The sequence below is a fragment of the Legionella sp. genome (assembly GCF_049790535.1).
Classification (GTDB): Bacteria; Pseudomonadota; Gammaproteobacteria; order Legionellales; family Legionellaceae; genus Legionella.
The window spans coordinates 1-43,718 of sequence record NZ_JBAQZB010000039.1; the positions used below are offsets into that span (position 1 = coordinate 1).

Sequence of the window (43,718 nt, forward strand, 5' to 3'; positions counted from 1 at the left end):
GGGTTGCTTCGCTTTGCTCGCAATGACGGGCTCCATCCATACAATAGAACACTCTTTAGTGTTCCTAAATTATTATCGAAAATACAGTTCCCAAACAACACAGGTCTCTAGTGGCAACAACCAAAGACTCAGATTCGGACTCAAGAGGACACTTTTGTCATAGTTTGATTAAAATTATACGGATGGAGCCCGTCATTGCGAGCAAAGCGAAGCAACCAGAGGTTCAGAGTGAGGTAACTGAACTCCTCCTCTCACTAAGTTAAGAATTTATAAGAACCAATTTAGCATTCGAATTGGTTAATTATCCACTTACTAACTTTGTTGCCAACTGGCTTTAGCTCTAAATAATCCGGGTAGATCATCAATGGTTTTATTAACTTTTTGTGGCAAAGTAAATAAATCACGTGATTTTTGGTAATAAACACCTAGTGGAACTGGATGCTCAGGAAACGCTAAAGCCGCTAAACGTATGGCAGAGGTCAAACTGCCTGTATCATGCTTATAAAGTCCTTGCGTAGTAGCAGAGACACTGGTGAATATATCCCCTTGTACATGAAGCGCTTTATCTTTCTGAGCCCCATAAAGTAGCGGCTGGTTTTGTTCTAGAAGTACCGTATTTTCTGCGCGATTATTCTTTATCGCAAACTCATCAAAAGCTCCATGATTAAAAATGTTACAATCCTGATAAATTTCTACGAAAGCACAACCTTGATGCTCTTGGGCTTTCTTTAATAATCCACTTAAGTGAGTTGGATCTTTGTCGACCGCGCGCGCTACAAAGCTAGCACCTGCAGCTAAAGCTAATGCAAGTGGGTTGATTGGTTCATTATTCACCCCTTGAGGAGAAGTTTTAGTAACCTGTCCTTTTTTTGAAGTTGGTGAAAATTGGCCTTTTGTTAAACCATAAACCTGATTATTAAATAATAAAATATTCACATTCACATTACGACGTAAAATATGGATCAGATGATTACCGCCAATACTCAAAGCATCTCCATCACCGGTAATTACCCAAACACATAAGTCATCGCGCATAGCTTTTAAACCTGTCGCAACCGCAGTAGCACGACCATGAATAGTATGGAAGCCATAAGTATTCATATAATAAGGTAAACGACCTGCACAACCAATTCCTGAAACAAAAACATGCTGTTCTGGTGGCAAACCAAGCTCAGGCAGGACTTTTTGCAAAGCCATTAAAATTGCATAATCACCACACCCTGGGCACCAACGCACCTCATTCGCATTAGCAAAATCTTCACGCTTATAAATATTATTCATTATTGGCCTCCGCTTTAAGGAGATTAATTAAATGACTGACACTAAAAGGTTGGCCGTTACATTGACTGATCACTTGTGCATCAACCAAATAAGTAGCACGAATAAGTTGCGTTAATTGTCCAGAATTTAATTCGGCAACAAGTACCTTATCATAACTTTTTAAAATAACTCCTAAATCTGTAGGTAAGGGATTAAGGTGACGCAAATGCACATAAGCCAAAGACAAACCATGTTGCTGACATTGCAAAACAGCTGATTTTAAGCTGCCATAGGTGCTTCCCCAACCAACTAATAAAATGGACGCCTTGGCATCTCCCTCAATCACCAACGGAGCATAGTCTCGCGAAACACCTTGAATCTTATTCTGACGCAAATTCACCATTTTTTGATGATTTTCAGCATCGTAGCTTACATGCCCATCCTCACCTTGCTTTTCTAAACCACCCAATTGATGAATAAACCCCGGGGTTCCCGGTATGTTCCAGCTGCGACTTAAAAATTCGTCACGAGTAAAGGGTTTGGAGAAACGATTAAACTCAATAGTAGGCAATTTAAGTGATTCAATTGCCGGTATTTCCCAAGGCTCAGCTGCATTAGCTAGGTAAGCATCAAGTAAGACAATAACCGGAGTCATGTATTTAATTGCCAAATAAAATGCCTCTAAAATGGTATTAAAACAGTCAGCTGCAGTCTGTGCAGCAATAACAATTAACGGTGCTTCACCATGACGACCATATAAAGCATGTCTTAAATCGCTTTGACTTGTTTTAGTCGGCAACCCTGTTGAGGCTCCTGCTCGTTGCACATCAACCAAAACCAGTGGCAATTCTGCCACTACTGCAAGTCCAAGACTTTCACTTTTCAAGTCCAAGCCAGGTCCAGAAGTACAAGTTAACGCGAGTCTCCCCCCATAAGCGGCTCCGATGCAAGAACAGATAGCCGCAATCTCATCCTCTGCCTGTATTAATTGCACACCAAAATCTGCTAAACGTGCACATTCATGTAAAATAGCTGAAGAAGGAGTAATTGGATAACCTGATACCAACATCGGCGTACGGGTATGCGTTGCTAGAGTAGCCAGTGCCAATCCTACTGCTTCAACCCCAGTAATTTGTCGATATTCACCCGCATGGCGATTGGCTTCACCTAACATGTAATCGCGACGCGCTAATTCCAAGGTCATAGCATAATTGTATCCTGCCAATAAAGCTGCTGCATTTGCTTTTGCAATTACTAAATTCGCCTTAAATTTCTTGGCAATGAAGTCCTCACAAGCCTTGGTTGGTAAATCAAATAACCATAATACCAATCCCAAAATATAAAAGTTTTTAGTTTTTGTCGCCTGAGGCTTAGTTAATTCAAATGACGCTACTGCCTGTAAGGTTTGCGTGATTAAAGGAAAGGAAACAATATGGTAGTGCTCAACACAATTATTTAGAAAACTCTTATCCATCCCAGCTTTTTGCCAATCTTTATCTTGATAACTGTCCTCATTGATAATCAATAAACCACCATGATTTAAATGCTGCAATGAATTTTTTAAAGCGGCAGGATTTAAAGCAACTAAAACATTTAAAGATTCACCTGCAGTAAAAATAGCGTGCTCTGCCATAGCTAATTGGAAACCAGAAACACCTGCTACCGTCCCTGCAGGAGCTCTGATTTCCGCTGGAAAATCAGGCATAGTTCGAACATCCCGTCCAGTGAGTGCTGCACTAATGGTTAATTGTTCACCAACCAGTTGTACGCCATCACCTGAATCCCCGGTGATACGAATAACAATTACGTCAGTCATTGACATAGATTCTCGCTTCTAGCATTAATTGACGCATGTGTCTTACTGCTTCGTTCATTCCACAAAATAAAGCTCGAGCAATAATGGCATGGCCGATGTTAAGTTCAAGTAACTCTTTAATTGCTGCTATGGGTTGTACGTTATGATAATTTAAACCATGACCTGCGTTTACAATAAGATTTAAACTAGAAGCGTATTCTGCTGCCTGTTTAATTCGTTTTAGTTCATACTGTTTCTGATCCATATGAGTTGCATCGGCATAGCAACCTGTATGCAATTCAATTACAGGAACACCTATTTCTGCGGCAGCTTTGATCTGATTGAGATCAGGATCAATAAATAAAGAGACTTCGCTACCAATCACCTGTAAACGTCGAACCGCCCGCTCAACCGTTTGCTGATGCGTTATAACATCCAAGCCTCCTTCAGTAGTTAATTCTTCACGTTTTTCCGGAACTAGGCAAGTATGTTCAGGAGAAATTTCTTCTGCAAAATCAAGCATTGCCTCAGTAACTGCTAATTCAAGATTCATCCGCGTTTGCAATACCTGTTTTATTAAGCGTACATCACGGGCTTGAATATGGCGTAAATCCTCACGCATGTGTAGAGTAATTCCATCTGCACCCGCTTTTTCAGCCTCCATAGCGGCTTGCACCGGATCTGGATAACGAGTACCACGTGCCTGTCGTACTGTAGCTATGTGATCAATATTCACACCTAATAAGATTAGCTTACTCATTTTTATACCACATAATAAAAAATTAAGAGTATAATGTTCCTTCTTCCTTAAACTCAAGTTGATTAAAAAATATCTCTATTAATTTAGCATAGCTTATTGACCCTGCTATATAAAGACCGAGACTTAATTTCCCTACCACCTAGCAAATCGTCTATGGCCTGGCGCATAATATATTTCGCTGACTTTAAATAATCAGCTTCGCTCAGGTTATCTTCTGCCAAAGCAAGTATATGCCTCCCAGGAATACCTTCACTTGTTGAAATAAACCCCTCACCTGCCACAAATTGATAATATAACTCAGGGACTATAAAGTTATTTGTTCTTGCTTCATGAATGAGTGAGAAGGAATAACCACAGGTTTTCAGCAACGCCCATTCAAAGCGTCTTAATAAGGATTCAAAAACCAGACGCTCTCGGGTCGAAGCCAAACCATTTAAGGTAAATAAATAAACTTCAAACAAAGAGGCATCATGATAATATGGACTTAGCGCATAATAGAGAATTTCATTAACATATAAAGCACAGAAAAGAGAATGCCCTTCAAGGTCTAATGTGGGGGAAATGCTTTCAACCGTTTTCACATAATATCGTTCATAACGCTCATCAACGGTAAGCCATAATGGAGTAAATACCTGCAAAAGAGCTTGTCTTTTAGGAGTACGCCCCCCTTTGTAAAGGCACTGAATAAAACCTAATTCTAGCGTAAAAAAACTCACTCTGGCACTGGTATCACCAGACCATTGTTTGTGTACTACCCACCCTTCGATTGTCTTAGTCATAACCTAATTGTTTCAACAAACGCTCGTCATCAGCCCAACCTGATTTGACTTTACACCAGCATTGCAAAAAAACTTTTTTCCCTAACAATTTTTCCATGTCCAGACGTGCGCTAGTTGCCATTTCTTTTAATTTTTGTCCCTTATCACCAATAATCATTCGTTTATGACTCTCTTTCTCTACCAAAATTAATGCATGAATACGCACTAAATTTCCTTCATCTTTATACGATTCAATCTCTACGGTAACTGCATAAGGTAATTCCTGACCACAAAAACGAAAAATTTTCTCACGTACTAATTCAGAACATAAAAATTTGGTAGAGCGGTCTGTTAATTGATCTTCTGGGAATAAATGTGGACCTTCAGGCAAATAGGTTTGTAGTATTTTTATTAACTCATCGACTTGTATCCCTGTTTTTGCTGAAAGAGGGATAATGGCAACAAAGTCGTATTTTTGGCTCATTTGCTCCATCGACGGTAATAATTGCGTTTTATCATCAATTTTATCAACTTTATTCACTGCTAAAATACAAGGCACTTTAGATTGTTTAATTAAATTTAAAACATATTCGTCTTCTTCCTCCCAATGAGTACCATCTACGATAAAAACAACAACATCCACATCACGTAAAACACTAATCGCCGTTTTATTCATCAAGCGATTCATTGCTTTTTTACTGTCACTTTGATGAATACCTGGAGTATCCACATAAATAAATTGATAATTACTTACAGTACGAATACCCAAAATACTGTGGCGCGTTGTTTGAGATTTTTTTGATGTGATACTTATTTTTTGCTCTAAAATACAATTTAGAAGTGTTGATTTACCTACATTAGGTCTACCAACTAAGGCGATATAGCCACAATAACTTGTCATTAATATATTCCTGTGTACTTTTAAAACATTTTATCAGTGACACCGTAAAATATCTAGACGCCCAATCTGCACTAATGTTTTTAATAGAACCGTTTAATTTTGCAAAAATGAGTTAAAATAAAGTATAAACTTCGATTACATTAAATAATTAGCTAAGAATTGATGTTTTATTGGTCAAATTTGTATATAATTAAATAAACAGTACCGTAGGGATATAATATGAGCAAAAAAATAGAAAACCAACAGTTCTCTCCACCAAAAGATATATCACCTCAACTCAGTCAGTGGTTAGATTCTGTAATTTCTAAAAATGTATCATCTCAACTTAGTGAGCGGTTAAATTCTGTAATTTCTAAAATTGATCCAATAAGATTTGAGCCTCCCTCTCAAAAGACGATAGATCCTAATTCACCAACCAATATAAGCCGTTTTGGGTTTAAAAATCCCAACGATTTAAAAGTTTTTTTATTATCTCCCGCAGGAAAAGGGGTAACAGCAAGTATAAAGGACAAAGCGATTCTTAATAAAGCCATTGAAGACCAACGCAATTTTGAACTGCAAGAAAGAGCTAGGAGGAGGAGTCTTCTAAAAATCTATCTATTGCTTTGGTTAGTTAAAAAAGATGCACACGCAGAATCAAAGCTTAAAGAATATATTGAGGAACTCAATACAAAACTGATAAATCAAAGTAAGTCAGATACTTCATCGCAAAAAACACCTGTAACATCTAAAATGAATAAAGAATTACAACAAGCATTGGCAAATTATGATTCAGCGATTAGACAATATCGAGAGGAGCATAACCGACTTACAGTCGAAGAAAAAGAACTTAGCCAACGTATGGAAAATCTTGAACAACAACAACAAGCGCTTACAAGTAAATATAATGTCTACAATGAAAGCCTTGAAGAATTTGAAAAATCATCTGCTGAACATGAAGCATTAAATACTGATGATTTGCATCATTTAATTACGGACATGGAAAATAAACTTAATGCGCAAACAGACCAAATCACCACACTACTTGATAGTGATGATCCTGCTGATGAGGCAAAAGCCCGACAACTATTAAACGAACAGAATGCTTTAAATTTACAACTAGCAAGCTTGTATGATTTACGTTCCGCAAAAAAAGGTGACAAACTATTTTTTAATGCCGAAGGTGAGCAGCTAACTTCACAAAAAGATGCCGCGTTTGTTGTAGATAAAGAGCAAAAAGTTGTTGAAAAAGATGGTAAATATTATCTTTTAAAAGCAGGTCAGGATTTAGATAAACTATCTGAGGCAGATAAAGAAGAGGCTCAAGAAAGTTTCAAACACTCAGAACATGAATTAATGAGCGTGAAAAAAGCGGTTAGTCATAACCATACATTAGAACAAGATTTTCTCGGCCAACAAATTGATGAAGTACACGTAAAGCAGGAGCAAAACACAGCTGAAAAAATGAATCTTGAAAATCAAATTCACCTCATGGAATCAGTTCGGGCAACCTTAACTCAACCCAATGTTGATCCATCGGCCCCTAGTCCTTCGCCATCACTAGGAAAAACTACTGCGTCTCTCCCTAATCCCCCCAAATCAGCCATAACGTTTGCTCAAGATTGTTTACCTATTTTAGATAAACTGTTTTCTACTAAAAATAATCTGTCGAAAGACAACTTATTTGATCTGGTAGATAAGTATGCAGATAAAAGAAATGACAAGCAAATAGATCGCACAGAAATTAAAGAGTTTTTGAAAAAAGGCTTGGTATCATTAGGTCTGGGTACAATACCCCCAATGGCCCCCCTTCCTCAAACAACCATGCAATCATTATTGCAACATATGGCACGTTTTAGTGCTGATCCCAACAAACCTGGGTTAACACCAATACGGAATCTGAATCAGTTGAAAAATCAGAATCAGCTGAAAAATCAAAATCCGATGAAAAGCCCGATGGATTCGTCAACCTCTAATAAGCCTCAATCTAAGCAGGAACAAGAAAAACATGTTTCCCCTTCCCCTACTCCTTTTTCTAATAAGCCGCACTAAAATGAGTATTGACTAGAGACTATCGACATTTGCTCTTTACTCTTTTCGTCCTGCGACTTATTGGCAATACTAGTGATTGTCTTAAATAATATTTTTTAGTTCAGAATAGGTTCTATAAGTTTATTTACGATTAATCAACACGTCCAAAACAAAAAATGAAGCGCCCAGAAAAATGGCACTATCGGCAATATTAAAGGTTGCAAAATGATGATGACGATAATACACATCGATAAAATCAATCACATAACCATAAAACGCACGGTCAATTAAATTACCGATGGCCCCTCCCAGGATAAGGCTAATTCCTGCAGATAATAATCGTGCCTGAGTCGGTACCCTATAAAGCCAGATTATAAGAACAATGCTCATAATTAAACTAAAGCCTGCGAAAAACCACCGATGCCAATCACCTGCTCCATTTAAAAAGCTAAATGCAGCACCCGTGTTAAACGCCAAAGTAACATTGAGTAAAGGGAAAACAGGCACTGGCTCATAGGGAATTAAAGAATTTAGTGCCCAGTATTTACTCACCTGATCACAAACAATAATTAAAATACTGAGCATTAACCAATGCCATTTCTTCATATAAATTGCCTCACTTCATCTTGGCCACTAATGTTACCTACGCAACGTAAACAGAGCTCAGGGTGCTGAACATCACGCCCAACATCAGGTCGTCGATGCCAACAGCGTGCACATTTTTCATGAGTACTAGGATATACTTGAATACCTATACCATAGTCTGTAACTATCAATCCCGGAGGAGCAGAGTCCATAGAATGCACTGTCGCACCCGAAGTAATTAATAAAAAGCGTAGCTCTTCACCTAAACGACTTAATTTAGGGAACGTTTTATGGTCTGCATATAAAGATACTTCTGCTGCTAAAGCTGAACCAATCTCTCCTTTTTTCCGAGATTCTTCAAGTGCCTTATTCACTTCATCACGAATTAAATGCAATTCATCCCATTCAGCCATATTCACTGCGTCAATCTTCGGCGACGCATCATACCAGAGCTCTGTAAAGAGTGTTTCATGGGCATAGCCAGGAATGTAGCGTGCAATTTCTTCAGCGGTAAAGGATAATATAGGAGCTAACCAAAGAGTAAATGCTCTAATAATATGATACATAGCTGTTTGACAGGATCGTCGTGCTTGGCTTTGTTTTGCTGTGGTGTATTGCCTGTCTTTAATTAAATCCAGATAAAAACCACCCATGTCCACAGCACAGAAATTATGAATTTTCTGATAAATCACGTGGAATTGATAACTTTCATAAGCTGCAACAATTTCTTCTTGTAATAATTGACATCGCTTGATTGCCCATCTATCTAATTCTAAAAGCTCCTTGCCTTGAACAGCATCAACTGTGGGGTCAAAATCAAATAAATTTGCTAACAAAAATCGCGCAGTATTACGAATCCTACGATAAGCATCAGCATTACGTTTAATGATTTCATCCGAAATACTAACTTCATGTCGGTAATCAGTTGATGCTACCCATAAACGTAAAATATCAGCACCATGCTGATTTACCATTTGATCCAAAGCTACATAATTACCTTTGGATTTAGAAAGTTTTCTGCCCCCCGCATCTACTGTATAACCATGGGTCAATACTGTTTTATAAGGAGCAACTCCATACATTGCTATTGCAGTAGTTAATGATGAATTAAACCAGCCTCGATGTTGGTCCGACCCTTCAAAATAAACATCTGCAGGAAATGCCAATTCTTTATTTTGTTTTAAAACACAAAAATGCGTTACTCCAGAATCTAACCACACATCCATGGTGTCATTAATTTTATCGTAAAACGGTGCTTCATCACCCAACAATTCAGCCTTATCCATTGCAAACCAAGCATCAATTCCTGACTCTTCTATACGTAATGCTACTTGTTCAATAAACTCTAATGTTTTCGGATGCAGTTCTAGGGTACCAGTGTGAACAAATAACGGCATAGGTGTACCCCAAGCTCTTTGTCTTGATATGCACCAATCAGGCCTGTTTTCAACCATAGTACTAATGCGTGCTTTCCCCCAAGCAGGAACCCAACTCACCTTATCAATTGCATTAATAATCATGGTTCTTAAGTGATTTTTATCCATAGAAATAAACCACTGAGGCGTAGCAAGGAAAATCATCGGTGATTTATGTCGCCAACAATGAGGATAACTGTGTTGAATGGTATCTTTGGCTAATAAAACCCCTTTTTCAACCAAAATGTTAATAATGGAATCATTTGCCTTAAATACATGAATTCCAGCAAACAATTCCACATCTTCTGCAAAGCAACCATTTGCCTTCACTGGATTAATTAAAGGTAGATTATAAGCTTGTCCAATCACATAATCGTCTGGACCGTGTGCTGGAGCCGTATGTACACTACCTGTACCTGAATCCGTTGTGACATGAGTGCCTAATACTACAGGTACAGATCGATCATAAAAAGGATGTTTTAATTTTAAATGCTCAAATACCTTTCCTTTGGCAGAACCTTTGATGCTGTACTCGTTAATACCATAACGTACCATCGCTGATTTCACTAAATCTGCAGCAAGAATTAGATAAAAAGAGCCGGCATCAATCAAAGAGTAATCAATCTCGGGATGCAGACATACCGCTTCATTTGCAGGCAAAGTCCATGGAGTGGTAGTCCAAATCGGTACGCTTAATTTTTTAACCTCATCAACTCCATGAAATAGCTTAATAAACTCTTCTGGATTTACTGCTGCAAAAGCTACATCTATAGAAAGTGATGTTTTTTCTTCATAATCAACTTCCGCCTCAGCTAATGCAGAACCACAATCAATACACCAATGGACTGGTTTAAAACCTTGTTGTAAATGACCATTTTCTATTATTAAGCCTAAAGCGCGAACAATACTGGCTTCGTAGCGGAAATCCATAGTAATATAAGGATTATCCCAATCACCAAACACACCTAAACGTTGAAATTCTTTGCGTTGAATGTCTATCTGACTGCTTGCATATTCACGACATTGAGCTCGAAACGCTTTGGCAGTTACTTTGTCTCCCACTCGACCAATTTTTTTCTCTACATTGAGCTCAATGGGTAAGCCATGACAATCCCAGCCAGGGACAAAAGGGGCATCATAACCACTAAAAGATTTAGATTTAATAATGATATCTTTAAGTATTTTATTTAATGCATGACCACAGTGCAAATGACCGTTTGCATAAGGGGGACCGTCATGTAAAATAAATTTCTTATTCCCTGCACGAGCCTTTCGAATCTGTTCATACACCTTTTTTTCTTGCCAAGCAGCCAAAACTTCTGGCTCACGGATTGCCAAGCTTGCCTTCATTGGAAATGAAGTATTAGGAAGGTTTAATGTATCTTTATATTCTGCCATAACTACCCACCACTCTGCGAAGTCTTTAAATTATTGACAAATACTTTCGCCGCCGCAATATCTTCATATATTTGCGTCACCAAAGCATCTACTGAGGTGAATTTAACCTCATCACGCAATTTGTGCAAGAACAACACTTGCAGCAATTCACCATAAATTAACTGATCAAAATCAAATAAATGAACTTCCAAAATACTTTTGGTGCCATCTACTGTAGGACGCTTTCCTAAGTTTGCAACACCGTATACAACGTGTTGATGAGCACGATGAACCTGAACTGCAAAAACACCCTGCAAGGACACAGATCGACGATAAAGTCCCAAATTAGCAGTAGGAATGCCCCATTGTCGTCCTCGCTCATCACCATGCATCACTCGTCCACAAATACTATAAGGCCGTCCTAAATATTTGCTTGCTCCTTCAAGATTACCTGCTTGTAAAGCTGTTCTAATCTTTGTAGAACTAATTCGTTCATTGTTAATACAAAAATCGGCGTAAAGCTGCACCTTACAATCATATTCAGTACCTAAGCTTTTAAGTAAATTCACATCCCCTTCTCTGTTTTTTCCAAAATAAAAATCCTCACCAATAAGAAGATATTTTACATTTAACATAGAAAATAAATAGTTACGAGCAAAGGCTGTTGCACTTGTTTGAGCCAAAAAATCGTCAAATTTAATACAATAAACGTAATCAACGTGACAATTACGTAACACATCCAGTTTTTCTCTTAAACTGGAAAGTCTGGCTGGGGCATCATTTTTTTGCAAATATTCCCGAGGCTGGGGTTCAAATAAAATTAGAACTAAAGGAAGTTTCAAAGCATTTGCTTTTTCTCTCAAAGCCTTAATAAGATTTTGATGGCCTAAATGGACTCCATCGAAATTACCAATGGTAGCAACTACGCCCTTAGTGAAAGCAGAAAAACGTTGAATACCACGCAATAAGTTCATTGAATTATTCAATCAGAAAACTAAAAGGCAATAGTATACTTGTTTTCTGTTCTATTGAGAAATGATAACTTAAGGATACTTTGAATTGCACGGCCAGTCTTTACATCTCTTTGGCAAAGCAGAGAACATAAGACTTCAGAGATTCAGTGGTCAATAGAACCTACTTTTTTTCCTATTTCTTCTCAATCTTAGGGCGCACAATTAAAACATCACATTCTGCATTATGTAAAATTGAATTTGCCGTAGAACCTAATAGCAAGGAAAGACCATGTTTTCCATGACTACCGGTGACAATTAAATCAATCTTACGTTCTGCAGCAACCCTTAGTATTTCATTTTTGGTAGAACCAAATTCTAAAAAACGATGTTTTTCATCAACACCTAATTTTTCGGCCAGTTGTTTAAGTTCTTTCTCAGCTTGCTCACGGATAGACAGCTCAACTTCCGCAAATCCGGCAAATCCCGGGTAAGCATAAGCAGGAATAGGTTCAACAACATGAACTAAGATCAGATCAGCCTTATTCTCATCAGCAATTTTCTTTGCCTTATGAGCTGCTAATACCCCAACTTCATCAAAATCGGTCGCAAACAATACCTTCTTATACATCATTTTCTCCTTAAGATACTGATTCTTATTTTAAAGACTAGCAGATTTAAAATTAATTGCATTACTGAAAAAAACATTGTTTCCTTTACTTCAAATTTTTTCTCATAATTTAATCTGCTCTTCAGCTTTAGCGATTGCTCTACGAATTGCCTGTGATTCCGCTGATTGTTGAGGGGCTAATTGAAGCAACCGATGCCAATAATTAATTGCATCCTTATAAGCATGATTTGTATAAGCATCCATAGCCAGCATGGCTAATGCATCAGGTTGATTGGAATTATTTTTTAATAAATTACGCAAAACTTCCCTAATTTGCGCGGTAAATTGTTGATTATGCTCTTCCCATAAGCTATGCGCGTAATTTACTGCGAAAAGTTCTTCCTGAGGGCTAAATTGATAAGCCTTGGCAAAAGCTTCTACAGCTTTTTGTTGTTTATTCTGACCTGCATACAAACGCCCTAAAAGATACCAGCCTTTAGCGCTTTTTGGAGAATCATCTAATTTAACGCGCAATCTATCGATTAACTCTTGTGGATTTTTAATTGATTTTAAAAGAGCCTTAGCTTGTTTTTGTTTTGCCAACTGTTGAACATATTCACGCCAAGGAGCAAAGCTTCCCCAATAATAATATCCAGAAAATACCATAACAAAAATAACCAGCATCATCATTATACGAGCAATTAAATGATGTCTTAGTGGATAAACCATTAAAATGCTTGCTAAAAAAGTTATTCCGATTAATAAACTAAGTAACCACCATTCATTCATAAATAACTACCTTAAAGAGCAGAACGCGTGACTCAGCTCTCTGCTTTCTTAATCTTAAAACAGGCCCGCCAAAAAATTAAAAAACCCAATAATAAAAATAAAACTGGCCCAAACCATAATAAATAAGTGATGGCTTTCACTGGCGGCTTAAACAAAATAAAATCCCCATAGCGGGAAGTTAGGTAATCATTAATTTCACTATCGCTCTTTCCTTCTTTTACCAATTGATAGACCTTGTCACGTAAATCTTTCGCTAGATCAGCATTAGAATCTGCCAAATCTTGATTTTGACATACCAAACAACGCAAATTTTTTAATAAATGATTAAATTGGGCTTCTTTTTTAGCTGAATCTAAGGGATAAAAACTGTTTGTCAAAGCGTGGCTATTGCCTAAAAAAAATATACTGAAACAAATTAAGTAGAAATTTTTCATGAAATTTGTTCCAGTTGCATCATTAAAGGTTTCATTTCTTTTTGCCAAAGCTCTTCATCTATAATCCCGGCATGTCGGTAACGAATTATCCCCTTTTTATCAATAACAAAAGTCTCAGGCGCCCCATAAACCCCTAAATCAATAGCCACTTTGCCCTCACGATCTTGGACTACTAGCTGATAAGGATTTCCCCATTGTGCTAACCATTGCAAAGCATCTTCAGATTTATCTTTATAATTCAAACCATAGATCGGTACCCCTTCACGCGCCAACTGCAACATAAATACCTGTTCTTCCGCACACGCTGCGCACCAGCTTGCCCAAACATTCAATAAAACTACCTGATTGCGAATTTGATTCGCATTAAATACAACATCAGGATGTTGTAATTGTGGCAAAATAAAATCAGGTAAGGATTTGCCGAGCTGTGCTAAGGGTAAATCTTGTGGCTTTAGGGACAAACCACGCCAAAGAAAAGCACTCAACAATACAAAGAAAACAATGGGAATAATTCGCCAACTTAATTTTTTCATGCCTTTTCTCCCATCTTTTCTTGCTTTTTTTGATAATATCTTTTGTCAGTCAAAGCAAAAAAACCACCCGCTAAAATCATAAATCCGCCTGCCCAGATCCAGCGCACTAATGGTTTATAATAAAGTCGAACTGACCAAGACTCATCGGATAAAGGCTCTCCCAAAGCTACATAAATATCACGAAAAGGCGTTACATCAATTGCCGATTCCGTCATCGCCATTTGACCAATTGTATACAGTCTTTTTTCAGGGTAAATCACCCGTGTTTTGTTATAGTGTTTTATTTTAAATTGCGCTTGTGTTCCCCTATAGTTTGGCCCCACTAAAGGCTTTTGATTCACAAACTCAATTGCATAACTTAGCAAATTTATAGTTTTTCCAGGTTCCATTTGCACATCATCCTGTACCCCATAAGCAGTAGAAACTGCAATACCAATTACAGTAGCTGCAATACCTAAATGAGCCAAAACCATCCCCCAATAGGCTTGACCTACCTGAATTAAACTACTGCGCTCTTTAATGCGCCTGGCAACAGCCTGAACAGTACTTAAAATAATCCACGTTGCTAAAATTAAACCCAGAAGTGCTGTGCTATTCAATTCCTTATGAGTCAACAATAACAAAACAATGGGCAGTAAAATACTGAACAAAGCAGCTTTCCTCAATTTCTTAAATACACGGCGCCAATTATCTTTGCTCCACTTTAAATGAATCCCAAGTCCCATTAATAACAGCATTGGAATCATTAGAGGCACAAATACTGCATTAAAATAAGGAGCTCCAACGGATAACTTACCTAATCCTAAACCTTCAATTAATAATGGGTAAACAGTGCCCATTAAGACGGTAAGCATAATCACCACTAAGAAAACATTATTTAATAATAAAGCACTCTCGCGCGAAACAGGGCTAGGATTCATTGTTGTTTGCAATGTTTGTGCTCTAAAAAGAAATAACAACAATGAACCACCAATGACAAATAATAAAAACCCTAAAATATACAAACCGCGTTGCGGATCTACAGCAAAGGCATGTACTGAGGTTAAAACGCCAGAACGCACCAAAAATGTGCCGATTAAACTTAAAGAAAAAGCAGTAATAGCTAATAACATAGTCCACGCTTTAAACTGCTGTCGCTGTTCGGTAACTGCCAAAGAATGTAATAATGCAGTGCCAATTAACCATGGCATAAATGAAGCATTTTCTACCGGATCCCAAAACCACCATCCACCCCAGCCTAATTCTCGATAGGCCCACCAACTGCCCAAAGTAATCCCTGCAGTCAAACAACACCAAGCAGCCAAGGTCCAGGGTCTAGTCCATTTCGACCATTGGGTTTCCAGCTTGCCGCTCCATAAAGCGGCAATGGCAAAAGCAAAAGCTACAGAAAAACCAACATAGCCCATATACAACATGGGAGGATGAAATAAAAAACCCGGATCTTGTAATAAAGGATTCAAATCGCGGCCAGATGTGTTCAAGACTTGAAATTGACGTAAAAAAGGATTGGACGTTGTTAACAAAAATAAAATAAAACCAATGCTTAACCAACCAAGTACCACCAGAACACGGGTACGCATTTCTTTATCCAAAGCGGAACTAAAAAAAGCAACCATAACTATCCAAAAACTTAAAATAAGAACCCACAATAACATTGAGCCCTCATGCCCGCCCCATACAGCGCAAAGCTTATAAAACCAAGGCAGCGCAATACTGGAATTACTCATCACATAAATAACGGAAAAGTCATTTTTTAAAAAACAAAGAGTAAGAAAAATATAAGCTAGTGCAATAAAGAAAAATTGGCAAATAACATAAATTCTTGCAGAATCAAGCCACTCACTACGCTTGAATTGCAAGCCCATTGAAGGAATTAACACAAGAGCAATGGACGCAATCAGCGCCAGAATCAACGAAAAAAGTCCTAGTTCTGCAATCATCAATTTACCTTTTAGCTAGAGCAGCTTTTACCTCAGGAGGCATATAATTAGCATCATGTTTTGCTAAAACACGGGTTGCTTGAAAATGTTGTCTGTCGATCAACTGCCCCTCCACAACTACACCTTGTTCTTCGCGAAATAAATCTGGAAGAATACCCGTGTGTATTACTACAATTGCTTTACTAAAATCAGTTATTTTAAATTCAACTTTCAAACTTTTTTCGGCTCGAATAAAGGAACCTTTTTCAACCATGCCACCGATACGGATAACATGCAGTAAAGGAGCCTTTCCTTCTGCAATTTGAGTTGGAGTGTAAAATAGACTAATATTTTGCCGTAAAGCATACAAAACCAGACCAGCAGATAAGGATAAGACAGTCAAGGTAAATAATAAAATCAATAACTTACGTTTACGAACAGGATTCATAGTTTATAGCTTAAACCATTGTTGCAATTTTTGACGTGTCTGTTTTTTTTTCCATTTCACTCCTAACAGATTCATCACCAAAACAACACATACCAAACCGTAAGCAGGCCAAACATAGATAGAATACCCCCCCATCAACAACCATTCAAAAAAGTGATTCATTTAATTTGCCTTTTAAATAACTTCTTTATTCCCTTCGCAAAGGAATAGGCAGAAGACTCCAGTAGAGCGGATGAGGGTTGGAGTGTTTCATATTGAATCCTGACCCAAGCTTGCCTTTTTTCCCTAAGCAACAATTCCTGACATGCCTTTTCTAAAATAATCCACAAACAATATAAAAAAAATCCAATTAAGGTCAACAATAGAGGATACAACATACAGCTATCAATCTTAGGTTTCGCAAATACTGACAATGTAGATCCTTGATGTAAGGTATTCCACCAGTACACGGAATAGTGAATAATTGGCAAATCAATAAGCCCCACCAATGTCAAAATCGCAATAATTTTATCACCATCTTCTTTATTTTTTACTGCTTGATGCGTTGCTAAAATTGCTGCATACAGCAATAAAAGAATTAATTCAGAAGTTAAGCGTGCATCCCAAACCCACCAGGCACCCCACATCGGTTTGCCCCATATACTGCCAGTCACTAATGCCAGAAAAGCCATACACGCCCCCAATTGAGCCACCTGACTAATTAATAACCCTGCAATTTTAATACGCCACACCAAAAGCAATACAGCTAAAAAGCCCATCCAGCAATAAAATGCCATGGATAAAAATGCACTGGGAACATGCACATAAATAATACGAAACGCATCTCCCTGTTGGTAATCAGGTGGCGTAAAAGCTAATCCCCAAATTATTCCAATTAGCAGAGTGAGCAACGCACATCCGGCTATCCCAGGAATAATACGCCCTGCAAAGACATAAAAAATTTTAGGCGAAGCTAGTTGATATAATAATTTCCACATAGGAACAATTCGAATCAAAAGACCCGGATTTTAGCACGTATGTATGCTTTAGCAAAACCTCAATTTAACTGACAGAGAATATTTTTGTAATTTTTATACATAAACCTGCCGAGCAAGAAATCAAAAATGCATAATGATGTCCATTGCCCCCATTAGCGTATAGCGTTTATCTGGAGGAATCCCGGCATTAGCGTTCCCATTGAATGCGTCTTTATCAAGTGCATAGTCAAAATCAACTTCAGGGCGTAATTCGATTTGTGGCGATAGCCAATGTTGCCAGCCCAAACCAAAATTGAGGTATCGAGTTTTCGTTCCCGTGCGTTGACCTTCCTTATCATTATAAAACTCAGGCCTGAATGAAATATTATCCAGAGGAGAAAATTGGTAATTTATGTAGGCTACGGTAGCCAGCACGTTTGCAGTGCAGCTTAGGGCAGATGGATTATGGCATTGTGCGGCATTTGGAGCGTTGAACGGCATATATTGTGGTGAAAAAGGGGTTCCTCCAGCTGCAATAGCAGCAACCGCCGTAGGGTTATTTAAGTTGGCTACATTATTTTTATGTAGTGAATAAATCTCGTAAGAAATATGCCATTGATCGTTAAATTTGTGATAAAAAGTGAATCCATACCACTGAAGGTTATCATAACCCCATACCCCATTGTTGATTCCATTCATGCAGGGATAAAAAGTGTCATTACCATTATTCCAAGTAAAACGAGCACACGCGACTGCTGAAGGTTGAGCTCCGGGATCTTTTAAAAAGGTGGCGTTAGAATAGAGCGGATTAGGATAAGGATTAACCACTCTCTTACCCCCATTCCAGAAAGCGGTATCGCTTCCTTCTACCAAGCCTAATTGCACAATGAAGTTTTTCGTAATAGCCAAACTTCCCACCACACCTTGGTTAGTATAATTATCAAAGGTGTATGTCATCGAATGAGAATACATGTAGTTATTTGGCGCAAGCTGTGCCTCTATATCAGGGATTGAGATAAAGCGTCCGAATCGAAAAACTAATCCTTCAGCGATCTTTGGAATGTATAATTCAGCATAAACCATAGGGAAATCATATCCATTTACCGTATTGTTTTTCAAAAGCTGATAGCTTACGATACCGTAGGCGGTGGTGTAGCGGTAGTTTTCTCCATAAATCCCCGACAATCGGAACCCCCAATCAATGTAATGTGTTTGCACGGTATCGGGAACACGCTCTATGTAAAGAACCATTTGGTCCAACTGCACAGTATTCGGTGTATACATATAGGCAATCGGTGCATTGCCGCCTGGTTTTACTGTATTTGTGCTGAGATTACCCCCACCATTGAGCCAACCGTAAATTTGAATATGATTTTTTTGCAGCCATTTCCCAGTCGATGTATTGCCAATACTAACCATAAAAGGACTATCCACCGAATTCGGTCGGCTCACTCCAATTGGCGTAGTTGCTCCATAAGGCCATTCAGTGAATGGCATAGGTGGTGTCGATTGAGGTGTCGCTGGCCATCCGTCTCTATGAAAAGACGAAGCATTGGGATCAATGGGAGCTGCTGCATGACCCATTTCAACTTGATAATAATTCACAAAGCGAGTAAGAAAATTTTTACCTAAGTAATTGTCTAAACACAGATACTCGATATAAGGGTCACATCCGAAAGTAGCGCGAGGCGTCGACGCCCAAATAGGAGTAATGACACCGCACAAGAGCAGATCAAACCCTATTAGGCTAAAAACAATGAGTTTTTTCAGAACGAACTCCTTGTAACTTATTTATTTTTCGCTTGCTTTGAGTTGAATAATTACATCAAAGGCTATTACTAAAGCACGTTCATACTCATTGTTATTCTACATGGCTAACGCGAATCACCTCCGCAATAGCATAAGGTAAAAATCCACTTGAAATTAAAGACATCGCTGATAATAAAGCCAGATGTCCTTTAACCGATAAGCCTAACATGGCAGTATTTAACGTGCCACTACCAAAGATCAACAATGGCAAGCTTAAAGGTAATAAAATTAATGCCATCAATGTGCCTTTTTGATTAATTCCGCCACCAAAAGCTGCTACTAAAGCACAGAGGAATAATAAAGTCGGCGTTCCACAGAGTATGGTAAGAGCTAAAACTAATGCTTCCCATGGACTTAAGGAAAATAAAAGTGCCGCCAAAGGACATAAAATAAGTAAAGGAATTAAATTAAATAACCAATGAGCGATTACTTTAGCACTTACCAACAAAGATAAAGATTGACCTGAAACCAACCATTGCTCCATCACACCATGTTCGTAATCTTGTTGAAACAAACGCTCGGAGGAAAGAAGCATTGACAAGAGTATTGCCATCCAAATTAACCCTGGAGCTACGGTTCGCAATAAGGCTACTTCTGGTTTTAACGTGAGTGGAAATATAAAAAGAACAATTAACAAAAATAAACATGTGTTTATCAAAAATCTAATTTGGCGCACTTGAATTAACAGTTCACGTCTGCAGTATTTTATAAATAAGGTAAAGACCGAAGTCACAAACAATACTCCTGATATGCGGAAGGATTTAAGGGTAATTTCTGATGAGAAGTCATTAAGACTGAGCCACCTTGCTCTATGTGAATATTTATTTTAACCATGATCAATTTCAAAGCCGTATCATCCAAAGCAACTAAGGGTTCATCAAGTAACCATAATGGTGTATCAGACATCCATAGTCGCAGTAAACCAACTTGTCTTCTTTGTCCAGCAGATAATAAACCAGAAGGTAAATCTAAATGAGATTTCAGATTAAAAATTGAAATTAATTCTTCTATAGAACGTTCATTATGGTGAAGATCAAAAAAACAATTCTCTCTTAATGTTAAACTGGGATTAATTCCTGTTTTATGTCCCACAAAACATAATTGACGTTGATAAGCTGTAAGGGATTGATGTATATTTTGTCCAGAAAATTTTATTTCTCCATTTGCTGGAGTATACAAACCTGCAATTAACTTAAGTAAGGTGGTTTTTCCAGACCCATTAGCGCCGCAAAGATGAAGTAAGCTTCCAGCGGGCAAATGAAAACTCACCTTATTTAATAAAGGTTGATCCTGGTAATCAAAATTAAGGTTAATCACATCAAGCATTTAAGCTATTCACTTTTGGTAGGTTAGAACATTAAGGTCTATTGATTTATTTGTTGAAGTTTGTGGACCATAAGTACCAAACTAAAGGGAAAAAGTCCTGACTCACTTAAGTACTTTTCTTCCTTTAGCTTAGCTCTTATGCTTTTGCATTGATAAATATGGTACTAGAACTAAAAAACAAAACAAGTTTTTTAGCTTGGAAAGCTTAATTTATTTAAACGGTCTAAATTATTAATATTAGCTTTATGCTCTTTTATCATTTCATTAAGTGCTTTAATTGAAGAGGTTGGGGACTTTGTTAGTCTCGTAGTAACTCCTTGGCTAGTAGTAAGAACTTCATATTCAGAGCTTGTTTTAAAGCCAGCTACCAGTGCATCAACTTCTTGATGCGTTTTAGATTGAGTCAGTTGTTTTTGAAAATCAATAAGAATTTGACTTTTTAGGTGATCTCCTTTCAAATTCTTTAAATCTTCCTTCAATTTTAAAAACTTTGCACCATTTACACCAAAAGCATGCTGTCTCCCCTTTGTTGCATTACTTACCATATGGGGGTAATGACGCTCTACAATTTTCTCTACAAGTTTTTTAGCAAATAAATCAATAATTGGTCTAAGTATAGTATTTATAAGATTAGGTATGTCGTTCTCTGCTGGAAATTCTCTCTGCATTCTTTGCCATGCAGCGTACTCAAAGGATGCTTCCTTCAGTTTTGAGTCGCTTGGATGTTTAAAAAATATCGCCGCTAAATCAGGAAATGCATACATTTCATAAGCTAAAAAAGCTTTTTCTAAAGTTGCATTACGCATAAAAGTATTTGTAGAACCCTCCGGGCTTAAATTAATCATGCGAGCAGTTAATTGATGCAGAATCTCTGGTTCTAATTGAGGAGCAATATATAAGACAAAATCATTAATCGCGTCAGTTTTACGATGATTTTTCTCACTAACTGGTTCATCCGAATTAAAATATCCCTTTGATTGTGAAAATAAACTTTCATTTAGTAAAATTTTTAACTCATTATCAGTAATTATTCCCTTTTTTAATTTGTTTTCATAAGTATCAATTAATTTCCTATTTTGCTTTAAAATCATCGAGTACTCCATTTTATTTGCATTTTAATTAATTATAGAGCAATTCCATTTGTATTGCTAAGCAGACCCCATTAAGTATCTAGAGTAAATAATAGTATGGTTTACTACAGTTTAGAAGAATCAGAGCGCGCAAAGTTGACACAGTTGCGTTTTGATAGAAACACTAATATTGGCGAGCAGGCTATGTATTGTTATCATCGTCAGGAAAATCCGCGCTAGAAACAGAAAACAATAGCAATAGAATCTCATCTTAAAGAATTGCTAGATAAATTATTGCAAAACTATGGTTATCAAGAAATCTGCAGATAATAAATAAGTATGAATTCCCTATTAACAACTAGATTTGCGTTATCATAAAAGCTATCTAACAGGATTTAGTGTCCCTTCTTTATTTACATTATCAATTTGTTGTCTATCCTCTTCAGTTTGTCCTTTAATCAAGATTAAAAAAGGAATAAAAGCTAAAGCAAATACAATAGAAAGTTGATATAAACCAACCCATCCAATAGCCATTTGAATAGAGGCAGCCATCGGGCCAGAGATAATACGAGGTATAGTTGATAAAGCCACAAAAATTGAAAATTGAGTACCAGTAAACTGTTTATTTACCAAACGCATAAACAAGGCAACCAAAGCAGTGGATCCCATTCCTGCTGCAAAATTATCAAAAAATACTGCAATAGATAATAAAACAACGCTTTTGCCCACCATAGCCAAAGCAACGAACAAAATGTTGGTTAAAGCTTGTAACAAACCAAAGAAAAAGAGGGATCGGTACAAAGAATAACGCGTTAATAACAACCCGGCAATTAATCCCCCTAACAAAATGGAACCTACACCGAGCATTTTATTAATATAACCTATTGTATCTAAAGAAAAACCAATGCCCTGGATTAAAAAAGGCATCACGATTCCACTCGTAGTTGCAGTGAACACTTCACCTAATTTGTAACAAAAAATAAAACACAACAAATAAACAATTCCAGGACGAGATAGCAATTCATTAACTGGCGCTATGAATAAGTGTGCAAAATTAGTTTTTTCTTTAATTGGTGCACTGGGTTCATTGCTAAAACAAACGGCCAGCATACCTATAATCATCAATAATCCCATTAATCGATAAGTAAAAGCCCAACCTAACTTTTGTGCCACAATTAAAGCAAAACCACCCGATAATAATAAAGCAAAACGATAACCAAATACGGCTAAGGAAGCACCTAATGCATGTTCTGTTAGTGACAAATACTCTGTCCTGTGAGCATCAATAGCAATATCTTGAGTTGCAGAAAAACAAGCCAAAATCAGTGCTAAGATTGCTAAAGATTTAGGATATTGCTCTGGCGTCATCCACGCCATTACATTAAATCCTAACAGCAATAAAAATTGCATGGTCAGGATCCAGCTTCGTCTTTTACCCAGGTTAAATAAAGAATAACGATCTAAAATAGGCCCCCAGAAAATTCGATAGACATAAGGAAGACTAATTAGGCTTAAAGTACCAGTAATAAAAACAGACATACCACTATAAGCATACCATGCCTGCAAGGTACTACTGATTAAGGCCATAGGCAAGCCTGAGGAAAAACCTAAAATGAAAACAATAAACAGACGTTTATTCATTAGATCACTTAACAATAAAAATAGGATAAGGAAAGTATACCCCGAACAAAGTCCGGGGTATAAAAATTATCCTACTTTTTTATTAGTAACAGATTTATCATTACTAGCAGATTTATCGTTATTAACAGTTTTATCATTGTTAGAAGATTTATCATTATTAACAGAGATTAAATGAATTTTGAAAACTAAAGTCTCATTCGGACCAAGAGGACCGCCAACACTACGAGGGCCATAAGCTAAATCTGAAGGGACAAAAAGTTCCCAGGTAGAACCCGCAGGCATTAATTGTAATGCTTCAATCCAGCCAGGAATAACATGAGCCACCTGGAATGTAGCTGGCTTACCAGTTTTTTGAGTGCCATCAAACACAGTGCCATCAATTAACGTACCAGTATACTCAACAGTTACTGTATCCGTTTTGCTTGGCTTGGCACCTGTCCCTGCTTCAACTATTCTATATTGTAAACCACTTGGTAATACTACGACACCGGGTTTGGCTTTATTGGCAGCCAGAAACGCTTCGCCCTTGGCCTTATTCTCATCAGCTTTCTTGGCAAGCTCAGCACTACGTTTTGCCATTAAGTCTTTTTGAAACTTGCTTAATACGTCTTTCATTTGTTCTTCAGTTAAGATCAACTTACCGCCAGACATACTGTCCTGCATTCCCTTAGCCAATACATCTGGGCTAACGTCAATGCCTTGAGTTTTAAAGTTTTTTCCTAAATCTGAACCAATGCTGTAAGATAATTTATCTTTATCAGTAACTAAGGCATCAGCAGCCATCACAGTAGACATTGCAACCCCTAAAACAGCAGCAGTGACCAATTTCATTTTCATAAAAATCTCCTTTTAGTCTTAGTCTTTATAGTTTAAATAGTACATACCTTACCTAATTAGCTAGAAAGATATAACCGGTTAAGAATCCCACGTTATTCTGCCTAAATTTATGTTAAATTACTAGTAAGAACATTGGATTTAATTAAAATAGACAAATACAGCAGATCCTTCTACACTTTGCAGTAACGAAAAAAAGAGATATAAAGCACATGAATCTAAGTGTATTTGATTTATTTTCTATTGGAATTGGTCCCTCAAGCTCTCATACTGTAGGTCCTATGCTTGCAGCAAATGCCTTTTTGGAATTACTTGAGAAAGAAGACTTAATCAATAGTGTCCAAAGAATCAAAATTGAACTTTATGGTTCACTCGCTTTAACCGGTAAAGGACATGGTACTGATAAAGCCATTATTAATGGACTGGAACATAAAACCCCTGAAACTGTATTACCTGAATCCATGGTGCCACGCATGCATGAAATTTTCAGATCACATACTCTGAATTTAGGTGGGAAAAAAAACATTCGATTTAATGAGGTCACTGACTTTTTATTTTTACAACATGAACTTTTACCAAAACATACCAATGGGATGCGTTTTTCAGTTTTTGATGAGCAAGATAATTTATTAATTGCTCAGGTTTATTATTCTATTGGTGGTGGTTTTATTACAACTGAAGAAGATTTTTCCAAATCAACTGAAAACTCTGCTCTTCCTCCTTATCCTTTTTCAACGGCCAGTGAATTATTAAAACTTTGTGAAAAAAATAATTTAACTATTGCTGAATTAATGCTTAAAAACGAAAAAACTTGGCGTAGCCTCGAAGAAATCCAAGACGGAATCTTAATGATTGCTAACGTAATGGATGAATGTATCGCTAATGGATGTAAGCATGATGGAACGTTACCGGGTGGTTTGAATTTAAAAAGACGCGCCCCTGATTTATATAAAAAATTAATGGATCATAAAGGTGTTAAAAGTATTTTCGAGCAATCAGACATTATGAATCTATTAAATCTTTACGCTATGGCTGTTAATGAAGAAAATGCTGCTGGGGGACGTATTGTTACTGCACCAACTAATGGCGCCGCAGGGATAATTCCTGCAGTACTTAAATATTGCCAACATGCTCATGATAAAATGAAGAAGGAAGATATATACACGTATTTTCTCACCGCAGCAGCTATAGGCATACTTTATAAGAAAGGTGCCTCTATTTCTGGTGCAGAAGTGGGTTGCCAGGGTGAAGTAGGTGTTGCCTCGTCAATGGCTGCTGCCGCTCTAACAGCGGTTCTAGGTGGTACAGTAGCCCAAGTGGAAAATGCCGCTGAAATCGCGATGGAACATCATTTAGGAATGACTTGTGATCCGGTTTTAGGTCTGGTACAAATACCATGTATCGAGCGAAATGCAATGGGTTCGGTAAAAGCAGTAAATGCAACACGTATGGCACTTATTGGCGATGGCCAACATCATATTTCTCTAGATAAAGTGATTAAGACGATGAAACAGACGGGAATCGACATGCAAAGCATTTATAAGGAAACATCCCTTGGAGGCTTAGCGGTTAATTTGCCAGAGTGCTGATATAAGATAACTATTAATACAAAGGAGATATCATGAAGGAACTATCAAAGCAGCCAAGATCTCCTCACAACCTCAAGGTACCTATCAACGACTAATTGAACCACCAATCCAATTAATTGTGGAAAATCATGAGCAGCACCATCTGCAGAATACACCAAAATGAAATTACTTTAGTTAAATAATGAAGGAATTTTCAATGTGTAGGCTTTAACCATTTACATTCTATTATCAGACTGTTCTTTACCAATTGAAATGGGCTGACAAACTCCAAGCCTGCAAGGAATTTTTATTAAAAAATAAGTCACTTACTGCATAACCTACAATTACTACAAGTTGATCTTCAATATAGAGCAATGGGATACGTTTTCTAAGCCACGGTGGAATACCCCACTCTTGAAGTAGTTTTTTTAATTGCTTATTTTGTCCATGCCAAAAAAACGTTTCGCCACCTTTTCTAAAGCGAACTACAATCTTTGCCCCTGGCGGGATCACTAAACCATGAGTAGCTTCCGTTGCAAACAAATTAATTTTTGCTTTTTCCAGGGTTTGTAGACCATAGTTATGTGTACTACTAGATTGTTTCCATCCTCGTCGTTCCGAACCATTAGTTTCTATAGTTAAAGGTGATGGAAACATAGACCATTCGCTACATGCAGGCAAATGAATAAGATGCTTTCTATCCAAATATAAATATTTTTGATATCGACGAACTAAAATATCACTCCAGCTTACTTCAGGAATGGCGTCTGTAGTAGCAAAAATCAGCTCATGTATTAGACGGTGAAATGTTGTCGTGGTAGGAAGTGATACCCGATTATTTCTCAGCCAGACCCGCAGAATATTGGAAATACGTTCCAAATTTAAATTCAATAAGGGCTCAATGGACAGTGAGTTTGTTGTTAGCTCAGTATGTTTATTACTATTTTCTATCAATGAGGAGGTGATATCATAAGTTGCTAATGTGCTCAAATTATTTTTAGCTTCCTGACAATGTAGTGCTGTTCTGGCAAGATTTCCAACTAAACCAGGCCATTTTTCCATCAATAAAGGCATGATTTGCTGGCGTAAATAATTACGCGAGTAATGAGTATTTAAATTGCTTTCATCTTCAATCCAAGTTAATCGATGCAACATTGCGTACTGTTTTAACTGGGAATGCGTATGAACTAAAAAAGGTCTAGCCAACATCCCTAAACCAAAACAGCGTAAAGGTGGCATCGCAGCTAAACCATCGATACCAGCACCTCGAAATAATTGTAGAAGTACCGTCTCGGCCTGATCATCTTGATGATGCCCTAAAATGAGACAATCTTCTGGAGCCAATATAGATGAAAAAACAGCATAGCGCGCGAGACGTGCGTGCTCTTCAACATTGGCACTGCGATCGAATTGCACCACTTCACTAATGAATTCAATACCAATATTTTGACACCACTGATTGCAATGTTGTTGCCAGGAAAAAGCATGTGGACTCATCCCATGATTAATATGTACTGCCACCAATTTAGTAACTAATTCAGGATTAGCGGCTAATGCATGCAACAGCACTGTAGAGTCTAGTCCCCCACTAAATCCTACTATTAATTTTCTAAAACGAGTCAGATATGAAAGCCAATTTGAATTTAATAATTGATCGATACAATGATTCATTGTTGGTTTTACCTGATGCTATAGTGCGTTAATTAACTCCTAATGAAAAACCTTACATCCCTTAAAGGTTGATACATACCAATCACAAAGCTCCCATCGCCATAAATTTTTGATACCTTTTATCAATAAGTTGATCTAGAGGTATTTTCTTCAAAAACTGCAATTCAGTGATTAATATTTCTTTCAGATGAGCAGACATTTCATCTACATTACGATGAGCTCCCCCTAATGGTTCGGGAACTACACCATCAACTAAATGATTATCATAAATATTTTGTGCAGTAATTCTCATTGCCCGTGCAGCATCTTTTGCTTTTGCAGCATCCTTCCAAAGTATAGACGCACACCCTTCTGGTGAAATAACCGAATAAATACTAAACTGCAACATTAATACCTTATCACCCACACCAATTGCCAAGGCTCCCCCTGAACCGGCTTCACCTGTAACAATACAAATAATAGGTGTTTTTAATCGTGACATTACAAATAAATTACGAGCAATTGCTTCAGACTGGTTACGCTCTTCAGCACCAATACCAGGATAAGCACCTGCAGTGTCAATAAAGGTAATTACAGGTAATTTAAATTTTTCAGCCATCTTCATTAAACGCAATGCTTTACGATATTCTTCTGGACGAGCCATTCCAAAATTACGATATACTTTTTCCTTGGTACGTTTACCTTTTTGATGCCCGAGTACCATCACAGGGTCACCATTTAAACGTGCCATACCACCAATAATTGCAGGTGCCGCAGAGTGACTTCGATCACCGTGCAATTCTTGAAAATCAGTAAAGATCCGTTCAATATATTCTGTTGTTTGTGGTCTAAGAGGATGCCTGGCCATTTGAGCGACTTGCCACGGCTCTAAATTTGAAAAAATCTGTACTGTTAATTCAGAACATTTCACTTTCAGGCGAGTAATTTCTTCACCTAAATTTACTTCATTATCATTGCCTACCATACGAAGTGCTTCAATTTTTTGATTCAATTCTTCGATCGGCTGTTCAAAATCCAAAAATTGTCGGCTCATGCAATACTCTTTGGTAAATTAAATATCATGGTATATGATAACCTATAATCCCTAATTGATGCCAGATTCACAGGATATGAACATTACAGAATTTACAGCATTAGATACTAATAACTGCATTCTAAATGAAACACGGATTGACCTTTGGCAATTTTCCTTAGTCAATGAATTGCCTAATGTTTCGCAAATATTAAATGCAGAAGAACTAGCTCGTACTGAACGATTCTACTTTAGTAGGCATCAGCGGCGTTTTTCTACAGCAAGAGCTACTTTAAGAATTATTTTGGGACGCTACTTAAATACTCACCCTGAACGCCTAGTGTTTTCTTATAATTCTCATGGCAAACCAGAGGTAATTAATTCAACAAAATTACAGTTTAATCTCAGTCATACCAGTGATTTGGCAATACTCGCAGTAGGTAAAAACTTTCCAGTTGGCATTGATATAGAAAAATATTCTGCTCGTTCTTATGAGGGCATTGCCAAAAACTCATTTTCTGACCATGAATTTAAAGAGTTTATGAAAGTCCCTCAATCATTAAAACCTGCTGTATTCTTTCATATCTGGTCGCAAAAAGAAGCATTAATTAAAGCATGTGGTCTAGGACTTGCTTATCCAACCAAAGAGTTTAATGTACCTGCGTCAATACCAACCAAACAATTAATAAATGATCCACTAAACAATATGACTTGGCAGTTACGTTCCTTCATGCCTGAAGTAGCCTATAGTGGTGCCTTGTGTTGTCATCCCACTATTCGTGAAATACGACATGGGATAATTCAACTTCAAGCAAATAGATCTACATTAAAATTTTAATTGTATGATGCAATTTACTCCATCACAAATTATTTTATTGACTATTCTGGAAGATGGTTTTTGTCATAGTGGCTCAGCCTTAGGGCAAGCCTTAGGTATTACTCGTTCAGCAATTTGGAAGCAGATAAACCAATTAATTGATTTTGGCATTCCAATTAAACGCATCCCTCAGCAAGGCTACCAACTATCCAGTACATTTATTTTATTGCATAAATCTCGTATTACCGAACAGTTATTAGCAAAAAATTTATCAATGCCTTTTAATGTGCATTTATTCACCTCAATTGATTCAACTAATCGTTTTTTGAAAGATTTACCCATAAGCAACCAGCTCGATATTTGTTGTGCGGAAATTCAAACTCATGGTAGAGGACGATTCGGTAGACAATGGTATTCTCCTTTTGGCGAAAATATTTATTGTTCCAGCCGCTGGCATATTAATGATGATCTAGCGAAACTTTCTGGATTAAGTCTTGTCACCAGCTTGGCAATTCTCGCCACTTTAAAGGAATTTAATTTATCAACTAATATTAAAATTAAATGGCCTAATGACATTTACTGGACTGATAAAAAACTGTGTGGCAGCTTGATTGAGATGCTAGCTGAATCCAACAGCAATGCCCAGGTTATTATTGGCATTGGAATAAACGTCAATACAGACACTATAAATCATCCTCTTCCTGAAAAACCTTGGTGTTCATTATATGAAATTACCAAACAATATTTTGACCGTAATCTCCTAATTGCAGGTTTGATTAGCAATTTAGAACGTTATTTCAGTAAGTTTCTCAAAAATGATCTGAATGCTTTTATGGATGAATGGAATGAAGTAGATTATCTGGCTGGAAAATACATTCAAGTGACTCACGCATCTACCACTTTAGTAGGAAAAGCCCGGGGGATTAATCACTGGGGACAGTTAATCCTAGAAGATGAATCAGGGGTAAATCATTTCCTTTCATCAGGTGATACATCCTTGCAAAAAATATAGATAAAACGAGTAATTGAGTCGTTCCGAACATTTCTGATGTGCCCGGAACTGGATGAGCTGCGATGAAATCGATTTATTCTTCTGTTTCAGAATTATCTGATTGCTTTTCTTGCTGTATGCGCAAATAAATTTCTTCACGGTGAACAGATACATCTTTTGGTGCATTAATGCCTAAACGAACTTGATTACCTTTTACCCCTAGAACAGTAATATTGACATCGTCACCGATGATTAAGGTTTCGCCTATGCGTCGAGTTAAAATTAACATAACAAATCTCCCTAACAAAGCAGCCACCTATTTCTCCATAGAACGCTTCCATGGTTGTTCTCAGTAACTACAAAGTGATTAAAAATATATCTACATTTTGACTTACGAGTGTATTGTACACTGATATTCTTAACAAAATATTAAGAAAAATCGGCTATCTAATTATTTTTTATCCTAAAAAAAGAAAATTCTTCAATTAAATCAATGAGTAAATTCCGATTGAAACATAGGAAAAATTTTTTCGATCAAAAAATAAATTAAAAAAATAATTCCAATTTGCAGTGAAATCAATAATCTTGAGTCAAAAAAACGCATATTAAGCAAAAAAACCAAAATAAAAAAGAAACAATTAATTAACAATTGTCCAAATAAAATCATATGCACACTAATGCCTGATTGTCTTAATCGCTGATACGCATGCTTCTTGTGAGGAGTTGACCATTGCTCCTTTTTAATCATTCGACGAATTAAAGTACAGGTTGCATCAAAGAGAAAAAGACCATTTAACATAAACCAATATAATATAGGAACTTGAAATTGTTGCTGAGCAATTAAAGCAATACAAAAAGTAATTAATCCTAAAGTAGCACTACCAATATCACCCATAAATAATTTAGCAGGAGGAAAATTAAAAATTAAAAATCCGATAAGGCTAAACGCCAGAATTAAACAAAAACTCTGATAAAAGGAGGAACCATGGATTGCAAACAGCGTTGCGTAAACAGCAAATAAAAATACAGCTTGACAGGCACAAAAACCATCAAGTCCATCCATAAAATTAAAATGATTAATTGCCCAAAGCCCCATCACAAAAACAAAAGGAATAATAAATACTGAATAATTAATTGAAAAGAAAACGAAATTTAATTGTTCAGGTTTTATAAAAAATGCGATTAATAAAGCAACTACTCCTTGAGCCAAAAACCGTGGTTTAACAGATAAATGATATAAATCATCTAAAAAACTTACCGTAGCAATAATTAGTATACCTAATGCTAGTACCCACTGACTGTAGATAGAGGTTTGAGTCAGATAACAAAGAACTGGAAGTGATAATAGACATAAACTAATAAAAACAAAACCTCCCCCCCTTATCATTGGTTTGGAATGCATGGAACGATCGTTTGGTTTATCCATCAAACGGGTACCTTCGCTAAGCACACAAAATACCTTTGTTAATATAACCGAAAGAACTAAAAAAACGAGACTAAGAATTAAATTCACGTTGATACCATTTAACCGTTTTACTCAAACCTTCAGTAGAACTTACTGGAGGTACCCAACCTAATTGCGATTTTATTTTATTATTACTTACCTCTAAATGATCAAACAACCGTGTGTTAAGATTTTTCAAACCCAGTAATATAAATAAACCCCGCATAAAACGCACTGGGATAGGAATTAATCTCACATTCACATTCATTTCCCGACCGATGAGACTAATTAATTGAGCCAAAGATAAAGAATTATCATCTGCAACCAAATAAGTTTGATTTGCTGCCTGGGGATGTGTCACCACGGTACATAATGCAGAAATTAAATTACCTATGTAAATTAAATGCCTGCCATTTTGTACTTTACCGAAAGGCAACGGTAATCCTTTTTTTACTAGTTGTAACATTTTTAAAAAATTAGCTTTAACATGTGGTCCATAGATCAAAGGAGGCCTAATAATTACTACTTCCAAGCCCGTATGCTGGCTAATTGCTTGTAGATGGTACTCCGCATCAAGCTTACTCTGGCCATAGAGATCTTCAGGCTGAGTAATGCTTTCTTCAGTAAAGGGCATATCTTTTAAGGTAAACTCACCATTTACCTTAATTGAACTTAAAAAGATAAAACGTTTAACCTGATGTTTTGCAGCCTGTTCAGCAAGTTTTTTTGTTGCAATACTGTTTATTTTACAGTATTCCTCAAGAACAGACTTTGATTTTTCTTTCATGACATGTACTCTGGCTGCCAAATGGATAACGACCTCTATGCCAGAAAGGGCTTCAGCCCAATTAGGATCACATTCTAATTTATCCACCACAACCTGCTCTGTATTTAACCAATTAACGTTTTTTGATACCACACATCGCACTTCATGTCCTGCTGAGATAAGTTCAGGCACCAGATGTTTACCTACAAATCCCGTTGCCCCGGTAACTAATATTTTCGACATACATGTAACCTGATAGCGAATTTTTAAAATTTAGAACTCTATACCACCATAATGAATAATTACAAGAAAAATAACAAGAATTTTTTTGACAGACACTAGTCGCCAATTCCCCTGATTTAAGGATATACTTAGTGAAATTGTTTAAAATTGGAATTTTGCATGTCCTTGAAGGCCATGTACAACGAAATCGCTGAAAATTACACCACAGCCAATCGCTTTGGAGCAATTAGTAAGAGTCATCAAGTGGCAATCGCACAGATGCAGAAGTTTTACTTAGGCATGAAACCGCATTATAAGATCCTTGATCTTGGTGTGGGCGATGGGGCTTTTTTACAAAAGTTACAAAAGACAATGCCTCAAGCAGAGTTTACTGGTATTGATGTTTCTTCAGAAATGTTACGACAAGCCAAAAAAAACCTGTCTCTAGTCACTATCGAATGCAGCGCTGCCCAAGCAAGTAAATTCTTACCACCACACAGTCAGAATTTAATACTGGCTCATTTCATTAATGCCTACATTCCTATTAATGTATTATTTAATGAAGCAAAGTTACTTACGCGAGCTAATGGTCATTTTTCGATGATAACCACCACTTATGATTCATTTCCCGTAGCACAACAACAACTCGCAGAATTTATTTCTCAAGACTCTATATTAAGCAGCGTTGTAGGTCATTATTATAAATCTATTGTGAAAAATACAAGCGTGGCAGCAAATAATGATGAGTTAATGCGGACATTTAAACAACACCGATTTGAAGTAATTGCTCATCAACGTTTGGAAGTACCTATTACCATTCATACTATTGACGAACTTACCCATTTTGGAATCGAAGGGACTTGGTTTCTTAACACTTTATCAATACGTATGTTGCCAAAAAATTTTTTAATTCAACGCCTTAAACGTCTTTTCAGTAAAATTTTCACGTTCCCTTATCATGATACTCATATAATTGATGTAGTTCTTGCAAAGAAGTGATAATCTAATAAGTGGGTTTACACTCAAGAAATCTGTAGCTGAAAAGTGCTTTAGCGCTGTCGCGAAGCCTTAGCTTCTACTAAATATCTAAAGGATGGGGTGGGAAATGATTTCTCAAGCAGTTAAAAATTACTTACCTGAATTAGATCTTCGACAAAAACAAACAAATAACATTATATTTATTATCTTTTGGAGTCAATTTTCTGTTTACGCACTCAATACAATTCTTGTTTTATTTTTAACTCGTCCATTATGGGCTCAAGGCTTGGGATATAGTCAAGCTAAAGCTTATGCATTTATCGGCGTAGCTCATGCCACAGGCTATTTAATGCCTATGTTAGGTGGTTATATGGCCGATACCATCGTGGGAATTAGAAGATCCATACTTCTGGGTAGCCTGATGTTAGCAGCGGCTTATTTGCTGATTATGATCAGCGGCTACACTGTAAATTCTTTAGGTGATCAATTATTTCTTGCTGCATATGCATTCCTACCAGCCACTAACTCATTATTAATGGGTACATCTTCAAGTATGGTTTCACATATTTACTCAGACGATGCCATTAAAGCAAAATCAGCAATGACCTATTATTACATTGCAATCAATGTGGGGGCCTTATTAGCTACTTTAATTGCTCCAGCATTACTGGAAAGCCGTTTCGGCCCACTTTCCATATTAACCATGGCGTTTATAGGTAAATCCATTGCTGCCCTAAATTTTGCCAGACGTTACACAATTTATGATACCGTTGTTTGGGGTAAAGATTTATCCAAACTTTCATCGCAAGGCACGCTTCGTTTGATTGCTTACATTAGCACACTTTATTTACTCACTTTATATGCCTATTCTCATATTTATGTTGCCGGCTCTTTAATTGCATTGGGTTGCGGTGTCGGAATATTATGGTTTTTTAAAAAAACAGTAATTCTAACGGGAGTAGCACGCGATAAACAAATGATAGCTTTATTATTGATCATTGAAGCAATAGTATTTTTTGTAATATACAATCAAATGAATAGTACTTTGGTTTTATTCGCAAAAAATAATTCTGATCATAATTTATGGGGTTTAACTGTTTCGCCAGCTCATTATCAAATACTAAATCCTATTTTAATTTTAACCATTGGGAGTCAACTTCCACGCTTTTATAAATTAGTGCCACGCTTTACTATTCCCTATCAATTTGCTGCTGGTGTTTTTCTTTCAGGTATTGCACTTTTAGTAATGACTTTTGCTGCCAATAGGGCAATTGATGGTATAGTTAATGGAAATTATATTGCCTTAACCTACATCCTGATCTCCATTGCGGAACTATGGGTCAGTGCTATTGGTTTAAGCATGATAGGACTTTATTGCGATCAAAAATCCATCGCTTTTGCTATGGGGGTCTGGTATCTCGCCAGCTCTCTGGCACATGCAATATCCGGTAGAATGGCTGGCTGGGTTGCTATCCCCATTACCGTTTATTCCGCTGTAGATAGCTTACCTTATTATAAAAATTATTATTTAATCTTGGGAACAAGCGCCTTGATATTAGGCGCCATAATGTTTCTTGTCGCTTATTTTTTACAAAAAATAATGGGGAATCGAGGTATTATTTTAGCTTAAAATTGCATTAGACCAACATTGCACTTACTCGTAAATGTTGCGTCTATATTTTTTTATCCTTCCAAACCTAAATTATCCCTTTTAAATACTCGATCAGCACGGTAGCTAGAACGCACTAAGGGACCTGACGCTACTTCAAAAAACCCTTTTTTCAAACCAATTTGTCTTAATTCAACAAACGCTTCTGGAGTTACATAACGGACGATGGGTAAATGGTTTTTAGTAGGCTGTAAATATTGTCCTAAAGTCAGAATATCAACATTATGAGCTCGTAAATCGTCCATAGTCTGAATAACCTCTTCATCTGTCTCCCCTAAACCTAACATTAAACTGGTCTTAGTTAATACATCCGATCGATAACGTTTCGCATAGGAAAGGACATTTAAAGTTTGTAAATAGCCGGCTCTGTTATCGCGTACAGGATGAGTTAAACGCTCAACTGTTTCCACATTTTGCGCAAAGACATCCACCCCACTATCTAATAAGACCGCAATATCACGCTCAACACCTTGAAAATCGGGCGTTAACGCTTCTATTTTAGTTTTTGGTGAGCGCCGTTTAATCGCTCGAATCGTTTGCGCATAATGATTTGCACCACCATCAGGTAAATCATCGCGATTTACTGAAGTTAAAACCACATAATCGAGATTCATTAATGCTACAGTATTTGCGGTATTTTCTGGCTCTTGCTCATCCAGCCAACCCTGAGGATTACCAGTATCCACCGCACAAAAACGACAGGCACGAGTACATACTGCGCCCATTAACATAATGGTTGCGGTTCCATGTGACCAACACTCAGAAATATTGGGACATTTTGCTTCTTCACAGACCGTAGCTAAATGATGGCTTTGCACCTGTTTTTTGACATGATCGTAGGCTGGCGTAGTTTGATTAACAACACGCAACCATTTAGGTTTAGGTAAATACTCTTGAACATGCGCTCTTGATTTCACCCCATCTTTAATTGCTGTTACACCATGAGATGTTTTATATTTTTTCCCGCTTTCCACAACCACAGGAATATCAATGAACTTACTCATGTTTCTCACCTGAACAAAGAAGAAGAATAATGATCCCAAATCATCAGTTCGAGATCAAGTCAAATTTAAAAAACGGGCGCAAATGACCAATATTATTATAGTAAATACAGATACAACCAAATAAGATAGAAGCATTGGATAAGCAATAAAGCATAAGGCAATAGCCAAAATAAATAACAAGCCCCAATTGATTAATCTCGGTTGCCATGCGGCAAAACGTTTTAGCGAAAGCATCATTAAATAAAGAATAAGTATTAATAATAATGGCATAACGTATAAAAATTGATAAAGTAATCGATAAAAAGCAGCTTCAACCTTAGTAACAGGTAAATTGTTCAACCATTGTTCAAAAATATAAGCCCAATTCATCACGCAAGTTTGTTGATAAGCCATGATCATTAGTCCGAATAAAAATGCTAAGGAAAAATACAAAGCCTGATTGGTTTGCTTTTTATAATGTTGCACCACAAAATAAACTGCCAGTATACCCACCAAGGCAACAGGAATTCGCAACCACGGAAGCATTTGATAAAAAAAACTGGTGTGGGTTTGTTGTAAATAATGTGTCATTACTACTGACGTGATAAACAATAAACCTGCAATGATTTTTTTTTCTTTCTTCTCACCCACAAAAAGAAAAGCCAAAAAGCCAGCGAAACAAAAAAATGCGCATGGAGCAAAAGCATCGGTTATAGCAATGGTTACGATGTAAGTTAAAACTGATGGATGTTTTACCATTCCTGAATCAAATTTATTGGCATTAGCCCAATGCCTTAATGTATCGACTGTGGCTAATGTCAATGTGCCATTTATTTCAATTTGCTGTTTGCAATAATTAATTGCATGTAAAAGGTCTTTGCCGGTTGTCTCAGCAGAGGCAAAACCAATCCAACGTGATTCACAAAAATAGATGGAAGGAACTGAAAAATCATCCATATGCTGTTCACTTAATAATTCATTAAAGCGAAGCAAGGCATTTTTATCTTCATTGATGATGTTTCGTTTGATATGTAACTCAGGATGTTGTATTGCTAGATCACGAAAAAAAGCTTCTGCTTTATGACAATGGGGGCAAGTTGACGAAAGAAACATTTCTATTTCAAGTGTTACTTTTTTATCCGCACTCATTGTATACCAAGGTGACATTCCCTCACCCGACCATACATTAGTACTAAATAGAAAGAATAAGAGGAACAATCGATATACTGTTTTCATTAGGCATGATCTTAATTAAAAACAATACTATAACATCCGTAATCGTTCTATTAATAGGTTTGAATGTAATTTTCCAAATGTTCTATCATTCTGGCTTTATCTTCTAATAAATGAAAAAGCAAATCACCAATAGATAAAATAGCTATGAATTCATTATTCTCATCCCGAATCAAAATATGTCTTCTTTTAGTCTCGGTCATAGCCTGCATAGCTTTTTCTACTACATCGTTGGGACTAAGAATAGTAACTTCTTTATAGACAACATCAGCAGCCTTTCCTGTCGACATATTAACGCATTGATGCAAACAGGAACGAACTATATCGCGCTCACTGACCATACCAATAAGTTTATTATGTTTATCCACTACAACCAATGCACCTATATCAAGATCATTCATCAGATCAATACATTTTCTTATCGATTCTTCAGGATGGATATAAACAATTTCGCGTCGAGGTCTAGGCAAAACATTATGAATTAGGTCAGCCATTTTATTCTCCATATAATACAATAACTACACTTAACCTATTGTATAAATATAGTACAATATGGGCCATTTATATCAAAATTTTTATTTATAAACTAAATCAAAAGAACAAATGCATAAGTAACACCATGAACTAATATATATGTCTGCACACGTCAGGGATAAATCAATTATTTATGGGCGAACAATAATACGGTTTTCAACAGATTGCACACCAGGAACCTGACGAGCAATTTGCTCTGCCGTATCGCTTTGACGAATTTTTTTTACATAACCTGATAAAATAACAGTGTTTTGTATTGTTTCCACATGGATAGGGATAATTGCAAGCTCATCGTTACGCATTAATGCTTCCTGCACAACTTGAGACAAATTCATCGGAGACTCAAAAGAATGATTACTAAATGGACTACTAAACAAACCGCCAAGGTGGCCTGAATTTGACTGACATCCTGCTAATAACAGAAAAAAACTTGCAATACCTACAATGAATATATTTAACCAATACTTTTGCATGAAAAAATCTCCAATATATATAAAAGCTTAAGATCTATTTGACATTTCACCTGCTGGCTTCATTAGGTATTAATGTGAATTTAAAGCTTGGAGTCGTTTTTATGAATTAATCATACTCTGATCCATGAGTGATGACAATAATATTAAATATGGACACATGATGTTTTTCTACAAAAACATCTACTGAAATCAACTGCAAAGAGGCGCACTATTCCTCAATGCTTGATGAACAGTTTTTTCATAACTCTGATTAATATCCTATACTTACTTTATAAAATAATTGCAATGAGACAGACACCATGGTTAAGATGGCAAAAACTGTTACTGCTAAAAAAAATAGGTCAACGACTCGAAAAAAAAATAATCAAATTGAATTTACACTACAAAAATGTAACGATGATAGCTCTTACGAATTGAATAATCTGTTTGAATTTATTGATAAAACATATCAAGCTAACGTAGGAAAACTTACTGCAAGTATTAGTCCTGCCTCTGTAGGAACTGCTTATTTTTCTTGGGGAGCTCAGCTCTTACAAGCGCCAGGGACGATTCTGAAACTGGGGTTGTATCCGCTAATGCACTTTCCTAATTATCTAAGTAGTTTGATAAATAACGAGAAACCAGCAGAGGGTAACGATGTTCGTTTTCATACTGAAAACTGGAGTGTTTATCCTTGGCGACTCTGGGCTGAACAATTTCTGCAAATTGAACGCTGGTGTTTAAAAGCAACCCGTGAAATACCAGGCTTACCTGTACCCGTTCAACGAATCGTCTCATTTAGAATAAGACAATTACTCGACGCATTGTCTCCCTCTAATTTCGTTTTAACCAATCCTGACTTATTTAAAGAAACTATGCGTTCCAATGGACAAAATCTAATCCGCGGAACTGAATTAGCAATTCAGGATATAGTTGAAAAACTTACAGGTTCTCCGCCAGCTGGTGTCGAACATTTTATTCCTGGTAAACAGGTAGCAATCACTAAAGGAAAAGTTATCTTTAAAAATCATTTAATCGAACTGATCCAATATGAGGCTCAAACCAAAAATGTTTATAAAGAACCCATTTTAATGCTCCCAGCCTGGATTATGAAATATTACATTCTGGATCTTTTGCCTAACAATTCTTTGGTTAATTGGCTTACACAACAAGGTCATACCGTATTTATTATATCCTGGTTAAACCCTGGTTCTAAAGATAGAAATCTTGGACTTGAAGATTACTACAGACTAGGTGCCATGGCCGCAATTGATGCGGTCTCTCGAGCACGCCCCAAGACAAAAATTCATTTAATGGGTTATTGCCTCGGAGGAACCTTGGCGATGATCACTGCGGCTACGATGGCAAAAAATAATGATCACCGCATTAAAACCCTTTCCTTACTAGCAGCCCAAGGCGATTTTACTGAAGCAGGAGAATTATTACTATTTATAACCAAAAGCGAAGTTTCATTTCTAAAAAGCATGATGTGGGAGCAAGGGTATTTAGATACTAAACAAATGGCGGGTACATTTCAAATGCTTCGTTCTTACGATCTAATCTGGTCTAAGATGGTACAAGACTACATGCACGGAACACAACGAGGAATGATTGCCTTACTTGCATGGAATGCCGATGCTACTCGCATGCCTTATAAAATGCACAGTGAATATTTAGAAAAATTATTCCTTAATAATGATTTTGCTGAAGGACGATTTACCATAGAAGGAAAACATATCGTAGCAGAAAATATTCAGTTACCTGCTTTTGTAGTCAGTACAGAGAAAGATCACGTGGCTCCGTGGAAATCAGTTTATAAAACCCACTTATTAATTAACAGCGATATTACCTTTGTTCTAACAAATGGTGGGCATAACGCTGGAATAGTTAGTGAACCAGGCCATAAAGATCGCAGTTACCATATTCGTGAACGTAAAAAAGATTCATCGTACCTTGATCCTATGACCTGGCTCTCAGAAGCAGAGAAAAAAACAGGTTCTTGGTGGCTTGCATGGCATAAATGGCTCGTTAAACAATCAAGTCCAAGACAAATTAAATCACCTCTTCTTAATAAAAAACTACCCGATGCACCAGGGGATTATGTATTACAAAAATAGGACCTGCTAAGAGTATAAAAAATGAATAAAGATTATTATAAAATCATGGGATTAAGCCCAGAGGCAACTGAAAAAGACATTAAACTAGCTTATCGAAGATTGGCTCGCAAATATCACCCAGATATCAGCAAAGAAACGAATGCTGAAGAACGCTTTAAAGAAATGGGTGAAGCCTATGAAGTTTTAAAAGATCCCATAAAACGAGCCGAATACGATCAGTATCTCAAAAATCAAAAATTCAATGCTCAAGGTCAACAACAATCTACTTGGCATACGGAACATTCTGGTCCTTACCAAAGTCAAGGCACGCCATTTAATGATGATTTTTTTGAATCTTTATTCGGCCACTCACGTCACCGACAACAACCTATGGCAGGACAAGATTATCAAGGAAAAATTAATATTAGTCTAGAGGAGGCATTTAATGGAACCACAAGAAGCATTCAAATTCCTGCTCAGAAAAATTCAAAAACGAGCACCCAAACCTTAAAAGTAAAAATTCCTGCTGGAGTTAAATCAGGCCAACAAATTCGTTTAGCTGGGCAAGGAGCCCATGGATTTAATGATGGCCCACGAGGCGACATTTATCTTACTGTAAATGTGGATAAACACCCACTTTTTGATGTTATGGATAATGACATCTACCTTACGCTGCCAATTACTCCTTGGGAAGCAGCATTAGGTACCACAGTGATCGTCCCTACTTTAGCAGGAAAAATTGATTTAAAAATTCCACCGGGTTCTCAGAGTGGGCAAAAATTAAGATTGAAGAATCGTGGCTTACCTGGTGCCCCTTCAGGTAATCAATATGTATTATTAAAAATTATGACGCCGCCTGCAACTTCAGATACGGCTACTCACCTATATAAAAAAATGGCGGAAGAAATGCCTTTTAACCCACGCCATAAGCTGGGAGTATAAGGATGAACAAAGATAATATTCTAATCGGTATACTTATTGAAGAATCAGAAACAAAGACATATACCGAAGTATGCCATAAATACAACATACCTGAAAAATTGTTGATGGAAATGATGGAACAAGGCTTATTTGCTAATCAATCAACTGAAATTGAACAACTTAAATTAAATCAAAACGAACTACATCACATTGAATCTGCTTTTCGCTTACATCAAGATTTGGGTATTAATTTGCCTGGCGTGGTTCTTGCCATTGAATTATTGGAAGAAATAAAAAAATTAAAAGATGAGCTTAATATTTTGCGTAAAATTGTTGATTTCCCTTGATCATAAAAATGCTAGAATACTAGCAACAGCTGTTGCTCCTAATTGCAATAAAGTAATACAATAATGTCTTGGATATCTAATTAATAAGCAAAATCTATGCGCCCCATATTTATTATTTTGATTATCATCTTGGTTGTTTTACAACATAAATTATGGTTGGGAGATGGAAATTTAATTCAATGGGTATCTTTGCAAAAAAAATTGGTTGAACATGAACAGGAAAACAATAAATTGATCGCCCGCAATAAAGCTCTGGAAGCAGATATAAAAGAGCTTAAAAGTGGGGAGCAAGCCTTAGAAGAACAAGCACGTCATGAACTCGGGATGGTTAAGGAAAATGAAGTTTATTATCAGTTTGTTGATTAATAACACATTATCGATGTATTTCACATTGATGAACTTTATTAATATAAAGAAATTTTCTATGCTAGGCTGCTCAAAATTAAACAAAGAGTTTTTCTCTGCACCTCTTGATCCTACAATTAGTTTTACAGCAGGCAAGATGCAGGTTCAGCATGGCGCAGCTACTTATTCTATTGAATCATTGTCCACTTTAGAAAAATTACTAGCTGAAATTCGTTCAAAAAAAGAGCATCCTGTTTTACGCTATTTGGTTGACAAGTCATATACCGCGTGGTTTGCCCGCGAAACTCGAGTTGGTGTCGCTGCACCGAAACATTTTCAAATGACAGGAGATTCAATAGAAGAAGCGCAGTGCCTCACGGCAGGAAATATAAAATTTAAAAATTCTACATGCAAAGTTCTGAGAAGCATTAACCATCGCAGCGGCGACTTTTGCCCCTCATTTGATTCACTTCGGATATTTTTAGCCATACTTATTTTAAATGAAGAAATTTTATCTTTTAAATTACCTAAGGTACTTATTGTAAAAGAATTAATTAATAATAATAAATCCCGCAAATACAAATGGCCAATCTCCCAACTTAAAGAATGGGTAAATACTTTGAGAGATAATGATCAACTCATTAAAATGTTAACAAAGCAAGATGCTGATACCAAAACAGTGCGTTATGAAGCACTATCAAATTTCATAACGGAAACAAATGCCAACTAGATGACCGATTATATCAATTGTCTTTAACTTTTTTTGATTGTATCATTGTGGTCTGCAAAACATAACCTAATAAGATGATACAAATTCTCAAAATAGAATCTAAAAACCTCATAATATTAAGAAATCAGAACTTAACTGATGATCATATTCCTTCAATCTGTTTAATGTTAAAAGAATTTCCGAGTATTAAAAAACTTGATCTCAGCTATAACAAAATTAGTGATGCTCGTTTAGACGAACTAGTTGTCAACACTACACTAACTGATCTTGATATCAGCCATAACCCAATTGGTGATGCAGGAGCAATAAAGATAGCTTGGCGCAATACCACTCTGTCCAGCTTAGATGCTCGAGATACTGGAATTGGTGATATAGGCGTAAACGCGCTGACTCTCAGTACCACCTTGTCTACCCTTAATCTCGGTAATAACCAAATTAGTTGTTTAGGTGCAAGCGCGTTAGCTCTTAACTCCACGCTAAAAAGACTTCACCTTAGCAATAACAAAATTGGTGACACGGGTGCAGAAGCATTAACTGCCAACACCACCATAGAAGACCTTGATCTCAGCTATAACACTATAAGTGATACTGGCGCATTAAAACTGGCTACCAATACTACACTAAAGTTCCTTGATCTTACCGGTAACAAAAATATTAGTGATGTAGGTTTCAATACAGTAACTGCCAATATTAGCAGAACCATCTTCTTTGATAAATACGAGAATACATGTGGTGATACAGTGGAAATCATTTCAAAAT

The 43,718-nt window shown here is 36.8% G+C and carries 42 protein-coding genes and 2 pseudogenes; 13 read left to right on the forward strand and 31 right to left on the reverse strand.

Annotated elements, in window-relative coordinates; genetic code table 11:
- Positions 1–312: 312 nt before the first annotated feature.
- The 5 genes from WA877_RS01865 to era form a co-directional block, all read right to left on the reverse strand.
- Complete coding sequence (locus WA877_RS01865; RefSeq protein WP_425169245.1) at positions 313–1,281, reverse strand: 2-oxoacid:ferredoxin oxidoreductase subunit beta; 969 nt, start codon at positions 1,279–1,281, stop codon at positions 313–315.
- Positions 1,274–3,082: a 2-oxoacid:acceptor oxidoreductase subunit alpha gene (locus tag WA877_RS01870; RefSeq protein ID WP_425169246.1), complete on the reverse strand. Its 1,809-nt coding sequence runs from the start codon at positions 3,080–3,082 to the stop codon at positions 1,274–1,276. The genes WA877_RS01865 and WA877_RS01870 overlap by 8 nt, the downstream gene beginning before the upstream one ends.
- Positions 3,069–3,815: a pyridoxine 5'-phosphate synthase gene (gene pdxJ, locus WA877_RS01875; RefSeq protein ID WP_425169247.1), complete on the reverse strand. Its 747-nt coding sequence runs from the start codon at positions 3,813–3,815 to the stop codon at positions 3,069–3,071. Before pdxJ ends, WA877_RS01870 begins: the two co-directional genes overlap by 14 nt.
- Positions 3,816–3,898: 83 nt before the next feature.
- Positions 3,899–4,594, reverse strand: a complete 696-nt coding sequence (recO, locus tag WA877_RS01880; RefSeq protein ID WP_425169248.1) for a DNA repair protein RecO — start codon at positions 4,592–4,594, stop codon at positions 3,899–3,901.
- Positions 4,587–5,474: a GTPase Era gene (gene era, locus WA877_RS01885; RefSeq protein ID WP_425169249.1), complete on the reverse strand. Its 888-nt coding sequence runs from the start codon at positions 5,472–5,474 to the stop codon at positions 4,587–4,589. Before era ends, recO begins: the two co-directional genes overlap by 8 nt.
- A gap of 219 nt (positions 5,475–5,693) precedes the next feature.
- On the opposite strand from era, the gene WA877_RS01890 reads away from it, so the two are divergent.
- Positions 5,694–7,505 (forward strand): hypothetical protein, encoded by a 1,812-nt coding sequence (locus WA877_RS01890; RefSeq protein ID WP_425169250.1) that lies wholly within the window; start codon positions 5,694–5,696, stop codon positions 7,503–7,505.
- A gap of 120 nt (positions 7,506–7,625) precedes the next feature.
- On the opposite strand, the gene lspA is transcribed toward WA877_RS01890, so the two are convergent.
- The 15 genes from lspA to WA877_RS01965 all read right to left on the reverse strand — a co-directional run bounded on the left by lspA (position 7,626) and on the right by WA877_RS01965 (position 21,726).
- Positions 7,626–8,090 (reverse strand): signal peptidase II, encoded by a 465-nt coding sequence (gene lspA / locus WA877_RS01895; protein WP_425169251.1) that lies wholly within the window; start codon positions 8,088–8,090, stop codon positions 7,626–7,628.
- On the reverse strand, positions 8,087–10,882 hold the full coding sequence (ileS, locus tag WA877_RS01900; RefSeq protein ID WP_425169252.1) for an isoleucine--tRNA ligase: 2,796 nt from the start codon (positions 10,880–10,882) through the stop codon (positions 8,087–8,089). Before ileS ends, lspA begins: the two co-directional genes overlap by 4 nt.
- A 2-nt stretch (positions 10,883–10,884) precedes the next feature.
- Complete coding sequence (ribF, locus tag WA877_RS01905; RefSeq protein WP_425169253.1) at positions 10,885–11,835, reverse strand: bifunctional riboflavin kinase/FAD synthetase; 951 nt, start codon at positions 11,833–11,835, stop codon at positions 10,885–10,887.
- Positions 11,836–12,007: 172 nt separating this feature from the next.
- Positions 12,008–12,442 carry a universal stress protein gene (locus WA877_RS01910; RefSeq protein ID WP_425169285.1) on the reverse strand — a complete coding sequence of 145 codons (435 nt, stop codon included), beginning with the start codon at positions 12,440–12,442 and terminating at the stop codon, positions 12,008–12,010.
- A gap of 102 nt (positions 12,443–12,544) precedes the next feature.
- A complete protein-coding gene (locus WA877_RS01915; protein WP_425169254.1) occupies positions 12,545–13,210 on the reverse strand; it encodes a tetratricopeptide repeat protein in 666 nt (221 codons plus the stop codon).
- Positions 13,211–13,242: 32 nt separating this feature from the next.
- Positions 13,243–13,644, reverse strand: coding sequence for a cytochrome c-type biogenesis protein (locus tag WA877_RS01920; RefSeq protein WP_425169255.1), 402 nt, complete (start codon positions 13,642–13,644; stop codon positions 13,243–13,245).
- Positions 13,641–14,177: a DsbE family thiol:disulfide interchange protein gene (locus WA877_RS01925; protein WP_425169256.1), complete on the reverse strand. Its 537-nt coding sequence runs from the start codon at positions 14,175–14,177 to the stop codon at positions 13,641–13,643. The genes WA877_RS01920 and WA877_RS01925 overlap by 4 nt, the downstream gene beginning before the upstream one ends.
- On the reverse strand, positions 14,174–16,117 hold the full coding sequence (locus WA877_RS01930; protein ID WP_425169257.1) for a heme lyase CcmF/NrfE family subunit: 1,944 nt from the start codon (positions 16,115–16,117) through the stop codon (positions 14,174–14,176). Before WA877_RS01930 ends, WA877_RS01925 begins: the two co-directional genes overlap by 4 nt.
- A gap of 4 nt (positions 16,118–16,121) precedes the next feature.
- Complete coding sequence (gene ccmE / locus WA877_RS01935) at positions 16,122–16,544, reverse strand: cytochrome c maturation protein CcmE (protein WP_425169258.1); 423 nt, start codon at positions 16,542–16,544, stop codon at positions 16,122–16,124.
- 3 nt (positions 16,545–16,547) lie between these two features.
- Positions 16,548–16,706 carry a heme exporter protein CcmD gene (ccmD, locus tag WA877_RS01940; protein ID WP_425169259.1) on the reverse strand — a complete coding sequence of 53 codons (159 nt, stop codon included), beginning with the start codon at positions 16,704–16,706 and terminating at the stop codon, positions 16,548–16,550.
- Positions 16,703–17,521, reverse strand: coding sequence for a heme ABC transporter permease CcmC (gene ccmC, locus WA877_RS01945; protein WP_425169260.1), 819 nt, complete (start codon positions 17,519–17,521; stop codon positions 16,703–16,705). Before ccmC ends, ccmD begins: the two co-directional genes overlap by 4 nt.
- Before the next feature lie 120 nt (positions 17,522–17,641).
- Positions 17,642–19,225: an outer membrane beta-barrel protein gene (locus WA877_RS01950; RefSeq protein ID WP_425169261.1), complete on the reverse strand. Its 1,584-nt coding sequence runs from the start codon at positions 19,223–19,225 to the stop codon at positions 17,642–17,644.
- A gap of 136 nt (positions 19,226–19,361) precedes the next feature.
- A complete protein-coding gene (gene ccmB / locus WA877_RS01955) occupies positions 19,362–20,042 on the reverse strand; it encodes a heme exporter protein CcmB (RefSeq protein ID WP_425169262.1) in 681 nt (226 codons plus the stop codon).
- Positions 20,039–20,635 (reverse strand): heme ABC exporter ATP-binding protein CcmA, encoded by a 597-nt coding sequence (gene ccmA / locus WA877_RS01960; protein WP_425169263.1) that lies wholly within the window; start codon positions 20,633–20,635, stop codon positions 20,039–20,041. Before ccmA ends, ccmB begins: the two co-directional genes overlap by 4 nt.
- Positions 20,636–20,826: 191 nt before the next feature.
- Positions 20,827–21,726: a hypothetical protein gene (locus WA877_RS01965; RefSeq protein ID WP_425169264.1), complete on the reverse strand. Its 900-nt coding sequence runs from the start codon at positions 21,724–21,726 to the stop codon at positions 20,827–20,829.
- A gap of 96 nt (positions 21,727–21,822) precedes the next feature.
- Here WA877_RS01965 and WA877_RS01970 point away from each other — a divergent pair, with 96 nt between their 5' ends.
- Positions 21,823–21,945 (forward strand): hypothetical protein, encoded by a 123-nt coding sequence (locus WA877_RS01970; protein ID WP_425169265.1) that lies wholly within the window; start codon positions 21,823–21,825, stop codon positions 21,943–21,945.
- Between the two features lie 141 nt (positions 21,946–22,086).
- On the opposite strand, the gene WA877_RS01975 is transcribed toward WA877_RS01970, so the two are convergent.
- Together WA877_RS01975 and WA877_RS01980 are read right to left on the reverse strand one after the other, a co-directional pair.
- Positions 22,087–23,346 carry an AmpG family muropeptide MFS transporter gene (locus WA877_RS01975; RefSeq protein ID WP_425169266.1) on the reverse strand — a complete coding sequence of 420 codons (1,260 nt, stop codon included), beginning with the start codon at positions 23,344–23,346 and terminating at the stop codon, positions 22,087–22,089.
- 147 nt (positions 23,347–23,493) lie between these two features.
- Positions 23,494–24,183, reverse strand: a pseudogene (locus tag WA877_RS01980) (FKBP-type peptidyl-prolyl cis-trans isomerase N-terminal domain-containing protein); the annotation flags it as partial.
- 209 nt (positions 24,184–24,392) lie between these two features.
- Here WA877_RS01980 and WA877_RS01985 point away from each other — a divergent pair.
- Positions 24,393–25,769, forward strand: a complete 1,377-nt coding sequence (locus WA877_RS01985) for an L-serine ammonia-lyase (protein ID WP_425169267.1) — start codon at positions 24,393–24,395, stop codon at positions 25,767–25,769.
- A 240-nt stretch (positions 25,770–26,009) separates the two neighbouring features.
- On the opposite strand, the gene tilS is transcribed toward WA877_RS01985, so the two are convergent.
- Both tilS and WA877_RS01995 read right to left on the reverse strand, forming a co-directional pair.
- Positions 26,010–27,419, reverse strand: coding sequence for a tRNA lysidine(34) synthetase TilS (gene tilS, locus WA877_RS01990; RefSeq protein WP_425169268.1), 1,410 nt, complete (start codon positions 27,417–27,419; stop codon positions 26,010–26,012).
- Between the two features lie 82 nt (positions 27,420–27,501).
- Positions 27,502–28,452 (reverse strand): acetyl-CoA carboxylase carboxyltransferase subunit alpha, encoded by a 951-nt coding sequence (locus tag WA877_RS01995; RefSeq protein ID WP_425169269.1) that lies wholly within the window; start codon positions 28,450–28,452, stop codon positions 27,502–27,504.
- A gap of 76 nt (positions 28,453–28,528) precedes the next feature.
- On the opposite strand from WA877_RS01995, the gene WA877_RS02000 reads away from it, so the two are divergent.
- Together WA877_RS02000 and WA877_RS02005 are read left to right on the forward strand one after the other, a co-directional pair.
- Positions 28,529–29,269, forward strand: coding sequence for a 4'-phosphopantetheinyl transferase family protein (locus WA877_RS02000; protein ID WP_425169270.1), 741 nt, complete (start codon positions 28,529–28,531; stop codon positions 29,267–29,269).
- A 4-nt stretch (positions 29,270–29,273) separates the two neighbouring features.
- Entirely contained in the window at positions 29,274–30,260 is a 987-nt protein-coding gene (locus WA877_RS02005) for a biotin--[acetyl-CoA-carboxylase] ligase (RefSeq protein ID WP_425169271.1), read from the forward strand.
- Between the two features lie 73 nt (positions 30,261–30,333).
- Here WA877_RS02005 and csrA read toward each other — a convergent pair whose 3' ends face one another.
- The 3 genes from csrA to WA877_RS02020 form a co-directional block, all read right to left on the reverse strand.
- Positions 30,334–30,528: a carbon storage regulator CsrA gene (csrA, locus tag WA877_RS02010; protein ID WP_425169286.1), complete on the reverse strand. Its 195-nt coding sequence runs from the start codon at positions 30,526–30,528 to the stop codon at positions 30,334–30,336.
- A gap of 201 nt (positions 30,529–30,729) precedes the next feature.
- Complete coding sequence (locus WA877_RS02015) at positions 30,730–31,752, reverse strand: MraY family glycosyltransferase (RefSeq protein WP_425169272.1); 1,023 nt, start codon at positions 31,750–31,752, stop codon at positions 30,730–30,732.
- Entirely contained in the window at positions 31,736–32,692 is a 957-nt protein-coding gene (locus WA877_RS02020) for an NAD-dependent epimerase/dehydratase family protein (protein ID WP_425169273.1), read from the reverse strand. Before WA877_RS02020 ends, WA877_RS02015 begins: the two co-directional genes overlap by 17 nt.
- 159 nt (positions 32,693–32,851) lie before the next feature.
- Between WA877_RS02020 and WA877_RS02025 the strand changes: the two genes are divergently transcribed.
- Both WA877_RS02025 and WA877_RS02030 read left to right on the forward strand, forming a co-directional pair.
- On the forward strand, positions 32,852–33,670 hold the full coding sequence (locus WA877_RS02025; RefSeq protein WP_425169274.1) for a class I SAM-dependent methyltransferase: 819 nt from the start codon (positions 32,852–32,854) through the stop codon (positions 33,668–33,670).
- 106 nt (positions 33,671–33,776) lie between these two features.
- Entirely contained in the window at positions 33,777–35,279 is a 1,503-nt protein-coding gene (locus tag WA877_RS02030; RefSeq protein WP_425169275.1) for a peptide MFS transporter, read from the forward strand.
- 53 nt (positions 35,280–35,332) lie between these two features.
- Here WA877_RS02030 and lipA read toward each other — a convergent pair whose 3' ends face one another.
- From lipA to WA877_RS02050, 4 genes are all read right to left on the reverse strand, one after another.
- Positions 35,333–36,322 carry a lipoyl synthase gene (gene lipA, locus WA877_RS02035; RefSeq protein WP_425169276.1) on the reverse strand — a complete coding sequence of 330 codons (990 nt, stop codon included), beginning with the start codon at positions 36,320–36,322 and terminating at the stop codon, positions 35,333–35,335.
- 54 nt (positions 36,323–36,376) lie between these two features.
- Entirely contained in the window at positions 36,377–37,468 is a 1,092-nt protein-coding gene (locus tag WA877_RS02040) for a hypothetical protein (RefSeq protein ID WP_425169277.1), read from the reverse strand.
- A 119-nt stretch (positions 37,469–37,587) separates the two neighbouring features.
- Positions 37,588–38,028, reverse strand: coding sequence for a CBS domain-containing protein (locus WA877_RS02045; protein WP_425169278.1), 441 nt, complete (start codon positions 38,026–38,028; stop codon positions 37,588–37,590).
- A 171-nt stretch (positions 38,029–38,199) separates the two neighbouring features.
- Positions 38,200–38,541: a BON domain-containing protein gene (locus tag WA877_RS02050; protein WP_425169279.1), complete on the reverse strand. Its 342-nt coding sequence runs from the start codon at positions 38,539–38,541 to the stop codon at positions 38,200–38,202.
- Between the two features lie 299 nt (positions 38,542–38,840).
- Between WA877_RS02050 and WA877_RS02055 the strand changes: the two genes are divergently transcribed.
- From WA877_RS02055 to WA877_RS02080, 6 genes and pseudogenes are all read left to right on the forward strand, one after another.
- Positions 38,841–40,637: a PHA/PHB synthase family protein gene (locus WA877_RS02055; protein ID WP_425169280.1), complete on the forward strand. Its 1,797-nt coding sequence runs from the start codon at positions 38,841–38,843 to the stop codon at positions 40,635–40,637.
- A 21-nt stretch (positions 40,638–40,658) separates the two neighbouring features.
- Positions 40,659–41,558, forward strand: coding sequence for a DnaJ C-terminal domain-containing protein (locus WA877_RS02060; protein ID WP_425169281.1), 900 nt, complete (start codon positions 40,659–40,661; stop codon positions 41,556–41,558).
- 2 nt (positions 41,559–41,560) lie between these two features.
- Positions 41,561–41,884, forward strand: coding sequence for a chaperone modulator CbpM (locus tag WA877_RS02065; RefSeq protein ID WP_425169282.1), 324 nt, complete (start codon positions 41,561–41,563; stop codon positions 41,882–41,884).
- A gap of 96 nt (positions 41,885–41,980) precedes the next feature.
- On the forward strand, positions 41,981–42,250 hold the full coding sequence (gene ftsB / locus WA877_RS02070; RefSeq protein WP_425169283.1) for a cell division protein FtsB: 270 nt from the start codon (positions 41,981–41,983) through the stop codon (positions 42,248–42,250).
- Positions 42,222–42,959 (forward strand): hypothetical protein, encoded by a 738-nt coding sequence (locus tag WA877_RS02075; protein WP_425169284.1) that lies wholly within the window; start codon positions 42,222–42,224, stop codon positions 42,957–42,959. The genes ftsB and WA877_RS02075 overlap by 29 nt, the downstream gene beginning before the upstream one ends.
- Before the next feature lie 164 nt (positions 42,960–43,123).
- Positions 43,124–43,718 (forward strand): annotated as a pseudogene (locus WA877_RS02080) (hypothetical protein); the annotation flags it as partial.

Bases quoted from the DNA above. Each gene is read 5' to 3' on its own strand.
- WA877_RS01865 (WP_425169245.1), bottom strand. From the start codon at position 1,281: ATGAATAATATTTATAAGCGTGAAGATTTTGCTAATGCGAATGAGGTG.
- WA877_RS01870 (WP_425169246.1), bottom strand. From the start codon at position 3,082: ATGTCAATGACTGACGTAATTGTTATTCGTATCACCGGGGATTCAGGT.
- pdxJ (WP_425169247.1), bottom strand. From the start codon at position 3,815: ATGAGTAAGCTAATCTTATTAGGTGTGAATATTGATCACATAGCTACA.
- recO (WP_425169248.1), bottom strand. From the start codon at position 4,594: ATGACTAAGACAATCGAAGGGTGGGTAGTACACAAACAATGGTCTGGT.
- era (WP_425169249.1), bottom strand. From the start codon at position 5,474: ATGACAAGTTATTGTGGCTATATCGCCTTAGTTGGTAGACCTAATGTA.
- WA877_RS01890 (WP_425169250.1), top strand. From the start codon at position 5,694: ATGAGCAAAAAAATAGAAAACCAACAGTTCTCTCCACCAAAAGATATA.
- lspA (WP_425169251.1), bottom strand. From the start codon at position 8,090: ATGAAGAAATGGCATTGGTTAATGCTCAGTATTTTAATTATTGTTTGT.
- ileS (WP_425169252.1), bottom strand. From the start codon at position 10,882: ATGGCAGAATATAAAGATACATTAAACCTTCCTAATACTTCATTTCCA.
- ribF (WP_425169253.1), bottom strand. From the start codon at position 11,835: ATGAACTTATTGCGTGGTATTCAACGTTTTTCTGCTTTCACTAAGGGC.
- WA877_RS01910 (WP_425169285.1), bottom strand. From the start codon at position 12,442: ATGTATAAGAAGGTATTGTTTGCGACCGATTTTGATGAAGTTGGGGTA.
- WA877_RS01915 (WP_425169254.1), bottom strand. From the start codon at position 13,210: ATGAATGAATGGTGGTTACTTAGTTTATTAATCGGAATAACTTTTTTA.
- WA877_RS01920 (WP_425169255.1), bottom strand. From the start codon at position 13,644: ATGAAAAATTTCTACTTAATTTGTTTCAGTATATTTTTTTTAGGCAAT.
- WA877_RS01925 (WP_425169256.1), bottom strand. From the start codon at position 14,177: ATGAAAAAATTAAGTTGGCGAATTATTCCCATTGTTTTCTTTGTATTG.
- WA877_RS01930 (WP_425169257.1), bottom strand. From the start codon at position 16,117: ATGATTGCAGAACTAGGACTTTTTTCGTTGATTCTGGCGCTGATTGCG.
- ccmE (WP_425169258.1), bottom strand. From the start codon at position 16,544: ATGAATCCTGTTCGTAAACGTAAGTTATTGATTTTATTATTTACCTTG.
- ccmD (WP_425169259.1), bottom strand. From the start codon at position 16,706: ATGAATCACTTTTTTGAATGGTTGTTGATGGGGGGGTATTCTATCTAT.
- ccmC (WP_425169260.1), bottom strand. From the start codon at position 17,521: ATGTGGAAATTATTATATCAACTAGCTTCGCCTAAAATTTTTTATGTC.
- ccmA (WP_425169263.1), bottom strand. From the start codon at position 20,635: ATGCTTGATGTGATTAACCTTAATTTTGATTACCAGGATCAACCTTTA.
- WA877_RS01965 (WP_425169264.1), bottom strand. From the start codon at position 21,726: ATGATTTTAAAGCAAAATAGGAAATTAATTGATACTTATGAAAACAAA.
- WA877_RS01970 (WP_425169265.1), top strand. From the start codon at position 21,823: ATGGTTTACTACAGTTTAGAAGAATCAGAGCGCGCAAAGTTGACACAG.
- WA877_RS01975 (WP_425169266.1), bottom strand. From the start codon at position 23,346: ATGAATAAACGTCTGTTTATTGTTTTCATTTTAGGTTTTTCCTCAGGC.
- WA877_RS01985 (WP_425169267.1), top strand. From the start codon at position 24,393: ATGAATCTAAGTGTATTTGATTTATTTTCTATTGGAATTGGTCCCTCA.
- tilS (WP_425169268.1), bottom strand. From the start codon at position 27,419: ATGAATCATTGTATCGATCAATTATTAAATTCAAATTGGCTTTCATAT.
- WA877_RS01995 (WP_425169269.1), bottom strand. From the start codon at position 28,452: ATGAGCCGACAATTTTTGGATTTTGAACAGCCGATCGAAGAATTGAAT.
- WA877_RS02000 (WP_425169270.1), top strand. From the start codon at position 28,529: ATGAACATTACAGAATTTACAGCATTAGATACTAATAACTGCATTCTA.
- WA877_RS02005 (WP_425169271.1), top strand. From the start codon at position 29,274: ATGATGCAATTTACTCCATCACAAATTATTTTATTGACTATTCTGGAA.
- csrA (WP_425169286.1), bottom strand. From the start codon at position 30,528: ATGTTAATTTTAACTCGACGCATAGGCGAAACCTTAATCATCGGTGAC.
- WA877_RS02020 (WP_425169273.1), bottom strand. From the start codon at position 32,692: ATGTCGAAAATATTAGTTACCGGGGCAACGGGATTTGTAGGTAAACAT.
- WA877_RS02025 (WP_425169274.1), top strand. From the start codon at position 32,852: ATGTCCTTGAAGGCCATGTACAACGAAATCGCTGAAAATTACACCACA.
- WA877_RS02030 (WP_425169275.1), top strand. From the start codon at position 33,777: ATGATTTCTCAAGCAGTTAAAAATTACTTACCTGAATTAGATCTTCGA.
- lipA (WP_425169276.1), bottom strand. From the start codon at position 36,322: ATGAGTAAGTTCATTGATATTCCTGTGGTTGTGGAAAGCGGGAAAAAA.
- WA877_RS02040 (WP_425169277.1), bottom strand. From the start codon at position 37,468: ATGTCACCTTGGTATACAATGAGTGCGGATAAAAAAGTAACACTTGAA.
- WA877_RS02045 (WP_425169278.1), bottom strand. From the start codon at position 38,028: ATGGCTGACCTAATTCATAATGTTTTGCCTAGACCTCGACGCGAAATT.
- WA877_RS02050 (WP_425169279.1), bottom strand. From the start codon at position 38,541: ATGCAAAAGTATTGGTTAAATATATTCATTGTAGGTATTGCAAGTTTT.
- WA877_RS02055 (WP_425169280.1), top strand. From the start codon at position 38,841: ATGGTTAAGATGGCAAAAACTGTTACTGCTAAAAAAAATAGGTCAACG.
- WA877_RS02060 (WP_425169281.1), top strand. From the start codon at position 40,659: ATGAATAAAGATTATTATAAAATCATGGGATTAAGCCCAGAGGCAACT.
- WA877_RS02065 (WP_425169282.1), top strand. From the start codon at position 41,561: ATGAACAAAGATAATATTCTAATCGGTATACTTATTGAAGAATCAGAA.
- ftsB (WP_425169283.1), top strand. From the start codon at position 41,981: ATGCGCCCCATATTTATTATTTTGATTATCATCTTGGTTGTTTTACAA.
- WA877_RS02075 (WP_425169284.1), top strand. From the start codon at position 42,222: ATGAAGTTTATTATCAGTTTGTTGATTAATAACACATTATCGATGTAT.